This window comes from Paenibacillus alginolyticus DSM 5050 = NBRC 15375, assembly GCF_000422905.1.
In the GTDB taxonomy this organism is placed as follows: domain Bacteria; phylum Bacillota; class Bacilli; order Paenibacillales; family NBRC-103111; genus Paenibacillus_E; species Paenibacillus_E alginolyticus.
The window spans coordinates 115343-167013 of record NZ_AUGY01000009.1 but is presented as its reverse complement, the minus strand read 5'-3'; the positions used below and the strand labels follow the sequence as shown (position 1 = coordinate 167013).

The following is a 51671-nucleotide window of genomic DNA, read 5'->3' as shown; positions in this document are numbered from 1 at the left end:
GAAACCTTTCGACTTCCTAGGGTTTACTCATTACTGGGGCAAAGGCAAGAGTGGACGTTCAAGACTCATGAGGAAAACGAGTGGAAAGAAATTTAGGGCGAAGGTGAAGGAATTCAAGACATGGATTCGGAGTAACCGACATACGTCAGAAGTTGAACTGATGAAAACCATACGAAGCAAGTTAGTGGGACACTACAATTACTATGGAGTGTCGGACAACTTCGACTGTGTAAGATCCTACTTAGACGCAATTAAACGACTGGTGTTAAAGTGGAGAAACCGAAGAAGCCAAAAGATAAGCTTCACGGAGGAAAAATTCGCTAAGTTCGTCGACCGTAACCCATTTCCGAAGCCCAAAATAACCGTGAATCTATTTGCAAAGAAAGCAACTCTGTAAGGTAGCATGAAGAGCCGTATGCCTTAATTGGGCACGTACGGATCTGTGAGGGGTAAGGGGCACAATCCGAGATGGAAAGGCCCCGCCTACTCGACTATTTTGCTCGAAAGCACTTATTTCCCATTTTCGCGGAACGAGAGGACGCTATTTGATCAAAAAAGCATGATCCAAAGGCAAAAACCGCGAAATAACGCCTCTACGTTCCGCCTCCTCATGATTTTGGTGTTTTTCGTCCAAATAACGCCTCTACGTTCCGTGTACTTGCCCCGTTTCGGCGTAATCGCCGAAATAGCCTCTACGTTCCCTCAGTTAATGCTGGTTACCATAACATGGTACTTTTTTAGCAAAAGTGGAAAGGAATAACATCCCAAAATGACTTTTGGGACAGTCTATTTTATTCTTTTTCAATAAAATCGTTACATTTTGTTTTCAAAAACTTATAAAAGGGGTAAGGATAACTAACGAATGCAATGAATCGTGAGCTTTCATTTAATCACAAAGGAGGAGCAAAGAATGAAGAAGTCAAAATGCCGCTACAAGGAAGAGTTCAATAAAAGTCTCATTCATTTATTTCCTCTGTTTGCGCTGTTTGCTTTCTTTTCACCAGAAAAAGAGTTGATGTCGATGGAAGAAGTCCAACCGGGTCCAGCCTATGTGGCAGGAACGGTTATGCAAGTAAAAACCAATGATAAGGAAACGGTATTATTGGTTTCCGTTCCTGACAATTTGGAAGTTCCTAACCAACTGCTGCAGCATTCTGAATTGTTGGATGAGAATAATCCGATTCATTGGAGCCATCCTGTTATTTTTCCGGGAAATCGGGGAAAAGAAGTGAGATCCTTTTCCAATCGACGATGAAAAAAGAATTGAACGACTTCTTAGGAGTTCCTGCGGTTGGCGAAATCGTGCAGAGCTTAGCTGAGCCCGACACTCAAGGAGCTTATCATGCGCAATTTCTGCTCAATGCCAAGGGGGATTACATCGTTGCAACACATTAAAACAGAGCGGTACGACTCATGATTTCTGGAAGGACATAAGTCCAAAAAGGGATAATTAGACTCAACACCAGAAGTATAGAGCGGAAAACGGTCTCGCTCACAGAGCCCGTGTCTATCGCTATCCATTTTGGGAGTAGACGAATCTTGAAGGGAATTGGCCAGAAGAGCTGGACCCCTCTATCATTGAATAGATCAATAAACGAGTGCGACGCATAAGAGAGGATGAACACCCAGAAATATAAAGGAGAAAAGGGCATTGCAATGACGACTAAGAGAAGCATGAAAAGCAGGGAATGGGTAACCGTTCTATGCTTCACCTTCAGCAGCCGCAGCAGAGCAGATAATGGGAAGAGAACCTTCGCCATGGTTGAGCCTGGCTTATCGACATCCGCTAGCGTGCCTGCCAAACAGCCAAGTAAAAGGGCCCCTGCGGCATCCCATGTGAAGAAACTAATATCTTGATACGTGAGAACGATTTCCGCGGAAATGAATCCGGCGATACTGTGTGTTTTTTGTAACATCTTATGCACCTATCCTTACGTGATTTAACGATAACTGTATACTATTCGCATGCGGTTCCGAGATTGAGGGGAAGCCGAAAAAAAGATTGTGTCCATGTCGTATTCTACCTATAAGATTGTCTGAATCCACCTTCATATCGAGACTCTCGATGTTCTACAATAGGACATAGGATGCTTGCTTTAGGAATAGGGCACAGACATTTTTGATAAAAGTAGGAGGCGTTAATGAATGACGACACTCAGTATTTCTAACTTAACATGCGAATACCGCGTCAATCCGATTGGACTGGATACGACTCAGCCTCGCTTTACTTGGCAGCTAGCTTCGGAAAACCATTATACCATGCAATCAGCCTATCAAATCCAGGTTAGTAGGAATGAAAATTCATTCGAATCGAGTTGTTTGGTTTGGGATTCCGGTCACGTACAATCCGAACAATCTGTGCTTGTTGTTTATGCGGGTCAAGCGCTGCTGCCGAGAAATCGTTATTTTTATCGTGTTAAAGTATGGAATCAGACTGGCTCGCCATCGCCTTGGAGTGAAATCGCATTCTGGGAAATGGGACAGCTAAGTCCAGATGATTGGTCAGCCAAGTGGATTACACCTCATGCAGCCTCCATGGATCCTGAAGCAGAAGAAGCCTTCTATTTGAGGAAGACATTCACAGTACCTAAGGCAATTCGTAAAGCGACTATTTATGCAACGAGTCTAGGCATTTATGAGCTTGAACTCAACGGAGCGCGTGTGGGGGATTGGGAGTTCACACCTGGCTGGACCAGCTACCGTCACCGACTGCAGGTTCAGACGTATGAGGTAACGAGCCTGCTGCAGCATGGTGAAAACCATACCATTGGCGCAGTGCTGGCAAATGGTTGGTACAAAGGCGATTTGGCATGGAAGAATCAACGTAATATTTTTGGGGACGTTAGAGCTCTTTTTCTTCAATTACATATCGAGTACACAGACGGAACCTCTGAAATAACCGTTAGTGATGATTCTTGGCGGGCTTCATTAGGACCAGTTCGGATGTCTGAGCTGTACCATGGAGAAACCTACGATGCAAATTTGGAGCTTAGTGGGTGGAGCATGTCGACGTATCAGGACGATAATTGGTGCCCGGTAACGGTTCTTGATCATTCCAAAGACATCCTAGTCATGCAGGAGAATGAGCCATCACGCATTACCCAGCATGTGAAGCCGATAACCGTTATTGAAACACCATCTGGTGAAACCGTTCTTGATTTTGGGCAAAATATGGTCGGAAAAGTGCACATGCGTTTGGAACTGCCTGTCGGAACTCGTCTTCAACTGCTGCATGCAGAGGTGCTGGATCAAGAAGGGAACTTCTATATTGGGAACCTGCGTCATGCGAAGCAGACGGTTACTTATGTATGTAAAGGTGGCGGAGAAGAACTATATGAACCCCATTTCTCGTTCCAAGGCTTTCGATATGTCAAAGTGGTAGGCTGGCCTAGGGATACAGCATTTGATGCAGAGCGTTTCACGGGTCATGTTATTCATACGGACATGGCAGCTAGCGGCACCTTTGAATGCTCCCATCCCTTGCTGAATAAACTTCAGCAAAATATTGTCTGGGGACAAAGAGGCAACTTCCTGGATGTGCCGACCGACTGCCCGCAGCGGGATGAGCGGCTGGGTTGGACAGGAGATGCGCAAGTATTTATTCGCACGGCAGCCTTTAATTATGATGTAGCTCTGTTTTTCACCAAATGGCTGCGCGACTTAAAAGCGGATCAGCATGAGAATGGCGGTGTTCCATTCGTCATTCCAGACGTACTTGGTCCGAATGACCACTCTTCCTCTGCATGGGGGGATGCAGCTGTCATATGCCCGTGGACGATGTACCAAATATATGGCGATAAGCGTGTTCTGGAGGAGCAATATGACAGCATGAAAGCGTGGATTACGTACATGCGAAGCCAAGGAGAGAATGAGTATCTGTGGAATACAGGCTTTCACTTTGGTGATTGGCTTGGGCTTGATGCCAAAGAAGGCAGCTACGTAGGAGCTACCCCGAGAGACTTAATCGCGACATGCTTCTATGCCTATTCGACATCACTTTTCGTGAAAGCTGCGGAAGTGCTGGAACGCAGCGAGGATGTGGCTACGTACAGTGAGCTTTATGAGCGCATTGTTGAAGGTTTCACACATGAATTCCTTACACCAAGCGGACGTTTGGCCGCGCATACACAGACAGCACACGTGCTCCCGCTGATGTTTGGACTCGTGAAAGGAAGTACGCGTGATCGATTAGCAAAGATGTTAGCCGAATATGTCGTGGAGCAGAACAATCACCTGACGACCGGTTTCGTAGGTACGCCGTATTTGTGCCATGTATTATCCGAAAATGGCTACCATGATTTGGCTGTAAAGTTAGTTCAGCAGGAAGATTATCCATCTTGGCTTTACTCGATTCACAAGGGAGCAACCACCATTTGGGAGCATTGGGATGGAATCAAGCCGGATGGATCGTTCTGGAGTGATGATATGAACTCCTATAATCATTATGCGTACGGATCTATTGGAGATTGGCTGTACCGCGTAGTGGCGGGTCTCGATTCCGATGATCAGCAGCCTGGGTACAAACGGATTCAATTCCGTCCGCGACCAGATTCTGGCCTTGAATACGCGAAAGCATCGCTCCATTCTAGCTACGGTAAGATACGGAGTGAATGGAAGAAAGAGGCCGATGGCAGAGTCGTTTATGAGTTCCAATTACCTCCGAATACGACTGGCCTCGCAACCTTGAGAGGAGCGACATTAGCAGCAGCATCCGTTAATGGTCAAGCAGCCCAGACAGCATCAGGAGTCCTTTCCGCAGCGGAAAGCGATGGAGAGCTGCGGATAGAACTTGGATCGGGCACCTACTCCATCATCTGCTGAGAAAATGAGGATACAAGAGGGCAGTTCCAAAAGGGTTATAGACCTTAAGGGGTATCTACCTTGAAGATGTTTACACGTATCAATGAGGACTTCCACCAATAGGGGGAGGTCCTTTTTGGTCATAGTTGTGTTCTTAACGGAACGACAAGCCGCTAAATTGGATGAAAGGAGCTGAAAAATGAATTAGCGGAACGAGAGGGCGTTATTCGATGAAATTGGTGCGATTCGAAGCGAAAACAACGGAATAGAGTCGCTACGTTTCCTTTGGTGGAAGCCTACCATGTTGGGCAGCATGTACGCATGTATGCATTTTCATCCATGGTGGTGGCCGGAAGAGAATGTTAGTTTGGAACAGCCCTTCTTCTTTTTGATAAACCAGTTTTCGCAAACTCGTGTCTTCAGTCGTGAGTTAGAAAACTTCACAAAATTTCAACGCATATTGTCAAAAACCACGACATCATTGCGATTGAAGATTTGCAAGTATCCAGTATGATGAAAAATCACAAATTAGCCAAAGCAATTAGCGAGGTTTCCTGGTCGATGTTTCACTCCATGCTGGCGTACAAAGCGAAGTGGTATGGCCGCATAGTTGTGGCTGTGGGTAAAACATTCGCATCTTCGCAGCTATGCTCCTGCTGTGGTTATAAGCACAAAGTCGTTAAAGATCTAAAGTTGCGAGAATGGGACTGTCCCGATTGTGGGGCCCACCATGATCGAGACTTCAATGCAAGTCTAAATATTCTTGCCGAAGGTAAAAGACTGCTTACCGTGTAAACTGGCTGTTTAGCCATTGCACGAACTGTCGGAACGACAGGGCTAGCTTGGTAAACTTCTCTTCGTATGAAGGGACTACCCAAGAATCTCGTGACTTTAGTCATTAGATGTTCAATAGGAGGATATGAGTTATAATAGAGAAATAGTTGAATAAAGAAGGGGAACCTCACAATGGCAGTCTTCAATGCAATGGAAACGATAGTGATGAATTTGTTTGATGAATTTCAAAAAAATTATGAAATGAAATGCGATTGCAATACTTGCAAAGAAGACGTGCTTGCATTGGTTTTAAATAAAGTCCCTCCGCGGTATGCCTCAAGTGAGAAGGGGCAGTTATTTGTGAAAGGTCTCTATATCAATCCGCAGCTGCAATCCGATGTCATGCGAGAATTAATGGAAGCGGCGAATATTGTGGAACATCATCAGCATCATCGAGAAGAATCCCAGCCCTAAGAACTGCAATGAAAAAGACTGATCCCTTCATCACGAAGAGTCCAGTCTTTTATTTGTCATTTAACCCATCAACCCTCTACGTCCGACGGTTAAGTTCATAAATATGCTTGAATTGATTGAATTTATCCACTGCTTGCGCTCTTGATTTCACGCCTAATTTCTCATAAATTTTGCGCACGTAATTATCTACGGTTCGCTTGCTCATATGCACTTCCTCGGCCATTTGCTCATTGGTTAGGCCTTGGACAATCATGGTCATCATGTGTACTTCATCGTCGTCTAATGAGTCAGTCTGATGCAAATTACCGCTGTCCACTTTCATTTTGTGAAAAACAGGGACGGGTATTACCGTGAAATTCTCTAGCAAAAGGGTTACTAAGCTTTTAATAAGCGTACCGCTAGATTCCTTAGAAATAACAGCACTAACCTTAAGTCCGATCAAATAATTATAAAGATGTGATAATTCTATGCCCGAAAAAATGACAAGGTGGATGGCGGGATATTTCCCTTTAATGATTTTGGCAAGCTCATCGCCGTATTGATCCGGAAGATTATAATCCAAAAAAACAATATCCGGTACATGCAAATCTACGAGTTCCAAGCATTGTTTGCCAGTTCCGGCTATTCCTATAATCTGTATGCCCTCGATTTGCTGCAGCGTATTCGATGTTGCTTCTGCCATTAAGGGGTGATCATCTACGATCAGAATCTTCGATCTCTTAATCATATGATACTTCCTTCCTGATTTGGTAGGGAATCCGAATGCTGAGTTCAACGCCGCTGTCTCTTGTCTTTCCTTGATTTTACCAAATTTCACAAAAAGATTGCAAATTAGATTTTATTTATCTAATTTTGCGTCTTTTTTTCGTTATGTGCAAAAAAAACTGCGCATTTATGGAAAAAAATGTGGATTTGCGAAAGAAAATATTGCGCTGTTATCGAAGGCGTTTCTATATATGATAAGTATAGGTAATCTTCCAAAATTAAGTAAATAAGGAGGGAATTCATAATGAAAAGCGAGCAATTTGATTGCATGTTCGATTCTGTGTTAACGGATGTTGTGAAGCAAACGTACAGCAACTTACCCTTGCCCTCCGCTGAACAAATTCAGCTTTCGATGAAGAAAATGATGGATATCATCAAAGCCAATGATGGTTGGAATTCAATGAATGAAAGTTAGGAATAACTAGAATTCGATAAGCGATGATTCGCTTGTATATATAACATGCATCAGTCTATTTTCTCTAGAGAGGAAATAGGCTGTTTTTTTTATCGGCTGTGTCCGCTATACTATTGTGTAAACGCTACCATGGAATGAGGTGAATGAATGAGGACTCGTTTGTTAGCTCTTGGCATGACTGTAACTCTGATGCTTACAGCTTGTCAACCCCAGACAGTAACAGTCGTTCCTAAACAGCAGTTCCAGGAGCAGACACTTTCGTGGATACATCACTTTGACGAGGAGGGGGCAAGGAAATGGCTGGAGGCGGGGACACAACTATTTGCTAAACAACATCCTCCCTATGCGTTTACGCTGACGGGTGTGGATGGCGGCAATTATATGAGCTTGCTTCGCACGCGTGTGATTTCGAATAACATGCCTGATATCTATATGCTGGATAATATAGAGGCCGCTCAGGATCTCATTCATAAAGGGTATGCGATGGACTTAACGGGTCAACCTTTTTTATCGCAAATCGACGAGAAGTTCCTGAATGGTGTGAAGACAGCCGATGGGAAAATATGGGCGCTGCCGATTGACGTGAATGGCGCTGGTGTCATTTATAATAAAGATGCTTTCGCACACGCTGGCATTCAAAGTCCGCCAACAACTTGGCCGCAATTCTTAGCTGCATGCGAGGCGCTGCAGAAGGCAGGAATTATTCCGATCGCAGCAGGCTATAAGGATAGCTGGACCCTGACTTGGGACATTGCGGCGGATCTTCTGGCTAATCAGTATGCCGCTGGCCGCAACTGGATTGTGGATATAGAAGCAGGTCGAACTTCGTTCGCTGATGATCAAATTCACTTCAAAGACATCTTGAAACGATATGGAGAACGTCTGAGTTATGTGAACATCAAGCCGTTCGAAACCGATTGGAACCAAGCCCAAGGGCTCCTTGCGGAGGGGAAAGCCGGCATTATCATTAATGGCACTTGGACAGTTGACGGTGTTAAATCCAAGAACCCTGCGAGTAATCTAGGACTGTTCGCTTTTCCTTATTCGAATAATCCCCAAGATGCCAAGTTTGGACTCAAATCAACAGGAGGGATTGTGATCAATCCCAAATCACCCTATAAGGAAGCGGCGCTTCAAACACTGGAATTGTTTGCTTCGAAGGAGATGGGGACGATTTTTCAGACGAAAAAGAAGGCTTTGTCAGTGATTAAAGGCTTGCCGAATGACTTTGACCCCACTTATGTGGAGCTGGATGAGACGTATATCCAAACAGGCAAAACCTATGACTGGTCGAGTTTGCCGACAGATTTTGTGAATCAAGATCTGCAAAAGGTGTTTGTAAATGCACTCACGAAATTCGTTATTGATCGCAGTCATAATGTGGATCTCTGTATTCAAGAGCTGGATCAAGCATTCGATCGGATTCGCAAACCATCCAAATGACGGCAAGGAGATCTGCGTATGACAGCCACCCCGTGGAACTTAAATCGGGTCAAGGACTTTCGCATCCGAACGAAAATATTTCTATCAAATATGATTATTATTTTGTTCATTTCATCGGCGATTGGCGGAGTTGCCATCTATGCTTCTACAAAATTCATTGAATCAAATACTAGAGATCTATCGATGCAGGTCATTCATCAAGTTTCCGATAATATTGAAATCAGGGCAAAGGAAGCATTCTCTTCTTCTGTTTACGTCCTAAGTGACAGTAATATTCGGCAGATTGCTGCTGAACAAGGTGAACAAGTTACAGTAGACAACTATCCAGCTTTCCGCAGCCGTATGGAGTTCTTGCTGGCTCAGTATGGGAATGGGAATCCCTATATGAATGCTATTATGATTCAAACACAGAAGGGACAGGTGTACTGGTGGGAAAATAAAAAAGGCTTGGATCGTACACTAAATCATGAAGATGTAACTGTAATGACGAATAATGCCTCTGATTATTTGAAAAATCATGAACAAAGCATCAACTGGTCGCCTTCTCTGAGAAAGCAAAACGAAGTGTTCCTTATCAGAGATTTCGTTGATCTGAGTCAAGTAGATCGTAGTCTTGGCACGATTGTAATCAGTATCGATTCGGATTATTTCTTATCCTTGGGAAGCAATAGCTCGATCATTAAGCAAAATAATGTTGCGATTCTCAATCCCTTGAACGAACTGCTAGCGGGTGGCGGAACCCCCGGAATGGACAATCTCATCTCAAGGAGTTTAAGTTATAACCTTAAGGATAATGATGCCTCCATGGCAATCGTCGATAATGCAGAGGGAGGGAGTCATTTATTCGTCCAAGAACGAACATCAACGCTGGGCTGGCGGGTGCTTTGCTTCATTCCGATGTCTGAGCTTCTGTCCAATACACGTGTGTTAGTTTTTGTAATCGCGCTCGTTTCTCTGCTTGCTGTTCTGATATCTACCGGCATTGCCGTATTACTTTCGAATTCTACGACGAGAAATATCAAAATCTTAGAGCAAACGATGCGCCGAGTCGAAGATGGCAATTTCGATGTTCGCATTATTCCGCTCGGGCGAGATGAGATTGGGAGTTTGTCGATTCGGTTCAATTTCATGCTGTCTCGGATTAACGATTTAATAAACACGGTATATAAAGAGCAAATTGCCAAACAACAGGCTGAATTTACCGTCCTCATGAGTCAGATTAATCCTCATTTCCTTTATAACACGCTAGGTACTGTGAAATGGTACGCTCGCATGAATCAACAAGCCGAGATTGAGCAAATGGTCACCTCAGTTATTGAATTATTGAAATCCTCGGTACGGCGTGTCGGCGAATTTCACAGCTTGGAGCAAGAGATTAACCAATTAAAAAACTATATTTATATTCAAAAAATTGGGTATGGCGATGCCTTTCACATGGACTATGAAGTGGATGAACGGTTGCTGGAAAGCGAGGTGCCTTATTTCATACTTCAGCCGCTAGTCGAAAATGCGATTCTTCACGGCATCGAAATGTCCAAGGGGAGTGGGCGTATTGTACTTCATGCACGCATAGAAGAGATGCAGCTCCTTCTCATTGTCGAAGATAACGGCATAGGTATGGAAGCTGAACAAGCGCTTAATCTATTGAACGCAGCTACACGTAAAGAATCGGTTCCAGGCGTGACGAGTATAGGCATTCACAACGTGAATGAACGCATTCAGCTGTATTATGGGGATACATATGGTCTTAGCTACGAAAGTGCACTTGGCTTAGGTACGAAAGCTATTGTTCGAATTCCGCATAGAACGCATCGTCAAAGGAGGAATGAGCATGTTGAACGCCATGATCGTTGAAGATAATGCGATATATCGGTATGCCATTAAAACGATCATTCGTTGGGAAGATTATGGTTTCCAAATTGTATGCGAGGCTCTCAATGGCGTGCATGCACTTGATCTACTGCAGCATCAGCAGGTTGATCTTATTGTGACGGACATTTCGATGCCCGAAATGAACGGCATTGATCTGATCCAGCAGGTAAAGCAAAAGGATGCTTCTATCAAAATTGTGGCACTCAGCTCCTTCGATGATTTCCGGTTCGTGAAGGAAGCGCTCAAGCTCGGGGCAGAGGATTATTTGTTAAAGCATGACCTCGAACCTAGCGCTTTACAGCAGCTATTAGAACAAATGAGCGGCAAGATTATGGAAGATCATAAACGAAGAAAACAAGCGAGTATTCGAGATGCCAGCTTTCAAGAGGTGCGTAGCCTATTGGGGCGAAAGCTTCTCTTAGGCGAGTTGAAGCGGGCGGAGGACATTGAAGATCAAGTAAGCGCTGTTCATTTTCCAATTCATGGAGGTCCTACGGCAGTTGTCGTTGTCGATGCTAACTTTAAAGTCCTTGCCGATGGTTCTAAGGAAGAACAGACGGCGTACTCAAACATGGTTATACCGATTTCCGAACGGAGAACTGCGGTTATTATCTATTTTCCGAATGAAAAAAGTGAACACAAATGTTTGGAGGAGACACTTCGGCAAGCGTCGCTGCTGTACACCCGGATGAAAAAGATAGGCACTGTAACAATGGGAATTAGCTCGATCGGCTATGGATTGAAGGATTGGGCAGTGTTATATAAGCAAGCTGAAACCGCCTTAGATCAATATGTTTATGAAGGAGCGGGTCAACTCTATGCTTTTACGTCCCTTCAGATCAATGGCAAGGTTGAAACATTGGCAGGAATCACGATTCAGCCTCTTGTTGCTGCGATGAAAAGTGGTCTATTCACAGCTATTGAATCGCAAACTGAGCATTTGTTTCAAGGCCTCATTCAAAAGAAGCCGCCAATACCAGAGCTGCGCAACCTGCTGGCAGAGTTAATGATGCAGCTGAAAACATTGGCCATGGAGAGGAATAGGTACTCAGATCAGTTTGATCAGGCGTATAAACAGGTTAGCCAGGCGATGGAAGCCCTTCAGCCACTACAGCAAGTGAAGCAATTATTTCTAAATTTGAATAAGCAAATCGTTGGGAATAAAGCTGAGCACATGTTGATGCGCAAGGAAATTCAAGGAGCAATCGCCTATATGGAAGAGCATTATGCCGAAGACATTACGGTGGCAAGGCTGGCAGATGTTCTCCATTTGAGCGCGAATTACCTATCCAATCTATTTAAAAGCGAGACAGGGATGCGGATCGTTGAATATATGAATCGATACCGGATTCAGAAAGCGAAACAGCTGCTTCAAGATCCTGCATGGAAAGTTTATGAAGTTGCAGAGAAAACAGGATTTCAAGAAACCTCCTACTTTTGCAAAGTATTTAAAGAGCTGGAGGGGAAAACGGTCAAGGAGTTTAGGCGCAATGGTTAATTATTCAAGATGATGGATCGTAAATTCTGTGAATTATATAAAAAATCAGTGTTATATAGAATGCAATCGGCTGCGAATTTGGATAAAATTCGGAGCTTTTTTTGTTTTGTGTGAGGTCGTATCTGTGTAGTTTTGTTATATAATTTGATGTTTCTTTCAATGTAAGCGCTTTTAAAACAACTTATACTAACTTCATAAAGAACAGCAAGCTAAACATCCTAAGCGGATGAAACGGGTTTCATAAATAAAAGAGAGTAGATCAAGGGGGTTAGCCATTGTATTTATCAAAAAGTGAAGAAGCAGTGATTCAGTTATCATCTGAAGCACTGCGGATAAAGGGAAAATCAGAAATTATACTTTGTGCCTCTTTATTTTATTTTCGATTACCACGCGGTGTATGGAAAGAGAGACTAAATAAAGTAAAAGCCTTTGGATATAACGCGATTGATGTGTACTTTCCTTGGAATCATCATGAGATTGTGGAGGGAACTTGGGATTTTACTGGAGAAAAGGATGTGGCTCAGTTTCTACAGGATGCCGCAGATGCGGGTCTATGGGTGATTGCCAGACCAGGGCCGTATATTTGTTCGGAATGGGATGGCGGAGCGCTCCCAGCTTATCTATTTGTGAAAGAAAATCTTCGTTTAAGGGATAACGATCCTGCCTTCTTGCAGCATGTGGCCAGGTGGTATGATCAGATCCTTCCTATCCTGAAGTCATATGAAGCGGATCAGGGAGGCACGATCATTGCTGTTCAATTAGACAATGAGCTTGATTTCTATCCGTGTTCGGATCCCAAAGGGTACATCTCGGCATTAAGAGATTTAGCTTTGCAGCATGGGATTACCGTCCCGCTCATTGCTTGCGCCGGACAAGGCGGCTTGTATGAGGCTTCAGGTTTTGCTGATGGCGTGGTGCCTACATGCAACTTCTATCCTAATGATAAAGACCCTGCATTCGTAGATAAGGTGCTCTTCTACAGAGAGGAGTTGGCTCGTCGCGGACTGCCCTTACTCGTTACAGAGACGAATCGCTCGCATTTCCTGCTTCGCAGATTGCTATCGGCAGGAGCGAAGCTGCTCGGTCCCTACTTGCAGGCTTCAGGGACGAACTTTGGCTTTACCAATGCAGCTAACAATTGGGGGAATCCTCTTTCTTTCCTTACCTCGGACTATGATTTCCATGGGATGGTAACACCTGAAGGACACCTTCGAGAGGAAGCTTATGAAGGCAGAATGCTGCATCGTGTGATTCAAACGTATGGCGCTTCACTGGCTGAGGCGAAGCCTGAGTCTACGAGTAGTGATTCATCACCTTATCGGTTAGCGTTAAAGCAAGGCGGCGAGCTGCTCTTCCTATGTAATGTTAACAAGCAAGATGAAGACGCTTACTTACATGTGGAAGAAGAGGTTATACCCCGTTATTCCACTCTTGTTGCCAAGGCAAGCCGCTGTCCGATTCTTCCCGTGCAGGTGCCCTTGCAGACATGGGGAATCGCTGAAGGGACGCTCGCCTACGCAACTGCAGAATTGCTGCTGGTGAAGCAGCTTGAGCAGCGCACGGTGTTCGTGTTTCATACGGAGGGCGAAGGTGAAATCCGTCTCTGCTTTAACATGGAGGTGCAGATGGAGGCTGGCACGATGACTGTACACCATGCTGAAACAGAAGATCAGGTAACGGTATCCTTTCAATCGGGTGAACAAGAGAGAGCAGCTCGGATTCACTTACTAAACGGTCATGTTATCGAATTGGTCGGGATGAGTCGTTCACGTGCTTTGCTTTTAGAAAATATAGATGCAGATGGCGAGCTTCATGTTGGTGAATTCGTAGAACGAGTCTCGGAAAGCAGCGAAGTTGAAAGCAGTTGGTCACAAAGCTTAGTGAATCCCTTGGATCCACTTGCGGATGAAAGCTTATCGATCGGTGATACCGCCGATTATTTGGAGAAGCATGGTGTTTACCGAGGTTTCGCCTGGTACACCTCGCACCTAACGGTTGAGAATAGCTGTCTAGGCATTATCGTTCAGCAGGCAAGTGATGTCGTTTCCGTCTATTCCGGTGAAACGTACCTTGGTACAGCAACACCGGGTGGAGGAAGTCACTTCCTTCCGATTCCATCCGGTGCACGTGTAGAGCCAAATCTGGTTACTCGTGTCGAGATTTGGGGACATACCAATTTCCATGATACGAATTTACCGGGTCTGCACTTAAATGCTCTGAAAGGACTAACAGGCATTGTTGGAGTAACGTCGGTTAGGGAAATAAACCAAAACTGGCGATTCAAATCAATGCAATTTGGAGAAGACAAGGACGATTACGCAGCAACAGATTGTGACGATCAACAATGGCCGATTGTAAGCGTTGGAGGGTGGCTCTCCGCCGAACAGCCTGCACATCAATGCTACCGCAAACAAATAAAGCTGACGAAAGAAGCCGATACGTGGATTCTGCATACGCCTGGTAATTTCTCGCATGCCTATGCTTACGTGAACGGGCACTCACTCGGATTAGTAAATCCACTCAATCCTTATCTGGATCTTACGCCTTACGTAAAGGCGGGAGAGACGGCAACGTTAACGCTATATCTGGATAAAACGTACGGTTCCCTCAGCGGAAATATTAGTCTTTATGAAGGAACCGCCGCTAAACAGTGGACATTATCCTCATGTCAGGAGAATGGTTTATTGCAGCATGCCAAAGCGTCGGCGCTTAAGGCTCTCTCTGTAGACGGAGCTATCTCCTTGAAACCGGGTGCCCTGTCATGGCTATACGGTGACCTGCGTGATGATAACCAAGGTTTAGGCTGGAGGGTTTATGTGAAAGGCAGCAATATGAAGCTGACTGTATTCTTCAACGGACACCTAGTTGGCCGCCTGTGGACGCAAGGCGGTGCCAATAGACCGATATTCCGTGGCGGCAGCGATGAATCCTTTTATTTACCGGGTCCGTGGTTTCAGGGTGGCGAATCAGGCAATGAAATAGCCGTCTTACTGGAGGCTGTATCAGCCTCTGAAGCTGCCTTGCTAGAGCCGCTTCGCTTCGTACCGGTAGCCGCAGTTTAATTAGGAAGGAGAGTACGCATGAAAACTGCCATCTCAGCAAGCTCAATAGAAGGAGCGCCTGCTGCTGTCAAAAAGCGTGTAACCCCACTGCGCAGATTTTGGTCGTATCGAACATTAGTCCTCATGTGTGTTCCAGCGATTTTATTTTTCCTAGTCATGTCTTACCTTCCTATGCCAGGGCTTTATCTCGCATTCATTAATTATAACTATACGGCGGGGATATTCGGCAGCCAGTTCGTTGGGTTTGACAACTTCAAATTTCTAGTGACCTCTGGGGCACTTTGGAAATTAACGTTTAATACGATTGCTTACAATTTAGCTTTTATTTTTTTTGGAAATATCCTGCAGATTGGTATTGCTATTTTGCTGAACGAGCTTCGTAAAAAATGGTTTAAGAAGCTTTCGCAATCCCTGATGTTCCTGCCATTTTTCATCTCCTTCGTGCTTGTTGGCCTTATTGCCTACAACATTCTCAGTTATGACTTTGGACTGCTCAATGGGATTCTCAAATCGATCGGTTGGGAGCCGCTTAAGACATACTCGAATCCAACGATCTGGCCTTTTATCATCGTCTTTACATTCCTTTGGCAGTCGACAGGGTACGGCTCGATCGTCTATTTCGCAGCGATAATGGGATTGGACTCGGAGATTGTAGAAGCTGCTGAAATTGATGGAGCAAATGCCCTGCAGCGAATTCGCTATATCGTGCTTCCTTGGCTAAAGCCAACGTTCATTATTTTGCTGCTATTTTCATTAGGCGGTATTCTCCGAGGGAACTTTGGATTGTTCTATAACTTGGTCGGAGCCAATAATACAGCCCTTTTTGATGCGACAGATATAATTGAAACGTTCGTGTTCCGCTCTTTGATGAACAACTTCAACTTTTCTCTAGGAAGCGCTGTCAGTCTATATCAGTCCGTGTTTGGCTTCTTTATTGTCATCACAGCCAACTGGCTGGTTAAGAAAGTTTCGCCTGAAAACACGCTGTTCTAATTCAACATGCAAGTATTCGTCACTTTAGTTCGGTTAGGAGGGGCATACGTGGAACAAGTCATCGCACGTCAAAGAGGAACGGATTTCTCCTCGGTGGCCATTCGGCTATTCGGCTACTTCTTTATTGGTCTATTTGCACTCTTCTGCTTAGTACCTTTTCTTCTCGTCCTTGGGACATCGTTCACAGCAGAGAAGTCGATCACGTTACACGGCTATAATTTGTGGCCCAAAGAGTTCAGTACATTTGCTTATAAAATTGTATTCGAGAACCCTGGCGTCATCATCGGCTCTTATGGGGTCACGCTTGGCATTACACTGATTGGAACAACCATTGGACTGTTTATCGTAGCCATGACGGGTTATTCCTTGCAGCGTCCTGATTTTCCTTATCGCAATCGGATCTCCTTCTTTATTTACTTTACAACATTGTTTCAAGGCGGGGTTGTCCCCTTTTACTTAATTATGACGCAGTGGCTGCATCTGAAGGATAACTATTTGGCTGTCCTGCTGCCCGGACTGATGAGCCCTTTTCTCATTATTATGATGAAAAGCTTCGTTAGGTCCATCCCGCATGCCATTACAGAATCGGCCAAAATGGACGGAGCGGGCGATTTTAAGATTTTCACCAAGCTCATCCTGCCTATGACAACACCGGCGCTGGCGACCATAGGATTGTTTATTGCTTTGGGTTATTGGAACGAATGGTACAATTCGATGTTGTTCCTATCACCTGATTTAAAGTATAGGCCGCTCCAATTGTTCCTGTACAACGTTGTAACAAGTGCCGATTTTATCAAAAACTCATCGGTCTCCTCCAATGTACAGCCGAGGGATATGCCGCTGGAGTCCATGAAAATGGCTACTGCCGTAGTTGCAACGGGACCGGTCATTCTCTTTTATCCGATGGTGCAGAAATATTTCATCCAAGGTATTACCGTTGGTGCTGTAAAAGGCTGACGCAAAGCATATACCAAAATGATTATGGGGAGGCAAATCCGTATGTTCAAGAGAAGAAAGAAAGCGCTTAGTGTGGCTCTGGCAGCGACGCTTGCAGTAAGCTTGACAGCGTGCACCACACCTAGCAGTACAGGAACTAGCTCCACGGATAAAGCGGCAGCGACTACTGCGGCAACGGGGACAGCAGCGCCAGCCGGCAAAATTGACACCTCCGAGTTCCAAACAATTTCCTACGTGATGTTGGGGGATAAACCGAAGAATGGTCAATTTGAAAAGGTAATGGAGAAGGTCAACGCCATTTTGAAACAAAAAGCAAATGCAAAACTGGAAATTAAATGGGTTGAATGGGCTGATTGGCAAACCAAATATAATCTATTGCTAGCTTCAGGAGAACCGGTTGATTTGATCACGGTTGCGACCGATTGGTTGGATACGTGGCAGAATGCACAAAAAGGTGCTTTCCAACCATTGGATAAGCTGCTTCCTGTGTATGCGCCGTTAACTTGGAAGGAAGTACCGCCAGAGAACTGGGCTGAGACGAAGTACAAGAATCAGATCATGCTCATTCCTGAAGATCATTACACACAGTGGGTCAATCATGGTTTCTTGTATCGTGGTGATTGGGCCAAAGAGTTTGGGATCACGGCGCCGATTACAGATTGGAAGTCAATGGAGACCTATCTCCAAGGTGTCAAGGATAAGAAGCCAGGCGTTGTTCCTTGGGATGCAAATGGTACGGCTGCTGGTAATATTGCAGGCTACATCAATTCCTACACAGATGCGATTGAACTTCCGATCAGTACCGGTCTCTTCGGTCTAATCTACGGTAAATCATATGATGAGAAGTATAAAGCTTACAGTCCTATTCTCGATGATACTTTCGTGAATTTTGCCAAACTCATGAAGGATTGGGGCGACAAAGGCTTCTGGCGCGAAGATGTGCTGAATTATAAGGGCGATAATCGTTCTGAGCTTGAGGCTGGTAAGTCAAGTATAGATCAGCATCACACGCAAACTTTCCTTGGTGAACGTATCAAAATGGATAAGCTGCAGCCAGGATCGGATCTCCAGTTCTTCCCATTCTCGGCTACTCGCAACAATCTCGTATCCATGTCGATCACACACGGCGGAACTTCCATTGGTGCGAAAAGCAAGCATCCGGAGCGCGCTCTGATGGTCTACGAGCTGATTCGTCAAGACCCGGAAGTGTATCGTTTGATGAATTACGGCTTAGAAGGCGTGCAGTACGTCATCAAAGATGGCAAACGTTTCCGTCCAGATGGCTATGATGTGCAAAGAGACGAATTCTATTCCAACTTCTGGGGTGGACGCATCGATAAGAATGAAATTCCAGATGGTAATGATTGGTCTGGAAAAGGCGCGCTTTATGCGTCCTATGACAAAATCAAAAAGCCATTCCCATATGGCCGATTCGTTTTCGATAAGGGACCTGTGTCAAACGAGTTGACAGCGGTTACCCAAGTTGTTGGACAAATGGGACCTGCGATTCTTTACGGCAAAGCGGGAGACCCCGTCAAAGCGGTTGATGATTTCCGCGCCAAGCTGAAAACAGCAGGCTTTGATAAGCTGATGGCTGAAGTCCAAAAACAATTGGATGCCTTCAAGGTCACTGTAGAAAGCAGCAAATAAGGATAAAGATATCGAAGGTCTGTCTCTGAACAGGCCTTCGATCTTTATATTTTGACGTAACGGAGTGTGAATTCTTGGAATCTATAACCGTCTATGATATTGCCCGAGAAGCGAACGTCTCCGTCGCGACTGTTTCCCGTGTTCTCAATGATACCGCACCCGTTCGAACATCGACTAGGCAGAAGATTATGGCGATTATTGAAAAGCACAAGTTTCAGCCCAATGCGTTGGCACGCAGTCTGGTGAATAAGAAAACGGGCATGATTGGCGTATTATTCCCAGATAGCAGTAACATGTTTTTCCCTGAGGTGTTCGGAGGGGCAGAGAGAGCTGCGCAGAAGCTGGGGTTTACACTCTTTCTCTGTAATACATTCAGCAATTTCAGCAGAGAATCCGAATATCTGAACTTGCTTTGCGAAAGACAGGTGGAGGGACTCCTCTTCATGGGTGGACGTATTAATTCGCGTCACTGCCCGGAGCAGCTCGTCCAGGAAGTCGTGGATATCCAGAAGCGAATTCCAATTGTCTTGATCAATGGCAGTCTTCCAGGTCATCCCTGTCATCGTGTGAAAACAGATGAATATGCGGGCACTCAGCTCATTATGCAGCATCTAATTGATCGCGGGCATCGAAGCATCGGCTTCTTGGGGGGGAACGCGGAAACGACAACGACGATGGAAAAGCTGCAAGCGTACAAAAGTACGCTAGGAGCGAATGGTCTCCCATTTCGAAAGCAAATCGTACGCTTGGGAGACTTCTCAATGGAATGCGGCCGCAAGCTGATGGAACAATTCCTTACCATGCCAAATTGTCCAACGGCCTTTCTGTGTATTAACGATTATGTGGCCATTGGTGCCATGAAATCTGTTATTTCTCATGGGCTGCGTATTCCGGAGGATATCGCCATTGCAGGGTTTGATGACAGCCAATTAGCTTCTGCGATGAACCCTGAACTGACAACTATTTCACAGCATAGTGAAGAGCTTGGGAGTCAAGCGATGGCCTTATTATCGAGATTGATTCAGAAGGAAAAGGTGAAGAAGCTGACGGTTCTCGAGCCAAAACTCATTGTTAGGCAGAGTACATAATGAGAGAGCTGCGCGCTAATTCAACTAGCAGTGCAGTTGGTTGAACAGTAGGATAGAAGTGAAGCGAAGTCCGAGGGTTACGACTCCTCGGACTTTATGTATTATTAATAAAAGCAAGCATGATCACATCCAGAAATGTCCGCGTGACTTCATGCATCCCCAAGGGAATAGACGTTTATCTTGGAAATATTGATTCCATGATTGAATTAAGTCTCTGGAATCTTGGACAGATGCAGGGCCATGCCAGTCTAAATATTGGGTGACCTTGGAGTCGGAATAGAAGTGATAAAGATCCTCAGCATCCTCAGTGTTCATTTGACTCAAACATAAACGGTTTGTTGTAAGTAGGGGGAAGGAGTCGAATAAACCGGTCGTTGTCAATCATGTCACCTGTCTTTTCTTCAAATTGTACAATCTTCACTAGTAACCTAACATAATAATCTGAAGAATAGCTTAAAAAGAAATAAGTTCAATATTAGAAGAAGGATTTACCAATTTCTTGTCGAAAATAATCGAATAATGTTGATTGAAAAGGGGTATTTAATTATGTTTCGTTTCGTTACGTGGATTAGAAAACGATTGGTCGTGCGCATCATTGCGGCCGTAATGATAGTCATTTTGGCATTGTCAGCAGGCAATATACTCATTGAAATCAGAAATGCCAAGAAAGCGGGGATGGACGCGATATCCAGCTATGGCGTTCGATTGGCAGAGAGCTACGTCCAAGGCATCGATGCAAATCGATGGGAGCAATTTTTAAAAGATCCAAAGGAAAACGAGCTGTATTGGAATATCAGGCAGGAACTAGACAAATACCGTACGCAAATTGGAGCTTTATATGTATATCTTGTTCGAATTGATGAGAAAAATCAGCCCCTCCTTATGATTGACGGACAACCAAAAGGAGAAAGCTCGGCTTCGCCAATCAATGAAGTGACAGATATTCCAGAAGAAGCAATTCAGGCATTACTCAAGGGAAATTCGGCGAGCTCACCCTTAATCGTAAACCCGCAATACGGTAAATATGTCTCGACTTATGCACCTTTGAAAAGCGCTGACGGTAAAACCATCGGTGTCCTAGGTATCGATACGGAGGCAGGGGTCATCGAACGAATTTCCAACAGCTTGATCATGGGGAACCTATCTGTTTACTTACTAATGCTTTTCTTCACCTTACTTGGACTTAGGGTCGTTATGCTGCTTATATCCCGTTCACTGCGTCCGTTACAACGGATTGTTGCAGGTGCGGAAAGCATTGCAAAGGGAGACCTTCTCCTTGCACAGCAGCAATTAGCTGAAAATCCTATTCATTCGATTGATGAAATTGGTGCCGTTTATCAGGCGATGAACAAGATGTCAGGCAACATCAATGACATTTTAAAAACGATTGTATCTAATGTATCGCACACCTCGGATCAATTTGTAGCGACGACGGAACGTTTCAACTCGGAAGCTCATCATCTGCTTGAGATGAACACCAAAGTAAACGTATCGATTCAAATGCTCGCTGAAGGGGCCAATACCCAGCAGTCAAGCACGGATGAGAGTGCACATTCGATGGAAGAGATGGCCACAGCCATCCAACGTATTTCGGAGGCTTCTTTAACGGCCTCTGACGCATCAATGAATGCACTGGAGAGTGCGGAATCGGGACAAACAATCGTAAGGAATATGAACGGTCAATTCGTTACGATTACTTCTGCTACGGAAGAAGCGCTTCATCGAGCTGCCTTGCTGCGCAGCCATTCACATGAAATTGGGGTTGCCTTATCGGCTATTTCGGATATCGCCGAACAAACGAAGCTGCTTGCACTCAATGCCTCAATTGAAGCAGCACGGGCGGGTGAACACGGTGCAGGCTTCGCAGTAGTCGCGGGTGAAGTGCGCAAGCTTGCGGACAATGCGACAGGTTCAGCTCATTTAATTGCTGGACTGCTGCAAAATATCCAGAAGGAATCTCAGCTTATGGGTGAGGCCATGGAAGCGGGAATGATGGAGATTCAGACCGGGGCTGGTCTCACGATGAAAGCGGAAGAGTTCTTTAGCCATATTGTGGAACAATTCCGTTATGTGTCTGAGCAAATTCATGATATCTCTTCAGCAACAGAGCAGATGACGGCAGGGGCCGAAGAGGTGACAGCATCTGTGATAGATATAGCGAATATTGCAAAAGCTTCATCAGACGGAACGCTGAGCATTCACAAGCTGACACAGGATCAACTGAAAATTGCTCAAGAAATAGCTGATTCAGCAACGGCATTGAGCGGATTAACGGATGAGATGCGATTATCCATACAACGAATCAATGTGTAAATAGGGATATAGATTTGGCTTGTTTCAATGAGTAGACGAATCCTATACAATATAACCGACAGGGATTGCCTGAAGGTAGATTGTATAGGGTTTTTTCAGTTTTTGAAAAGTAGGGGGCAAATCATGCAATTTCTACAAAAATATATCACCATGCCTTGGTTTCGTAATCAACGCATTCGCTATAAAATCATCATGATTTATTTTCCATTGATCTTCGTGCCTTTATTTGTGCTAGGCTTTGTTTCGAATCAAGTGTACACGAATGCGATTGTCAAAAAGACGATTAAAAATGTTTCGGATAACTCGTCCCTCATTATTACGCGCATCACAGGTATGTTAACAAATGTAGAAAGCTGCGCCAATATGCTGACGATTAATCTGAACAAATTGATCGTGGAAGAACCGCAATCTCAGGGGTCATCGGAAACGAGCTTACAGATGTATACGCAGATTACGAATCAGTTGAGCTTTGCGATGCTTGTATTTCCCGATGTCCAATCGGCTGCGTATATAGATGCGAATGGTCGGGTTTTTGGATCTAATCTCCTTATGGAACGGAATCAGGAGTTGATTACTAGCAGTGAAATGCTTAAACAGATTGACGCCTCCAGTGGCAATAATATATGGTTTCCCATGCAGCAGCGTAATTACTTGACCACGGATTCGCAAGAAATTGTTATGACGCTAGGCAAGCGGATTGTAAATATTTATACAGGGCAGAAGCTAGGTATGCTCGTACTGAATATCAAAGAAAGCTCCTTATCAGCGATTTATCAGAAAATCGGCTCCATCCAGGATGGCAGCTATTTTATCGTGAATGAGAGAGGCGTCGTTATCTCATCGCAGCATCCGGAGGATTTACTGCATGAAGTTGCAGATCCAACGCTTAAAAACTGGATTACATCCAGCGATAATACCTCGGATCTAACCTCTTTTCAGCATGAGAAAACACTTGTAGTAAGCTCCGATGTGCCAAGTTTTGGGTGGAAGCTAATCTCGATGGCTCCGCTGGTATCCTTAACCGCAGATACGCGTAAAATCACTGTCCTTATTGTGTTTATTGGATTGATCTGTTTATTTTTTGCTTTGCTGGGAGCGGGGATGCTATCCCAACTCATTGCCAAACCGATTATGGGACTAACCAAACATATGAAGAAGGTCAAGGAAGGCAGCTTGGACATTGAATTCCAAGTGAATTCAGAGGATGAGATTGGTTTATTGGCCTCGGGCTTCAATGCTATGATCAAACGAGTTCAAGAGCTGCTGACGAACATTAATTTTGAGCAAAAGAAGAAGCGTGAATACGAGCTGGCGCTTATTCAGGCGCAAATTAAACCGCATTTTCTGTATAATACGTTAGATGTTATTTACACCTTGTCTGAAATGGGACGAGCTCGGGATGTACAACGAACAACCAAAGCGTTGGCTGATTTCTATCGCGCAGCTCTGAGTAAAGGAAGAGAGACGATAACGATCGAGGAAGAAGTCCGCAATGTGAAGGATTATTTATCCATACAGCGTATCCGTTATTCGGATGTGTTTACCTTTGAATTTGATATTCGGGGTGAGGTGCTCAGTGGACTTATTCCAAAGTTAACCATTCAACCGCTCGTTGAGAATGCCATCTACCATGGTCTGAAAACGAAGGGAAGCCTCGGTCTTCTGAAAGTAACAGGTGAGATTGTTGCGGGTAAAATCAAAATTATCGTCAGCGATGACGGGGTTGGCATGCTGCCGCAGCGGCTAGAGGCTCTTGTGAAGAAGCCGGAATCTCCGGAACAAGCTGTCGGCTATGGGTTAAGGAACGTGAATGACCGTATACAGCTTTATTTTGGCGACGATTATGGGCTACAAATTGAAAGTCAACCTGGGCAGGGCACAGAAGTAACACTATGGCTCCCTTTTCAAAGTGAGGAAGGTTAAGATATGCAGAAAATATTAATTGTTGATGATGAATCCATTTTCCGAGAATACTTGCGTACGGCTTTAGATTGGGAAGCTTATGGATTTGAAATATGCGCAGAAGCCAAAAATGGGGTCGAAGCGTTGGAGCAAGTCGGCGTGCATCGTCCTGATATTGCCCTTGTGGATATTACCATGCCGTTTATGGATGGACTGACACTTACGGAGCAATTGAAGGAGCAGTATCCAGCGACAAGCGTGGTGCTGATTACGGGCCATAACGAATTTGATTATGCTCGAAAGGCGCTTAAGCTTGGAGTTGAAGATTACATTCTGAAGCCATTTTCGAAGGATGAATTGGTGTTGACGCTGCTTAAGCTTCAGAAGGAGCATCAGCGGGCTCAGGAAGAGAAGTCCACACTGAAGGAAAATCAGCTGTTGATGAAGGAGAGCTTTCTTAATCATTTGTTAAGCGGTGATTACAACCATTCCGATGAGGAGACAAGTTCAAGACTCCAGCAATTTGGCGAATCCTTCGACTCACGATGCTTTGTGGTGGCGTGTATTGAGATTGATAACATGGACCTCAAATGGAACAAAGTGAGTGAACGATTGCTTTGGAAATATGCGGTGACGAACATTCTGAACGAGGCGCTGGAGGAAACGGAAAATCATTTGATTTTCAACGGACCTGAGGGACGCATCATTTGCTTGGTGGAGCATCAAGGGACTGGTGAGCTGGAAATTCCTGCGTTAGGCGGTTATGAGAAATTATGCTTCCTGATCAAGAAATATTTGAAATTTACGATAACCGTTGGTGTGGGTCGGAGTCAATCCGGCTATCAGGGGATCCGAACTTCCTATTTGGAGGCGCTTGAAGCCTTGCAAAATAAGTTTGTGCTGGGGAATGATCGTGTTATCGCTTACGGATCAGAATCCTTGGAATCAGGGACTCAAGCGTTCTATCCCACAGAAGTGAATGAAGAGCTGCTCGTACAATTGCGCATGCAAAATGGGGTTAAGGTAGATGCTAAGTTGGAAGAAATTTTCCAATCGATTCGTGAACAGCGGTTATCTTTAGACTACACCTATGTCATTAGCATGGGACTTATTTCTGTTTGTCTGTCTTATGTAACGGAAACGGGGCATCCGATTGAAGACTGCTTCGGAGAAGCTTTTTTTCCTTATAGTGAGATCAAACGGTTGGAATCCATTGACGCCACATCCGTATGGATCAAGGAATTGTTCAATCAAGCGATCCTTTACACGGGCAAGCACCGAAAGACCCGATCGTCGAAAATTGCCCAAGCAGCCAAAGAATATATTGAGCTTCATTACGGAGATCCCGAGCTGCAATTGGATCAAATTGCTCAACAGGTGTTTATCAATCCCAGCTATCTGCGGGCTGTATTCAAGAAAGAAATCGGCATGACGGTGACCGATTATGTCACGCATGTTCGTATGCATACAGCGAAGGAGTTACTCGGTAAAGGGAACATACGCCTTGCGGATATTGCCGAGCAAATCGGCTTTAACGACCCTAGTTACTTTAGTAAAAGCTTTAAGAAATTTTTTGGTTATTCCCCTAGTGAATATGAGAATAACCGCTTATAACGAAATTTTCTAAATGTGCGGATTTTACAAGAACCCCTCGATTATTCCATTATCATAAGGGGTTTTTCCTTTTATACTCAGGTTGTAAAGAAGTGAAAAGCACATGATGCCTGGGAGGTCCAACAAATGAAAAAAATGGGAGTCACTCTCGTAAGCTTGCTCGCGGCTACTAGCCTTGCAGCTTGCGGAACTACAAACACAACAAAAGATACTGGCGCAACTAGCGCGCCAACGGCTGCAGCAACAGCAGCACCAGTGAAGGCAGATGCAAAGCCGGTCAAACTTAGAATTTATGCCCAATACGCAGATGAAGATACGAAAACACCTTATGATTACGCGGTTGCGGAATTGAAAAAGGAAATGCCGAATGTTGAGCTTGAGCTCGATATTCAAGCGCAAGATGATGGCCAGAAGCTGAAAACTTATGCAGCTACAGGCAATCTGCCTGACATTTTCCAAGCAGGATTAGACATTATCGATACATTTAAAAAATCCAATAATATTCTAGTTCTGGATGAGTACGTGACTAAATTCGGCTTCAAAGACAAAATGCAGCCAAGCGCAATGAATACGCTGGTTACAGATGATGGTCATACTTATGCTTTCCCTTATGCGGGTAACGAAGTAGCGCTTCTGTACTACAACAAAGATTTGTTCCAACAAAATGGTGTGAAAGTGCCAACGACCTATGATGAAATGATGACGGCTGTTAAAGCGTTCAATGGGAAAGGCATTACGCCGCTTTCCATTTTCGCTAAAGAAAAATGGCCTTGCGTGGCCCTCTATGACATGTTCGTTTCACGTGCTGAACCAGCTGGTGTGACGAAGCTTGATAAGGGTCTTGCCAAAGCTGATGATGCAGCTTACAAAACAGCTGCTGATAAAATCATCGAGCTGGTGAAAGCAGGCATGCTGCCAAAAGGCGCTACGAACTTGAACTACGATCAAGCAGCGGCGCTCTACCACGAAGGTAAAGCAGCGATGTTCATTAACGGTCAGTGGGAAATCGAAGCGGCTACGAAAGCGCTGGGTGACAAAGCAGGTTTCATGTACCTTCCAGCAGCTGATGCAGCAGCCTATGAAAAAGGCAAAACAGCATTCAGCGGCAGCGGCGGTCCTGGTGGTTATGCCGTATCTGCCAACACCAAGGATAAAGAGCTTGCAGCGAAAGTGGCATCCTTCATTTCCTTGAAATATGCGGAATACAAATACACGAACCGCAGTAATCCAATCGTAGCAACAAAAGTAGACAAACCGATTGTGAAGCCATTCCCGCCGATGATGGATCAGCTTTCCAAAGATATTCCGAAAATCACAAGCACAACAGCATTCTCATGGGGATTGTCCAATCCTAAATTCAAAGCAGCGCTTGAAGATGCGACACAAAACCTGATGACAGGTAATTATACAACGGATCAATTCGTGAAAGATTTGAATAAAGCGGCAGTCGCAGCGAAATAACCGAAGTTTCTATGGAAAAGGAGACTCACACTGGATCGCTCTGAGCCGGTGTGAGTTTTCTACTAAAAAAGGGAAGTGATGACATGCGCAAATTCATGGGAAATAAGGCGGCTATTATGCTTTTCACACTGCCGGCACTCCTTTTGTATACAGTGATTGTGTTTTATCCGATTTTGCAAACTTTCTATCGCAGTACATTCGAGTGGGATGGCTTAAGCGAAGGCACTTTTATTTTTCTGGATAACTACATTCGATTGTTTCAGGATAGTATTTTCTACACTTCGCTTTACAACGGCTTCGTTTTTGCCTGTATTTTGGCTGTCGTGCAAATCGGGATCGGCACCGTGCTTGCTTTTGCCGTCGCAGAAGGGTTCAGAGGAAGCAAGTTTCTAAGAATTAGCTACTTCATTCCTGTGGTTCTTTCCATTACAGTGGTTTGTCAGCTGTGGTTAGCGATGTATAACAGTGAGTATGGCTTGATTAATAAAATCTTTGAAGCGCTCGGCATCACGTATCGTCAGGATTGGCTGACGAACAACAAAACAGCGATTTTCGCCATTGCGTTCGTGAATGCTTGGCAGTACATGGGTTACCAATTCGCATTGCTGCTGGCGGCTGTAAAGTCCGTTCCAGAGCAATATTTAGAGGCTGCGCGTATTGATGGAGCATCCAAATTCAAAGCGCACATGGCGATTACAATCCCAATGCTGGCTGAGACGTATAAGTTTTGTTTGGTTCTTGCGATTACAGGCGGATTGAATGCTTTCGCCAATATGTTCATTATGACTGGCGGAGGCCCAGGAAATTCCACGTACACGTTGACCTATCTGATGTACCGCTCTGCGTTCCGCGTTGGTGAATTCGGCTATGGAAGCGCCGCGGCTGCTTTCTTGGTCATCGAATGCTTGATTGTGACTTTGGCTATTAACCGTCTGATCGCCAGAGAACGGATTACATTTTAAGGGGGATGACAGATGAACGGAATACTCAAATTGCGTAAAAAGAATCCGCTCCTGGGCATCTTCTTGTGGGTATATGCGGGATTGTCGGTGTATCCACTGCTGTGGATGGTCTTTTATTCGCTTAAAAATAACAATGAAATCTTCGTATCGAATCCATTCGGTTTCCCGACTCACCTACGATTCGAGAACTATGTCGATGCTTGGTCAAGGTTCAATGTTCCAGTCTACTTCAGCAACAGCTTGCTGGTAGCAGCGGCGACTGTTGTGGGTACGATTGTACTTTCGGTTACGTTCTCCTATGCCGTCGCCAGAATGCAATGGCGCTTGAAGGAAGCAGCTCGTATTTATGTTGTAATTGGGATGTTCATTCCCGTGCAAGTCATCATGATCCCGCTGGCAATTCTCGTACGTGAGTTCCATTTGGCCAACACGTATTGGGCGCTGATCGTGCCTTATATTGCGTTCAATATTTCATTCTCCAGCATGGTTTTCTATGGTTTTTTCCGCAGTATTCCGGTTGAGCTGGAAGAGTCCGCTTGTATGGATGGGGCCAGCATTTACCGGACCTTCTATACGATCATATTGCCGATTATTAAACCTGCAATTGCGACGATGGTGATCTTCGTGTTCTTGTCAGCGTGGAATGAATTTACGATGGCGTTAATTTTGATTACCAAAGAATCCTTGAAAACCTTGCCGCTCGGGCTGCTCTTCTTTCAGGGTCAGTTCACCACCAATTGGGGGGCGATGGGCGCGGCGATGACGATCGCGAGCTTGCCGACCGTGCTTGTGTATGTACTCTTTAGTGAGCAAGTGGAGAAAGCGTTGACCGTAGGTTCTGCTGTGAAAGGGTAAGACAGCTGAGTATTTGCAGAACTTTTAAATTGTTTTGTTATAGGTTAAGACGATAAGGGCTGCCTCCAAAGTCATATTTGGAAAATGTAGCTCCCACTTTGTGAATTTCGCAGTCCGGCTGCTACTTCCATTGGATAAATCCAATGAAAGTAGTGATTTGCCGGCCTAATAAGTCAATTCCATTGGATTATTCCAATAGAAACACATATTTCGAGACCGTAGAGTAGATTCCATTGGAAAAATCCAATGGAAGTATGAATTTTCGTTCTGAATACCGAATCGGATATTCTGGAAGGACAATAGGCTAAAGGGGCTGTCCACAAGTAGATTACTTGAGAACAGCCCCTTTATGTTAATAAAGAGGTCAATCGTGATAGAAATACGGAGTCTCAAGCGCTCCATCGGAAGCTTTAGCTTAAAGATAATAAGTGTCTTCCCACATTTATCCAAGTGGTAGATGGTCGAATTTCGATGTTGCAGTTAATGGGAATACCAACTTTGCAAACTATGGGTATTTCCGACCTGAACAAGTAGGTGTTCTTCTTTAAGGTGTTCTGCTTTTAAGCATCACTGATTCCCTTTACTAACCCAAAACGTAACATTGTCGCCCTGCAAGCCTTTCGTGCCTGACGTTGGATCTTGTTTAATGACGGTTCCCTTTGGCTTATCATTTGCTTCAATCAAAAAATTGTAATGCAGTCCGGCAGCCAAGGCCTGCGCCTCGGCATCGGCTTGAGATAGACCTACCAGGTTCGGAATGACCACTTCTTGGGATTGTTTATTCGAATCTCCGAGAGGCTTCGTTGTTGATGGGACAGGACTATTTGTCGGCGTGAGAGGTGTTGCGGTGGGTATAGGTGCCACCACAACCGGCTCCACTTTCGAAGATGGCCAAAGTGCCCAAACGGTGACTAAGACTACGACCAAAATAGCAATTGCTCCTATCCCTGCCTTGCTTAAAGCGCTCAATGATTGTGATCGCTTGTTAGCTGCAGGTGCGGCCTCATTCAACTCGTCCTCGTCCTCCTCCTCCTCACTTTCATCCACCACGTGATTTTGAATTTTACTTGGATTTTGATAATGAATTTGTTTGGGGATAGGCCCCGCGTCCTGCTTTAGACCGGAAGATGGTAAACTCCGCAACCCAAAAATCAACGAAGAAAGTGAAGCGTGACCTTGGCAGACGAGCTTAATCAGCTTAATTAAAGCCAATTTCTGTTCATATGTCGCAGATGGAATAGGCGTGCGCTCCAGATGGGTATGCATCACTTCAAATGCACCAGTAATCGTTTCCGAGCCGGTAAAGAGCTGGATCATCAACCGACAAAGCCCGATGGCCCCTTGTGCCTGAGGATCGCCTTTGTCCCAGTAGTTAATGACGGAAAGCTTGCCGTGATCATCTAACCAAAGGTTTTCAGCGCCTACTGTAAATCCTGTAATACGTTCTTCCATTGCGTCAAGTAAGGAAACCCCTAAATCAGCAATCATTGCAATGATGGTAGGGAAGGACATTTCTTTCCGGTTAACATAGTTAGAGAATAGTGAGCCTGTCTTGGCTTGCAGAATGATCGTAACCGAATCTTCCTCTACAGACGTATCCAGGATATGTTGAAACCCATCGTGTATGAAAGCTGCTTTATGATGAAGGGTTCTAATGTAATCTTCGCCGACCTGCCCTGGTTGAAGCTCTATTTGATAAAGGAGAACCTTTCGAGTCAGAAATAAATCATCACCGTACTTCAGTGTGCCATGAGGTAATGCGGCGATCTGTGTATCTGGCACGTATCGTGTACCCATTTTTTTGTGCATGGAATATCCATCCTCTCTCTTGATGGCATCATTAGCAGTTGCCTTTATTATATATGATTCGGCGGGATATAGGAATTTAGGTATTTTGGGGGAATAATGATGAAGTCTATTGGCTTATTCAATCTGAAGTGGTCGAACATGATGGATTTCATCAAATGGAAAGAGTTGAGGAGGCAGATAGCAGTTATTTCATTAATTTTACTGTACACCTTTTTCCGCTGTTTTGGAACAAGCTTGAGAAAATTGAGTTGAAAGGCATAACTAAAAGTCTATGATTCAAATGACCTAGATGATATGATAGTTTTACAGAATTTTTTACAATTTGATCCAATATGAGGGGGAACCGTGTTGAAAAAAGTCGTTATTTTGGGCGGTGGTGTTGCCGGGATGAGTGCCGCACATGAATTGATTGTAAGAGGCTACGAAGTGTCAGTCTACGAATTTAAAAGTATTCCAGGCGGAAAAGCGAGAAGTATGCCTTTCGTAGGCAGCGGAACTGACGGGAGAAAGGATTTGCCAGGTGAACACGGTTTCCGGTTATTCCCTCGCTTTTACAGACATGTCATAGATACTTTGAAACGAATTCCCTATGAGAATGGTACCGTATATGATAACTTAACAGAAGTGACGCGGTTAGATATTGCCACCTATACGGCACCGCTATTGCCGCTGCTCGCCAAAATTGAATTTAGTTTAGACAATTTTATGGTTGTCATCAGAGATTTATTTGATAATGGCTTAGGTCTAAGTATGGATGATCTGGAGCAATACGGACGTAAGCTATGGCAAGTCATGACGAGCTGTGATGAACGCATTCGCGAGGAGTATAACCTCATCGATTGGTGGAATTTCATTGAGGCGGATCAACAATCCCCTGCATTTCAAAAAATATTCGCTGGATTCACCAAAACCCTCGTTGCATGTCAATCCAAAATTGCAAACACACAAACTGTCGGCCCTGTAGCTGTTCAAATGACACTAGATATCACAACACCTGGCACGAGCTTCGTCCGTCTCTTGAATGGTCCAACGAATGACAAATGGGTGAACCCTTGGCTAACATTTCTACGAGATCAGGGAGTTGCTTACCATTTAGAGGCGAAAGTGGAAAGCATCGACTGCGTGGATGGCGTTATTCGCAGTGCGAAGGTGACGGAAAATGGTAAGACCTTCGATGTAGAAGCTGATTATTACATAGCTGCATTCCCGGTTGAAGTGATGGGTAAATTCATTACCGATGCAATGGTGCAAGCCGATCCTTCACTTGTAGGTGTGCAGAAGCTTGTTGATTCCGTCGCGTGGATGAATGGCATTCAGTATTATTTGAAGGAAGAACTGCCAATCACACATGGACATGTTATATACTTAGATGCGCCTTGGTCGCTGACTTCGGTATCCCAGAAGCAATTTTGGCCGGATGTCGACCTTAGCCAGTATGGGGATGGCACCGTGAAGGGGGTTTTATCCGTCGATATTTCGGATTGGGACTCACCTGGGATCTTATTCGGTAAATCGGCTACACATTGCACGGCTGAAGAGATTAAAGCCGAAGTATGGGCACAGATGAAGTTAAGCTTGAATGTGGATGGCGCCGTTATCCTCGAAGACAATGTTCTGCATTCTTGGTTCTTGGATACAGATATTCAATTTGAGAATCCCGAACATGCTTGCACGAATATGGAACCCCTGCTTATTAATCGTGTGGGTACTTGGGATGACCGTCCTGAAGCTTATACCGCTATTCCGAATCTGTTCCTTGCTGCAGACTACGTACGTACGAATACGAACCTAGCGACGATGGAAGGTGCTAATGAAGCAGCGCGACGAGCAGTTAATGCCATACTGAAACAAGATGGTTCGACGGAAGAAACTTGCGAAATATGGGAGATGTACACCTTTGAGCTGGGGCATATCGATTTATTAAAACCTTTTCACCATCATGATAAGCAACGATTTGAAAAGGGGCTTCCTTGGGATGGAAAACTTTTTTAGGAATACCTAGCAGCAAGTTTTACTAGGAGGATTTTATGCTAATTTTGCCGGAATACGAGTTGATCAGACAAATCTATCAAGGTGAACGGACTGTACTCTATCGTGCTGTTCATAAGCCAACTATGGAAAAAGTAATTATCAAAACCCTGCGTTCTGACTTTCCTGTATCAGCAGATATCGCTAGATTGAAACGGGAGTATGAGATAGGCAAAATGCTGGACTTTCCCGGCATTGTTAAGCCTTTGGCGCTTCCCAAGCATCAAAACAGCTTAGCGCTCATCTTGGAAGACTTTGACGGTGAGACCTTATCGGCTTATTTCCCTATGTTTCGTCAGTCCATACAAGCCTTTCTCACAGCTGCTATTCAATTAGTCAAAATTGTTGGGGATATTCATCAGCGGTACGTCATACATAAAGATATTAAACCTAGCAACATAATTATTAATCCTGAAAAGCAGATCATGAAGCTGGCTGATTTCAGCATTTCCTCGTTTACGAGAGAACGCCAAGAAATGCTAGACCCCATGATGCTAGAAGGAACGCTAAGCTATATGTCACCTGAGCAGACAGGTCGAATGAATCGTATTATCGATTACCGAACGGACTACTACTCCTTAGGGGTCACATTCTATGAAATGCTCACCGGGCGTCTTCCGTTTCAAACGGAAGATCCGGTGGAGCTGATTCATTGCCATTTCGCCGTGACGCCGACGCCTCCCGAAAGCTTACGGATGGGCATACCTAAGCCGCTTTCCGATATTGTTATGAAGCTTCTTGCTAAAAATGCGGAAGATCGCTATCAGAGCGCATACGGCATTATTCAGGATCTCGAGCACATCTTGATGTTGAGTAATTCTCTTGAAGAAATGACGGATTTCGCTGTAGGTCTCTATGACATGACGGACATGTTCCAGATACCCCAAGGGCTGTACGGACGAGCACAGGAAATCGAAAATCTGCTGCATGTTTATGGACGTGCGGTACATGGCTCGCTGGAGGCCGTTTGGGTAACAGGAGAATCTGGTTATGGCAAATCGTTCCTCATCGCCGAGACGATGAAGACGATCAGTAAGGACAACGGCTGGTTCTTATCGGGCAGATTCGAGCCCAACAAACAGCATATCTCGTATCATGCGTTGTCAAGGGCATTGCGTCAGTTAGTTCGTCAGCTTCTGACGGAGAAAGATCATCAAATCGAAGAGTATCGTGGACGATTGCTGAAAGTATTGGGAACGAGCGGGAAAGTATTGACGGATCTCGTGCCAGATCTTGAGCTCCTAATCGGTGAGCAGCCCATTGCAAAGCAGCTTCCTCCGCAGGAAACACAGAATCGTTTACACTTCTTGTTGCAGCAATTTCTGCTAATCTTCTGTGTGAAAGACCGGCCCATCGTGTTGTTTCTAGATGATTTGCAGTGGGCAGATGCAGCGTCCTTGCAGTTTCTTGACCTACTATTGAACGATTCACAAATGAAGTATTTCCTATTCATAGGCTGCTATCGGAGCGAGTATGACACCAATTGGTTATCGTCAACACGGGTTCAACTGCTGGACAAGCTTCCAGAGCGCCTTGTTACGGAACGGATTATTTTGCAGCCACTGGAAATTGCGGATGTCAAGCAGTTGATAGCGGAGTCGTTGAAAACCGAGCAGCAGCAGGTAGCTGAGCTGGCTCAGCTCGTTTTGCAAAAAACTGGAGGGAATCCATTTTTCGTTAAACAATTTTTAACAGACTTACACGAGCAAAATTTACTCACCTTTAATTATGAAGTGAATCGTTGGATATGGGATATTGTTGAAATTCAGAAGCTGAGAATAACTGATAACCTTATGTTCCTCCTAGCTGAGAAGCTTCAGCGCATGCCGCCAAGAACGCAGTACTTAATGCGGCTAGCTGCTTGTTTAGGTGCCTCCTTTGACCTGGAAGCGCTTGGTATTATTGCTAAGATGCCCTTTAGTGATGTTCTGCATGAGTTGGAAATTGCTATTCAAAACGGGTTGATGATACCCGTTGGTACGGATTATAAGTTTTTTATCGAGATCCAAGGGAACTCAACTGCGCGGGACATACGTTTTATGTTTGTGCATGATTCCATTCAAGAAGCCGTTTATGGATCAATCGAAGAAACCTTGCTGCCAGAAATGCACTTGAACATCGCACATCAGCTGCTGGAGCATTTAACTGAAGATCAAGCCGAGCCCCGGTTATTCGATATTGTCAACCATATGAATATTGGTTCTAACTTACTAACGGAGCGGAAGGAGCTTATCCAGCTTCTAGAATTTAATTTCGCTGCTGGCCGCAAGGCTAAATTCTCGAATGCTTATCGCTCAGCGCTGCAGTATTACAATAAAGCATTAGCTTTGCTGAAGTTGGTAGAGGAAGTGGAGTTAAATGAGCTTAGTTTTTCCATTCGACTGGAGAAGTCAGAAGTGCTTTATCTGAATGGTCAGGCGGATGAAGCCGAGATTTCGTATGAAGAACTGCTTGTAGATGCCCGTACGAACGAACTTAAGTTGGAAGTGTATAACTTGCAAGTGATACTGTACACGAACGTTGGGAAGCAGCATAAAAGTGTGGAAGTCGGATTGAAAGCCCTAGCTGAACAAGGCATCCGTGTTTCTAAAGAACCTACGGGCGCTAACATTTTTTTCGAATATATGAAGCTGAAAGCAATGATTGGAAGGAAGAATACGCTTCAGCTGTACGATTTACCGATTATGGAAGATGAATACAGAACGAAATTAATGAATTTAATGATGAGTATTGCCATCTCCGCCTATTTCGTGAATACGAATTTGTTCGTATTGTTCATGTTCATCATGACGAAGCATGCCTTGAAATATGGCAATACCCCCATGATGGCCTATGTATATGGATCCTATGGCTTGATTCTGGGATCAGGCTTCGGGGATTATCAGTTGGGCTACCAATATGGTCAGCTTGGCGACCGCATGAATGCCAGATTTCAATCCCATCAATTCCGCAGCAAAAGCCATTTCTCGTTTGGTTTGTTCGTCACACCTTGGGTTAAGCCTTTGCAGGGTTGTTTAGAACATTTGAAGGAGTCATTCCGAAGCGGGATCGAAGATGGTGACTTGGTTTTCGCGGGGTATGCTCTTACTTATCAGGTTTTGGTGAAGGATTTTCAAGGTGTAGTACTTTCGGAAGTGCAAGAAGATCTTGCCAAAAACTATCGGATATTGGAACAAACCAATCATCATGACACCCTCCTCATGTTAGAAATGCTCCGTAAGGTCATTCATAATTTGGAAGGGAAATCTGAGAATCCCTTGATTCTTGGCATGGATGAGGAAGAGGAAGCCCAATTTGTCCGTAAGCTGGAGATCCACCCGAACCAAGTCATTATTCATGAGTATACGGTAAAGAAGATGATGCTGTATTATCTGTTTGGTCAATATGACGAGGCTTTAAAGTTCGGTAAAGATGCGGAACCTATGCAGTCTGTTTCTTTTGGACTGTTTCACATTCCTGAGAACTTTTTTTACTTTGCTTTATCCATAGCTGCAAAATATAAAGAGGCTGCAATCTTAGAGCAGAAGATGCTGGCCAAATTGATGAAAAAAATGCTTCGCAAGATGGATAAATGGGCTGCTCATTGTCCAGAAAACTTTTTGCATCTTAGCCTATTGATGCATGCGGAGTGGAACCGGGTAACAGGCCATTTTCAGAAAGCGGAACAAGAATATGAATCGTCAATCCGGCAAGCAAGGGAGCAGGGGTTCATCCAGCATGAGGCGATTGCCTGTGAGCTAGCAGGGAAGATGTATAAGGAAGCTGGACGTGAGAAGATTGCCAAAACCTATTTCGTCGATGCGTATTATGGTTATTTAAGCTGGGGTGCGAAGGCTAAGGCAGAGGAATTAATGCTGCGTTATCCAGCCTATTTAACATCACTCAAGGAGTCGATGGATTGGGGCACAACCAAAATTAGTGACTATTCGCTGCAGGCGCTTGATTTTATGACGATTATGAACACGTCTAGATCGTTGTCGAGTGAAGTTAACTTGGAGCAATTGATCAAGCGGTTAATGGAAATTGTTACCTATTCGTCTGGCGCGGAAAGAAGTATCCTTGTCTTGAAGGAACGCGACAGCTTATTCGTGGAGGCTGAGATGCTTGCCATCGACGGCAAGGATTCCTGTACCGTAAGCTCTGTTCAATTAGAAACAAGGGAGGATCTTCCGACGGCTGTGATTCAATTCGTTGCCCGAACCAAAGAGGGCGTAGTTCTTGATGATGCCGAGAATAAGGGATTCTTTACTCATGACCCGTATATTCGGGCAACGGAGAGTAAATCGATCTTCTGCGAGCCGATCCTGCATCAGGGCAATCTAGTCGGTGTCTTTTACCTTGAGAATAATTTGATTCGCAATGCCTTCACATCAGACCGGCTTGATATTATCAAGCTGTTGTCTGCTCAGGCGGCAATTTCGATCGAGAATGCGAGACTCTATAATGATTTGGAGTCCAAAGTCAAAGAACGGACGAACGAATTGATCTTGATGGAGACGTCGCGTCGAGACCTGCTGTCTAATATTTCCCATGATTTGGGGACGCCATTAACGTCCATCCAGGGTTACGTAGAGGCCATTCTGGATGGGGTTATTCAAGAGCCTGAGGAACAGAGAAAGTACCTTTCGGTCGTTCACATGCGGATTGTCGGCATTCAGCGGCTCATTACGGATCTGTATCAGTTAAGTCGTCTTGAGACTAAGCAGTTCCATTTCCAGCTAGCCCCAACCTCATGCGGAACGATGGTTCGCCAGCTTTTTGCAAAGTATGAGCTGGATGCAGCAAATGCTGGAATTACCTATACGCTAAACATGGCGCATTCGGAAGGCGAAGAACTGCTTTTAACGGTAGATACAGATCGTATTGAACAGGTGTATGCGAATATTTTGTACAATGCCATTAAATTTTCTACTAGAGGCGGATTCATTGATGTTCATGTGGAAATCAAGGATGAGCCGAACGAGTTAGTAATTCGGGTTACGGATACCGGCGTGGGGATTAGCGAAGAAGATCTTCCGCATATTTTTGAAAGGTTCTACAAAGTCTCCAAATCACGCAGCACATCTGGCGGCAGTGGTCTAGGACTTGCGATTGCTAAGGAAATCGTGCAATATCACGGTGGCCAGATTTGGGCGGAAAGCCGTCTTGGCAAAGGCTGCAGCATCTCGTTTTCGTTACCTGTACATCGGATTTAAGCCGCAAGAACCGTATACTTCACATGTTCTTATGTGCGGTATACGGTTTTTTTGGGCTAAGGACGGATGGTAACTCTAGTATGAATAGGTACAAGTGCGGCTAACTCGAGCACATCATCGTTATACATGCGGATACAGCCGTGAGATGTCCTCTTGCCTATGGAAGAAGGATCATTCGTACCGTGGATACCATAATGAGGTTTACTTAAACCCATCCATAAGACGCCGAAAGGGCCGCCGGGATGTGGTTGCTTATTGATAATGAAAAATTCACCCGTAGGTGTGTTAGTTAGCATTTTACCGATGCCAACTGGGAATCCTCTTACAACACGATTTGTATCCAAAAGATATAATTGAAAGTTAGAAAGATCAACAATTATTCGGTAATTTGGCATAAGATTATCACCTCAATTTAGTCTATGTAAATAGGAACGTTTTCGATATTGAAACTTACATGTGATATACTGCTGTAGATATCAGTCACCGAAGGAGAAACAGACATGCAATCATTTCTACAGTTTAATCCAACAAAATTATGGTTTGGCCAAGGTCAAATTGAGCAGCTGCAACAGGAACTTGGTACGCTTGGCAAGCGAGTTTTGCTCGTGTACGGCGGCGGAAGCATTAAGACAAATGGCGTATACGATGCTGTCATGGAACAGCTTACACATATGCAAGCAGAAGTGTTTGAAATGTCCGGAGTGGAGCCTAATCCACGGCTTAACACTGTACGCAAAGGCATAGATATTTGCCGCGATAAGCAAATCGAGATCATTTTAGCCGTTGGCGGCGGAAGTGTGATTGATTGTGTCAAAGCAATTTCCGTGGGAGTTTACTATGACGGGGATGTTTGGGACATTATTACTCGGAAGGCTGTGCCTCACAAAGCGCTTCCTTTCGGGACGGTATTAACACTTGCGGCAACGGGCTCTGAGATGAATAATATTTCCGTTATCACCCATTGGGAGAAAAATGAAAAGCGTGGTTGGAGCAGCCCTTTATCTTATCCGGCTTTCTCTATTTTAGACCCTGCTTACACGTATTCAGTACCTATGGATCAGACCGTTTATGGCATCGTAGATATGATGTCGCATGTGCTGGAGCAGTACTTCCACTTGACGGAGAACACACCTATGATTGATCGTTTCATGGAGTCAGTCCTTTTGACAGTCATAGAAGCTGCGCCGAAGCTGCTTGCCGATCTTAACAGCTATGAGCATAGAGCGACGATCATGTATGCGGGGACGACGGCCTTTAACGGGCTGCTGTCCAGCGGCACAGATGGTGGAGATTGGGCATCGCATCAGATCGAACATGGCCTATCCGCCGTTTATGATATTCCGCATGGCGGAGGGCTTGGGATTGTTTTCCCGAACTGGATGAAGCATTGTGCGGAGGAAGATCCTTCGCGGATGATGAAACTGGCGATTGCTGTTTTTGGGGTCGATCCATCGGATAAAACGGATCATGAAATTGCACTTGAAGGGATTGACGCCCTGAGAAGTTTCTGGAATTCCCTTGGCGCGCCGAATCGATTAGGGGATTATGGGATTGATGATTCTAGGATTGAGGAATTAGTCCATAAATCATTCATGAAGGACAAAGTAGGGCAATACAAAATGATGACGCGAGAATCAGTCCGAGATATTTTGATTCGATCTTTAGACTAAGAGATAAGCTATCCCGATGTAGATGGGTCTACGCGGGATAGCTTTTGTTATTTTACAAACATTAAAATTGCATAAACTCGTAGAGATATGATCAATTATCGTGTAAAGTTAATGGAGACAACCTATATTATGTTGAAAAATCGTGAAGGACAACAAGCATGAAAAAACCTCTTGTCATAGGCATATCTGGAGGCTCCGGAAGTGGAAAAACGACTTGGAGTCAGTACTTGTTAGAACATTTTAGTCATTACAAAGTCCGAATTATACATAGTGATAGATACTTTAAGAAGTTGAGGCCAGTAACAAGAGCCCCTTTCTCAAATAAAGACTACGATGATTTTAATCAGCCAGAGTCTGTTGATGTTGAAAGATTAATAAGTGATATGGATACTACGATAAGTGATCATGAATGCGATCTTTTAATCGTTGAGGGATTTCTGATATTTCATTTTGAAGTTGTAAGAGAACGTCTAGCATACAAGTTTTATATCGACTGTGAATCTGACGAGAGATTAGTTAGAAGGATTGCGCGGGATTCGAAGGATGGACATAACATGAATGAAATTGTTGCTGAGTACTTAGACCTTGTTAGACACAGTCATGATAAGTACGTGGAACCAACGAAATGGTATGCCGACCTTATTATTAATGGAACTAGCAGCGAGAATAAAGGGAGACAAATGATTGTAGATTGGATTCAACAGGAATTAACATTCCGGGAATCTCGGTTCTGATCGCGTATGAAGATACAGATCATTTTACTCTGACGAGAGACTTTCTAAATCACAGAGAGCGCTACTTTCGGGCTTTGTTTGTGGAAGAAAACTAACAATTATGCAACTGGGGGAATCAGAAATGGCATTTTTCAAGAAAATGTTAGCACGCGTAGGGATTGGGAATATCGATATCGATACACAGTTTCATACGGAGGATTTTATTCCGGGGGAGCTGGTTGAGGGCGTCGTTATTGCCAAAGGCGGAAAAGTGGAGCAGAAGGTAGATAAAATCTACTTTCAAATCATGACGGAATACAAGAAGCCTGTGGAGACAGATGCGAATCGCGATGGGCGAACTGAAATTCGTATGGAGAATGAAACCATCGTTATTGCCAACATATTGCTGGGTGAAAGTCTCGTGATTGCACCAGGTGAAACGATTGAAATTCCTTTTGAATTCGTTTTGCCCCATGAAACGCCAATCTCAATCGGTGTCAGCCCGATCTGGGTGCGTACAGGCTTAGACATTGATAACGCGGTTGATCCTTCGGATCGTGATGATATTGAAGTTCAGGCGCACCCGCATACGGAGGTTGTTTTTGAAGCTTTGGAAGAACTCGGTTTTCATTTGCATCAAGCGGAGAATGAGTATTATTTACAACGGGATTATCATTTACCATTTATTCAAAAGTTTGAATTTGTCCCCTATAAAAATGGCGAGTACCGCAGTTCGGTGGATGAGCTTGAACTCATCTTCTACCCGGATGAAGACGGTGTTGAAATCATCTTAGAGTTCGATCGCAAAACGCGTGGTTTCAAAGGATTTCTATCGGATATGTTGGATATGGATGAGTCCCATCATCGCTACTTTTTCAGTAGTGAAGAGTTGGAGGAAGGTTCTTCCTCTGTAGCGGATCAGTTCCGGGAGATCTTTGACGAGTTGTTGGAGTAATACATAAAAAGAGGCTGTCACCAACGGTAGGATAATGATTACCGAAGGGATAGCCTCTTTTCCAATCCATTTTAATGATTAGGCATGTGCCAGTTGTTTAAGTTCAAGCTTTCCAGTCGTTAAATACGTGAGTTCCGGTGTTGAGAAAAAGTCAGCTAATCGCCGAAGTCTCATATATATCGTTCGCAAAATAACGGAATCCATCTCTGTAATCATACTACGATTTGCAATAAAATCTCGCATGCTTACTTTGATGAGATACTCGCTATCTCGAAGATCGGTTGTCAGTTGTTTATGGGGAAGGTCTCCGTAATTGGCTATGTATTTCGTTTGTCCCAGAGCACTTTGATACAATTCAGCACATGTTCGCGTAATTTGTACTTGCCTCTTTACACCCATAGCATCAGTGACTGTAAGCATTTGATTTTTGGCGTCTAAAGAGTTCTTTTTCAAATAAACAATTTCGTGAGAGGCAATACCCTCAGTAAGTAAACGAACGATGATGGCATCTTGCGGATTGATACAGCGAGCTTCGATGAATTGAATTTGTTCTAATGTAATAATACGAAATCAGCATCCCTTCAAGTGTGCAAATTGGATTTCAGTAAACTTTCATTTGGCTTTCAGTAATAAGCAACTATATACTCTATGTGGGATATTGATCGATTATGACTATTTACATTAAAAAAATACCTCTATTTTCATGAAGAAGAAGAGGGAATACTTGGTTTATGCAGAAGATGAGTGTATATATGTAAGGGTAGAGTTGAGAGGGAGGGACTGCTGAATATGGTGAATGAAGAAGGGAAATTGAAGAAGGTGTTAGGCTTACGAGATTCGATTGGTATCGCCCTCGGTCAAATTATTGGAGCGGGAATCATGTCAATCACTGGCATCGCCATTGCCTTAACGGGGTCTGGAGTACCGCTTGCTTTCGTGCTTTCCTCTGTTTTTATGCTCATCATCACGATTCCTCTTGCTGTATTAGGCTCAGTTCTTCCTGCAACCGGAGGCATGTATAAATATACGAGTCGGTTACTTTCTCCGAACGCAGGGTTTGTCTATTTAATCCTATTTACATTCGGTCATTTAACCATCGCTGTTTATGCCATTTCCTTCGCACAATATTTACAGGGAATCATGCCGGATACGCCGATCATGCTTGTTGCCTTCACAGTGCTGACTTTCTTCTATCTCATTAATCTGTTTGGCATCAAGTTTATGTCATCATTAGGAAAGGTGCTCGTAGCGATTAAGCTGCTGTCACTTCTTGTTTTCATTGTATGGGGAATTTCGGAGGTCGACTATTCGGTGTTTCATCCCGCAAAGATCTTTCCTCAGGGCATAGGCAGCTTTCTTACAGCGGTTGGCATCACGTCCTTTGCATCTGGTGGCGCTTATGCTGTAGTTGAGCTCGGAGGCGAAATGAAGCGGCCGCAAAGGGATATTCCGCTAACCATTTTCATCAGTAGTGGCATAGTTTCCTTACTTTATATAGGTATTGGCATTGTGGCAACCGGAGTTCTGCCGATTTCGGAAGTTGCTGGAGAGTCGCTTTCAGATGTGGCAAGGACGATATTGCCCAATCCATTATTCCTATTTTTTATTATAGGCGGGGCTATGTTTGCACTGGCTTCTACACTTAATGTGACATTTTCCTGGGTGACAAGGGGGATGCTGGTGGCATGTCGCGATGGTTGGCTCCCTTCATCATTCGGCACCGTTAATCGAAGGTTGGTACACCGCATTGGCTGCTCACGTTTTACTATCTCCTTGGTGTCATACCCATTGTGACAGGAGTATCGTTGACCACGATTTCACAGCTAGGGGTTGGCATTTTACTCATTTCGAGCATTTTCCCCGTACTTTCTGCCGTGCAGCTTCCACGCAAATATCCTGAGCTTTATCGCAAAGCACCTTTCACTATGAAGCCAAGTCTACTTTACACCATTGTCGTCATAGCCGTTGGTTTACTCGCCTTTCAAGGCTATTTACTACTCAGCCGATTGTCGGCTCCCTTAATTGTAGGCAACATAGTGCTTGTCGCAGCATCTATCGTTTATGTGCAGCTTGTCGGCAAACGCCGAATAAATAAACAGGCTTCAAACGCTGCTGAAAGCAATAGTCACGATTTCAAATTGTTGCAATAATCATTTTTAGTTCTTTGGTAAACTCTTTGCAGGCCAGGGACTGATGACGATTCTTTAGTCGCAAGGAACAGAAGGAAATATCCATATCCTCTCCAGTGATTTCTAAGGCAACAATGTTGCCTGTTTGGACATAGGGGTCGTATTTCAGGCCGGTTTCTGTATAAAATCCAACGGCAATACCTTCCGCAATCACACGTTTGGCAGCCTCTGAATTCCCTAACTTAAATAGAATATTCGGCTCTCCATATTTTTTTAATTTACCAATAAGATACTCAGAATTCAGGAGAATCGGTTGATGGACAAGTTCTTCTAAGGAAATGCTTTTTCGATGAGACAAAGGGGAGTTTTTCCCCACACATGCCATCACTCTGCTGTCCATTAACGTCTCAGTGATCAATTGCTTATTCGGCTCTTCATAATTCCGGGATACGGCGATTAGACCAATATCTACTTTACCGCTTTGGACTTCTTGTTTAATCTGCGGATAATCAAGCTCCAACATTTCGAGCTCTACGCCAGCATGTTTTGCTTTGAAAATCGCTAAGGTTGAGGGTAAAACACTCAAGCATAGGCTAGGCACAGAAGCGATGGAAAGGAACCCTGAGAGCTGATTGGACTGACATTCTGCCGTCTCTCGGAGTTCCTCTACTTTTTGTATGATCTCTTCCGCTTTGCTTATAATTAATTTCCCATCTTCCGTAGGAACGGCTCCGAAGCGCGAACGCTTAAATAGCTTCACCCCAAGCTCTTCCTCCAGACTCACGATAGCCTGACTGATATTTGGTTGGGAGACGTGAAGCTTTTCGGCAGCTAGGGAGATCGAACCGGTTTGATTGATTTCAATGATATAGAGAAGTTGTTCAATCCGCATAGCTCTCCTTTTTTTGGGAAGCGATTTATGTCGTAAATATATCCCAAAAGCGGACGATAGGCAATGATAGGGAAGCCCTATTTTAAGAGGCTCCGTAGTCAATATTCAGTTTGCTTAGCTCCTTCATTTGTCCGTTGAAGACGAAACGTGATAGCACGACGCTGATTTCATATAAAGCAAATAAGGGGATGGCCACCATCAGATGTGAGATGAGATCAGGCGGTGAAATTAGGCTAGCTAATATAACTAGCACGATATAAGCGTATCTGCGAAATTTGTTCAGGAGCTTTGGATTCAGCAGTTTTAGTCTAGTTAGAAACATAACGACGATGGGGAGTTCGAAGGCAATCGACAAAGGCAGCACAATGTTCAACATGAAACTAAAATATTGGGCAACGCCGTACGTCGGGGTTAATCCAAGGTTATCGGAAATTTGGGTAGTGAACGCCATGCACATGGGGAAAACAACGAAGTAGGCAAAGGTTAAGCCGATGATAAAACACAGGATAGTATAAGGGATATAACGAAGTGTGGTTGATTGCTCCTCCTTCGTTAGGCCTTGTTTAACGAATTCCCAGATCTGATAGAGGATAAAAGGCAAAGTGACTGTTAGGGATATCGCGAACGCAATCATCATATAGAGGCGAATACTATCCATGGGGGAAAATACATGCCATGTCATGTCGGATGCCGGGGGTGTTTGCTTCAAGTACAGGAGGAGCTTCTGGGCGGCAAGAAAGCCGGCAATCATCGTAAGGATAATGACAATTAGAACTCGAATAATACGTGTTCGCAGTTCGGAAAGATGTTCAACGAGAGACATCATTTCTTTTATTGGCATGGAAAACACCTCCAAAGCTAAGTATGATCGTCATTGACTTAAGATCCCGCTAGCATGCGCTTAAGCTCAACGGTGTGGAAGCCGTCCATCAGCTTCGTGTGGATCTCCATGATGGTCTGAATATCCTCAAATGAATATTTACGAACGCCTCCTTTACTTCTTTCCGGGAAAATAAGCTTACGATCTTCGTAATAACGAATCTGCCTTTCCGATAACCCGGTTAATTCGCTTACCACACCAATTTGAATTACTTTCTTCTTCGTCATCGACATCATCCATCCTCCTATAAATGTTAGATAAATTAACGTTTACATGACATTGTTTACAAGTCAACTCTATCACCATGCTCATTTCCGATCAAATAACCTATTTTTATCCCGATATAAGCAATATTTATGTAATGTAATCTTACATGAATTAGTGACGGAACCCTGATCTACTGGTACGTTTATTGTGTGGTTTATCCAAACATGAACGAGGAGATGGGAGCATGGAGAAGACACCGATCAAAGAAGATCAAATTACACGTAGACAATTTTTGACTACAGTCGGCAAAATAGGAGGGTCAGCCGCACTCTTTAGTGTTATGGGGACTCTGGGGCTATTATCCCCAGAAACGATGAAAGCGGCAGATTACACGCCGCCTTCAGGCAGGGATCTCACTTCAACGAACCGAAACGGGAAAAAGGTGATCATTCTAGGCGCAGGGATAGCCGGTATGACGGCGGCCTACGAGCTGGGAATGGCCGGATATCAGTGCACAATTTTAGAAGCGAGAGCTCGTTCCGGCGGTAGAGCTTGGACGGTTCGCAGAGGTACGACTGTTGCGGAAATAGGCGGCAGCAAGCAGGTTGCACGCTTTGATAATGGGATGTATTTTAATGCGGGACCGATGCGGATACCCCAGTTTCATGTAACGTTGGGATATGCGCGTAAATTTGGTGTCGCGATCGAACCCTTCAACAATGTGAACGAGAGCGGCTACTATTATAACGAAAATGTGGGCGAATTGTCGGGTGTGAAAATTCCGAAGCGCCAAGCGAAGGCCGATGTTAGGGGCTATGTCGCCGAAATGCTAGCTAAAGCGGTAAATCAGAAAGCACTGGATCTCCCTCTTACAACAGAAGAAAAAGCTAAGCTTGTCACTTATTTGAAGACCGAAGGGGATTTGAATGCAGATCTGTTCTATAAAGGTTCGGAAAGAGCAGGGTATAACGAGGAACCAGGCGGTAAATTCGACGCAGGCGTACGTAGAGATCCATTTAGTTTAAAAGCGATTATAAATTCTGGTTTTGGGCAATTTTTTAGCAGCGAATACAGTTATGATCAACAAATGATGATGTTTCATCCGGTAGGCGGGATGGACCAGATTGCTAAAGCGTTTGAGAAACGAGTGGGGGACCGAATTGAATTCCATGCAGAAGTACAAGAAATTAAGCAATCCTCCGATGGAGTTCGTATCCTGTATAAGGACTTGAATAGCGGCGCCAGCAAGGAAGCTTCCGGAGACTTTTGTATCTGTACGATTCCTTTGTCTGTCCTCAAGGATATTAAAGCCGATTTCTCCGCAGAAATGTCGACGGCTATTTCTAAAATTAACTACGCATCCGCCGGTAAAATTGGGCTCCAGTTCAAACGTCGCTTCTGGGAGGAAGATGAGTTTATTTTTGGCGGAAGCTCACTTACGAATATGGACATTTCCAGTATTTATTACCCGCCTACTGATTATTTTGCCAAAAAGGGACTCCTCTTAGGTTATTATGCATTCGGGGGTAACGCTGACAAGATTGGTAAAATGACACCTGCCCAAAGGGAAGACTACGCATTAAGCCAAGGGGCGAAAATTCATCCGCAATATTATAAAGAGTTCGAGGCCTCTTTCTCCGTAGATTGGAAGAAGATCAAATATAATCAAGGCGGTTGGGCTTCGTATACGGCTGATGACCGCAAAACGTATTACCCTACCTTGTGTAAGCCGGACGGTCGCATTTATTTGGCTGGGGAGCATATCAGCTATATTACCGCTTGGCAAGCAGGGGCGATTGAATCTGCGAGGAAAGTGGTTACTGAAATTCATGAGCGTGTAATGAAAGAGTAGATGATGAGGAGCGATGAACGATGATGATAACGAAGAAAGTGAAAACCATGGCAGCCGTCACATTAGGTTCATGCCTCATATGTGTCAGCGCCTATGCAGCCGGAACAGAAAAGTCTAGTAAATATTCATCAGAGCCAATTAATGAAGTGGAATTCTATGGAAACCCAGCTTCCTCGATCTCTGCCGGAGTATCTGTGCCTTCTGGTTCTTCCTATTTATTCACAAGCGGAACAGTACCGCCTGTTCTTAATAAAGAGGGTAAAACGGTATATGAGCGCTATGGCGATACCAAAACGCAAGGCATCGGAATTCTTAAAGAGATAGAAAAGCAATTGAAAGATAAGGGATTGACTTTGGCTGATGTCGCTTATCTCCGTGTCTATCTTACAGCTGATGCGGCGAAAGAAGGCAAATTTGACTATCAAGGCTGGTTCGATGCTTATGCGCAATTTTTTGGAAATGAAGCGAATCCGGTTAAGCCTGCACGCTCCACGGTTGGTGTGGCAGGACTCGTAAGCTCTGATTGGCTTATAGAGATCGAAGCTGTAGCGGTATATCCGAAGCATCATAATCAAAACTAATGAAACGGAGTTGTTGATCCTATGCTGCAAAATATTGGCTTTCCTGGTCTCATGTTAATCTTAGTTGTTGTCTTAGTCTTGTTTGGTCCATCCAAGCTTCCAGAGCTTGGTCGCGCAGTGGGGCGCACCCTGCATGAGTTCAAAAACTCTGCGCGGGAACTCGTTTCCGAGGGCAAAGAGGTTCCCGAGCATGTAGAGCCAGCTGATAAGCTGCTCGAGAAGGCGAAAGTATAGACGATCGTCCGAAAGCCTGTATCTGTGATTGTTCTCTTAAGAAGAGAGCATCTGGATACAGGTTTTTTTTGTGCTTGGGGTTGGGGGAGATGAAGCTTGCCACTGTACGCTGATTGCTAGCCTATTGTTGTACAAATGACAACTGCAAAAAACACCGGAAACCCTTGGATTTACACAATCATTTCATGAAAAGTTGTGGTAAAGTGTGCTCACGAATGTAGCTTCCAAACAATTCATTGTGATGGAGGGATGGCTGTTGAAATTAAGTACAAGTGTGGACGTAAGGAAAGAACCATTTCACCTAAATCACTATAAATCGAGCCGAAAGCAGGTTTGGGAAATCTATCATGCGCATCCATGCATGGAGTTCCTCTTCGTGTATGAAGGTCAAGGTAGTGTGGAAGTGAACAAGCATCAGCTTCGCATAGAATCTGGTACATTGCTTGTGTTTCAGCCTTTTCAACTGCATCGGATACGAATTGAAGGGCCATTCGTCCGCTCCGTCCTCATGTTTGACCCTTATAAGCTGGATGCTGCTCTGCTTGCTTTTAGCGGTGTTCGCAAATGGTTTAACATCCTATGGAAGCAGCAATTAACGTGCCAGGTTCTGCCGCAGCAGCATAATTTCGCGAAAATATTTGAAGATTTGAATAGGAAGCTTAGGAGTGTGCCAGCCAATAAACAGCAAGAGGAGTTCATTTTATGCTTATTGTCAATTCTTCAGCAACTAGAGCCATTCGAGAAAGAGGTATATAACGGTCAGAAAGATAAAAATAAGCCGCGTTACAATCATACCGCCTTGCAGATGATAGAGTGGATCGAGCTTCATTATAAGGAAAGATTTGATCTTAATCGGATGTCCGAGGATTTGCACTTATCTACCTACTATTTGTCTCATACATTTCGGCAGTCGACGGGCAGCTCGATCACGGAATTTATCATTTCGCGCAGGTTGAAAGAAGCCTGTTTATTGCTTGAAACGACCTCGAAAACAGCCGGTTTTATCGCGCAGGAGGTGGGTTTTCTGAATGGATCTTATTTCTGTCGTGTGTTCAAGACTGTATTGGGGATCACGCCTAAGGCATATCGTATGCAGGTATAAAAAAACAGCAACACAGTGCAAAATGACGGCAATTGACTGGCACATGGGTACTTCGTAATCTTCTATACTTTAAAATGTAAGCGTTATCTAAATGAAAAAACACTGAGGAGGTAGATCCATTTTTCCAATCGGCTGCTTAACGAAATGGCTGCATTGTGTATGAATAACTTTTAGGAGGAATGATTCATATGGTAGAGCTGTTCAAAAGATATACAAGTAAGACATGGGCGATGACATTGATTTCATCATTAATGGTCATGACGATACCTTCTGTTGCGGGTGCAGCTACGAGCACACTCAGTCCCTCAGATGATTCATATGTCCATCAAAGCAATGCGACTTCCAATTACGGAACGGCGACATCGCTTTATGTCAAAAATGATCCAACCGCCGCTCGATATGCCTATCTTAAATTTAATTTAACGGGGATTACAGGCGTTTCTAGTGCCAAATTGCAAATATATGGCAGCGCTTCTGCGTCGACCGTTCTATCGGCTTATCAGACCACGGATAGTTGGACGCAATCAGCACTTACTTGGAACAATAAACCGGCGGTTGGCAGTGCGGCAGGCAGTGTATGGTGTTGTTTCATTTGCACTGCAAGAGAGTGTTGGCAAATATACGACGCTAAACAGCAACGAGAATGCGTCTAATAAACCACAGCTCGTGGTAGTAAGTGGTGGCGGTACTGGCGGTGACACTCAGGCGCCAACGGCTCCGACGGGTTTGATAGGAACAGCGGCTTCCAGCAGCCAAATCAATTTGAACTGGAGCGCATCCTCCGATAACGTAGGTGTTACGGGCTATGATCTGTATCGAAATGGTACTCTGCTCACAAGTGTCACCGTCACTTCGGCTAGTGATATAGGTTTAACGGCATCAACTACTTATAGCTACTATGTTAAAGCGAAGGATGCAGCTGGCAACGTTTCTGCGCCAAGCAGTACCATTAATGCAACTACGAATGCAGGATCACCGCCTTCAGGCTGTACGAATGCTCTAAATACAACGGCTGCCATTCAAAATGCTATGAAAAATGCGGCCGCAGGCTCTGTCATCTCCATCGCTCCAGGCATATATACAGGTGATCCCTCTGCGAGCGGGGACCCGGGCGGTCAAGGGCTATTTTTCTCCGATAAAAACGGGACTTCTGCTAATCCTATTATTTTGAAAAGCTGTGATGCAGCCCATCCGGCTGTGCTCCAAGGTGTGAATGTGAATGACGGTTCTTATGGCATTCATCTAACTGGCGACTACTGGCAGATTCGCGATCTCGCAGTGACCAACGCTCAAAAGGGCATTATCATCGACAACGGTAACCGCAACCTACTCAATAATGTTGAGGTCCATAATGTCGGTGATGAGGGAGTGCATTTCCGCGATGGCAGCTCTTACAACACACTGGAGTATTCCTTGATTTATGACACAGGGAAATATCAAGCTGGTTATGGAGAGGGTGCCTATGTGGGATCTGACTCCAGTTCGAATTATGAGCACGTAGTTACGGGGAATGTCATAAGTCATACGAATTTCAATGGCGGTATTACAGCCGAGCATATTGATGTCAAAGAAGGCGCCAGCGGCACAATTATCGAGTACTGCACATTTAACGGGACAGGAATTAGTGGAGCTAACAGTGCAGATAGCTTTATTGATGTGAAAGGAGTTAATACCATCGTTCGTTATAACCAAGGTTTCCGTAATGGAAATGCAAACATTTTGGACGCTTTCCAAGTACGCACGCACGGCACAGCTTATGCCACGGGTACGAACAATTCTTTTAACAACAACACCGTAAACCTGGATAATTCGGCTGGTTACGTCGTTTATGCGACAAGCGCGGCGACAGGAACGACTGCGACAGGTGATACCCGTACAGGCGGGGGTAATTTGTATAGTACTAACGTGAATTGACGATTCGAAAGAGTGAAGAAGAGATACGACGGGTGATTCATTCCATGTCACATGTGTTCGTTGCCGATTAAGCGCGGACGGCAAATGAAGACAAATCGATATGATCGACCTGAGGCATAGCCTCAGGTTTTTTAATTGTGATTGGATAAAATCAGCCATAAATGGGCAATCACTAGGAGGTTGGCATCTGCTCGAAGTAAATCTCCTCTTTTACATATCGACATTATGCCTTTTGTATGGGATTATGAAGGAATGTGAGTTGGATAATAGGGGGCAGCTTTGATGAGTTTCACAAAGCCGACAGCGTTGGTGACTGGCGCATCTAGCGGATTTGGCTTGCTAACGTCAATAGCTCTGGCTCAAAAGGGGTATCATGTTATCGCGACGATGCGCGACCTTGGTAAAAGCGGAGCCTTGCTCGCGCATGCCGAACAAGCTGGAGTAACCAATGCCATCGAAACCATGGCTCTTGACGTAACCGTTCATGATTCGATTGAACAAGTTGTTTCTGATATGATGGACAAGTATGGCAGAATCGATGTTCTCATTAACAATGCCGGCTTTGCGGTTGGGGGCTATGTGGAAGATGTACCGTTGGAAGCGTGGAGATCT

General features: G+C 44.5%; 42 protein-coding genes and 3 pseudogenes (1 of these 45 cut by a window edge). 36 read left to right on the top strand and 9 right to left on the bottom strand.

Annotated elements, in window-relative coordinates:
• The 3 genes and pseudogenes from G519_RS0104505 to G519_RS52885 form a co-directional block, all read left to right on the top strand.
• Nucleotides 1–397: pseudogene (locus G519_RS0104505) on the top strand (group II intron maturase-specific domain-containing protein); the annotation flags it as partial.
• Between the two features lie 513 nt (nucleotides 398–910).
• A complete protein-coding gene (locus G519_RS0104500; RefSeq protein WP_029193669.1) occupies nucleotides 911–1255 on the top strand; it encodes a hypothetical protein in 345 nt (114 codons plus the stop codon).
• An 8-nt stretch (nucleotides 1256–1263) separates the two neighbouring features.
• Nucleotides 1264–1395: a hypothetical protein gene (locus tag G519_RS52885; protein ID WP_268633761.1), complete on the top strand. Its 132-nt coding sequence runs from the start codon at nucleotides 1264–1266 to the stop codon at nucleotides 1393–1395.
• Here the strand turns inward: G519_RS52885 and G519_RS0104490 are convergent.
• The gene (locus G519_RS0104490; RefSeq protein ID WP_029193668.1) at nucleotides 1392–1916 is read right to left on the bottom strand and encodes a metal-dependent hydrolase; all 525 of its coding nucleotides are present in this window, start codon (nucleotides 1914–1916) and stop codon (nucleotides 1392–1394) included. The two genes, G519_RS52885 and G519_RS0104490, sit on opposite strands and share 4 nt — an antisense overlap.
• A gap of 229 nt (nucleotides 1917–2145) precedes the next feature.
• On the opposite strand from G519_RS0104490, the gene G519_RS0104485 reads away from it, so the two are divergent.
• The 3 genes and pseudogenes from G519_RS0104485 to G519_RS41680 all read left to right on the top strand — a co-directional run bounded on the left by G519_RS0104485 (nucleotide 2146) and on the right by G519_RS41680 (nucleotide 6048).
• Complete coding sequence (locus G519_RS0104485) at nucleotides 2146–4821, top strand: alpha-L-rhamnosidase (protein ID WP_029193667.1); 2676 nt, start codon at nucleotides 2146–2148, stop codon at nucleotides 4819–4821.
• A gap of 417 nt (nucleotides 4822–5238) precedes the next feature.
• Nucleotides 5239–5595, top strand: a pseudogene (locus G519_RS41685) (RNA-guided endonuclease TnpB family protein); the annotation flags it as partial.
• A gap of 171 nt (nucleotides 5596–5766) precedes the next feature.
• Nucleotides 5767–6048 (top strand): late competence development ComFB family protein, encoded by a 282-nt coding sequence (locus tag G519_RS41680; protein ID WP_051253056.1) that lies wholly within the window; start codon nucleotides 5767–5769, stop codon nucleotides 6046–6048.
• Nucleotides 6049–6124: 76 nt separating this feature from the next.
• Here G519_RS41680 and G519_RS0104470 read toward each other — a convergent pair whose 3' ends face one another.
• Nucleotides 6125–6775 carry a response regulator transcription factor gene (locus tag G519_RS0104470; RefSeq protein ID WP_029193665.1) on the bottom strand — a complete coding sequence of 217 codons (651 nt, stop codon included), beginning with the start codon at nucleotides 6773–6775 and terminating at the stop codon, nucleotides 6125–6127.
• A 282-nt stretch (nucleotides 6776–7057) separates the two neighbouring features.
• On the opposite strand from G519_RS0104470, the gene G519_RS49920 reads away from it, so the two are divergent.
• From G519_RS49920 to G519_RS0104425, 9 genes are all read left to right on the top strand, one after another.
• The gene (locus G519_RS49920; protein WP_154669533.1) at nucleotides 7058–7228 is read left to right on the top strand and encodes a hypothetical protein; all 171 of its coding nucleotides are present in this window, start codon (nucleotides 7058–7060) and stop codon (nucleotides 7226–7228) included.
• A gap of 147 nt (nucleotides 7229–7375) precedes the next feature.
• Nucleotides 7376–8671, top strand: a complete 1296-nt coding sequence (locus tag G519_RS0104460; RefSeq protein WP_029193664.1) for an ABC transporter substrate-binding protein — start codon at nucleotides 7376–7378, stop codon at nucleotides 8669–8671.
• An 18-nt stretch (nucleotides 8672–8689) separates the two neighbouring features.
• Entirely contained in the window at nucleotides 8690–10525 is a 1836-nt protein-coding gene (locus G519_RS47220) for a sensor histidine kinase (RefSeq protein WP_051253055.1), read from the top strand.
• A complete protein-coding gene (locus G519_RS0104450) occupies nucleotides 10503–12041 on the top strand; it encodes a response regulator transcription factor (RefSeq protein ID WP_029193663.1) in 1539 nt (512 codons plus the stop codon). The genes G519_RS47220 and G519_RS0104450 overlap by 23 nt, the downstream gene beginning before the upstream one ends.
• 275 nt (nucleotides 12042–12316) lie before the next feature.
• A complete protein-coding gene (locus G519_RS41670; RefSeq protein WP_051253054.1) occupies nucleotides 12317–15103 on the top strand; it encodes a beta-galactosidase in 2787 nt (928 codons plus the stop codon).
• A gap of 18 nt (nucleotides 15104–15121) precedes the next feature.
• Nucleotides 15122–16096, top strand: coding sequence for an ABC transporter permease (locus G519_RS0104440; protein WP_029193662.1), 975 nt, complete (start codon nucleotides 15122–15124; stop codon nucleotides 16094–16096).
• Nucleotides 16097–16156: 60 nt separating this feature from the next.
• Nucleotides 16157–17053, top strand: a complete 897-nt coding sequence (locus tag G519_RS0104435; RefSeq protein WP_376768246.1) for a carbohydrate ABC transporter permease — start codon at nucleotides 16157–16159, stop codon at nucleotides 17051–17053.
• Nucleotides 17054–17095: 42 nt separating this feature from the next.
• Nucleotides 17096–18703, top strand: a complete 1608-nt coding sequence (locus G519_RS0104430) for a DUF3502 domain-containing protein (RefSeq protein WP_029193660.1) — start codon at nucleotides 17096–17098, stop codon at nucleotides 18701–18703.
• Between the two features lie 74 nt (nucleotides 18704–18777).
• Nucleotides 18778–19791 (top strand): LacI family DNA-binding transcriptional regulator, encoded by a 1014-nt coding sequence (locus G519_RS0104425; RefSeq protein ID WP_029193659.1) that lies wholly within the window; start codon nucleotides 18778–18780, stop codon nucleotides 19789–19791.
• 123 nt (nucleotides 19792–19914) lie between these two features.
• Here G519_RS0104425 and G519_RS53450 read toward each other — a convergent pair whose 3' ends face one another.
• Nucleotides 19915–20115 carry a GNAT family protein gene (locus G519_RS53450; RefSeq protein WP_369073705.1) on the bottom strand — a complete coding sequence of 67 codons (201 nt, stop codon included), beginning with the start codon at nucleotides 20113–20115 and terminating at the stop codon, nucleotides 19915–19917.
• Nucleotides 20116–20337: 222 nt separating this feature from the next.
• Between G519_RS53450 and G519_RS0104420 the strand changes: the two genes are divergently transcribed.
• The 6 genes from G519_RS0104420 (at nucleotide 20338) to G519_RS0104395 (ending at nucleotide 28898) form a co-directional block, all read left to right on the top strand.
• Nucleotides 20338–22104: a methyl-accepting chemotaxis protein gene (locus G519_RS0104420; RefSeq protein ID WP_029193658.1), complete on the top strand. Its 1767-nt coding sequence runs from the start codon at nucleotides 20338–20340 to the stop codon at nucleotides 22102–22104.
• Between the two features lie 123 nt (nucleotides 22105–22227).
• Nucleotides 22228–24027: a sensor histidine kinase gene (locus G519_RS0104415; RefSeq protein WP_029193657.1), complete on the top strand. Its 1800-nt coding sequence runs from the start codon at nucleotides 22228–22230 to the stop codon at nucleotides 24025–24027.
• A gap of 3 nt (nucleotides 24028–24030) precedes the next feature.
• Entirely contained in the window at nucleotides 24031–25620 is a 1590-nt protein-coding gene (locus tag G519_RS0104410) for a response regulator (RefSeq protein ID WP_029193656.1), read from the top strand.
• Nucleotides 25621–25746: 126 nt separating this feature from the next.
• Nucleotides 25747–27081 (top strand): ABC transporter substrate-binding protein, encoded by a 1335-nt coding sequence (locus tag G519_RS0104405; protein ID WP_029193655.1) that lies wholly within the window; start codon nucleotides 25747–25749, stop codon nucleotides 27079–27081.
• Nucleotides 27082–27164: 83 nt separating this feature from the next.
• Nucleotides 27165–28043 carry a carbohydrate ABC transporter permease gene (locus G519_RS0104400; protein WP_029193654.1) on the top strand — a complete coding sequence of 293 codons (879 nt, stop codon included), beginning with the start codon at nucleotides 27165–27167 and terminating at the stop codon, nucleotides 28041–28043.
• Nucleotides 28044–28055: 12 nt separating this feature from the next.
• On the top strand, nucleotides 28056–28898 hold the full coding sequence (locus G519_RS0104395; protein WP_029193653.1) for a carbohydrate ABC transporter permease: 843 nt from the start codon (nucleotides 28056–28058) through the stop codon (nucleotides 28896–28898).
• 567 nt (nucleotides 28899–29465) lie between these two features.
• Here G519_RS0104395 and G519_RS0104390 read toward each other — a convergent pair.
• Nucleotides 29466–30707, bottom strand: coding sequence for a PASTA domain-containing protein (locus G519_RS0104390; protein ID WP_029193652.1), 1242 nt, complete (start codon nucleotides 30705–30707; stop codon nucleotides 29466–29468).
• Nucleotides 30708–31052: 345 nt separating this feature from the next.
• Here G519_RS0104390 and G519_RS0104380 point away from each other — a divergent pair, with 345 nt between their 5' ends.
• The 3 genes and pseudogenes from G519_RS0104380 to G519_RS53445 all read left to right on the top strand — a co-directional run bounded on the left by G519_RS0104380 (nucleotide 31053) and on the right by G519_RS53445 (nucleotide 37930).
• Nucleotides 31053–32699 carry a hydroxysqualene dehydroxylase gene (locus G519_RS0104380; protein WP_029193651.1) on the top strand — a complete coding sequence of 549 codons (1647 nt, stop codon included), beginning with the start codon at nucleotides 31053–31055 and terminating at the stop codon, nucleotides 32697–32699.
• A 35-nt stretch (nucleotides 32700–32734) separates the two neighbouring features.
• Nucleotides 32735–37423: pseudogene (locus G519_RS0104375) on the top strand (AAA family ATPase); the annotation flags it as partial.
• Nucleotides 37424–37477: 54 nt separating this feature from the next.
• Nucleotides 37478–37930, top strand: a complete 453-nt coding sequence (locus tag G519_RS53445) for a sensor histidine kinase (protein ID WP_409371985.1) — start codon at nucleotides 37478–37480, stop codon at nucleotides 37928–37930.
• A gap of 56 nt (nucleotides 37931–37986) precedes the next feature.
• Here the strand turns inward: G519_RS53445 and G519_RS0104370 are convergent, their stop codons facing one another.
• Nucleotides 37987–38325 carry a L,D-transpeptidase gene (locus G519_RS0104370; RefSeq protein ID WP_029193649.1) on the bottom strand — a complete coding sequence of 113 codons (339 nt, stop codon included), beginning with the start codon at nucleotides 38323–38325 and terminating at the stop codon, nucleotides 37987–37989.
• Nucleotides 38326–38430: 105 nt separating this feature from the next.
• Between G519_RS0104370 and G519_RS0104365 the strand changes: the two genes are divergently transcribed.
• The 3 genes from G519_RS0104365 to G519_RS0104355 all read left to right on the top strand — a co-directional run bounded on the left by G519_RS0104365 (nucleotide 38431) and on the right by G519_RS0104355 (nucleotide 41268).
• Nucleotides 38431–39600: an iron-containing alcohol dehydrogenase gene (locus G519_RS0104365; RefSeq protein ID WP_029193648.1), complete on the top strand. Its 1170-nt coding sequence runs from the start codon at nucleotides 38431–38433 to the stop codon at nucleotides 39598–39600.
• A gap of 158 nt (nucleotides 39601–39758) precedes the next feature.
• Nucleotides 39759–40334, top strand: coding sequence for a uridine kinase family protein (locus tag G519_RS0104360; protein ID WP_029193647.1), 576 nt, complete (start codon nucleotides 39759–39761; stop codon nucleotides 40332–40334).
• A 121-nt stretch (nucleotides 40335–40455) separates the two neighbouring features.
• On the top strand, nucleotides 40456–41268 hold the full coding sequence (locus G519_RS0104355; RefSeq protein WP_029193646.1) for a sporulation protein: 813 nt from the start codon (nucleotides 40456–40458) through the stop codon (nucleotides 41266–41268).
• Between the two features lie 78 nt (nucleotides 41269–41346).
• On the opposite strand, the gene G519_RS0104350 is transcribed toward G519_RS0104355, so the two are convergent.
• Complete coding sequence (locus G519_RS0104350; RefSeq protein WP_029193645.1) at nucleotides 41347–41721, bottom strand: hypothetical protein; 375 nt, start codon at nucleotides 41719–41721, stop codon at nucleotides 41347–41349.
• Between the two features lie 336 nt (nucleotides 41722–42057).
• Here G519_RS0104350 and G519_RS41665 point away from each other — a divergent pair, with 336 nt between their 5' ends.
• On the top strand, nucleotides 42058–43062 hold the full coding sequence (locus tag G519_RS41665; protein WP_244280005.1) for an APC family permease: 1005 nt from the start codon (nucleotides 42058–42060) through the stop codon (nucleotides 43060–43062).
• 11 nt (nucleotides 43063–43073) lie between these two features.
• Nucleotides 43074–43418, top strand: coding sequence for a hypothetical protein (locus tag G519_RS51965; RefSeq protein WP_244280004.1), 345 nt, complete (start codon nucleotides 43074–43076; stop codon nucleotides 43416–43418).
• On the opposite strand, the gene G519_RS0104340 is transcribed toward G519_RS51965, so the two are convergent.
• The 3 genes from G519_RS0104340 to G519_RS0104330 form a co-directional block, all read right to left on the bottom strand.
• A complete protein-coding gene (locus tag G519_RS0104340) occupies nucleotides 43402–44289 on the bottom strand; it encodes a LysR family transcriptional regulator (protein WP_029193644.1) in 888 nt (295 codons plus the stop codon). The genes G519_RS51965 and G519_RS0104340 overlap by 17 nt on opposite strands.
• An 82-nt stretch (nucleotides 44290–44371) precedes the next feature.
• Entirely contained in the window at nucleotides 44372–45130 is a 759-nt protein-coding gene (tatC, locus tag G519_RS0104335) for a twin-arginine translocase subunit TatC (RefSeq protein WP_029193643.1), read from the bottom strand.
• A gap of 38 nt (nucleotides 45131–45168) precedes the next feature.
• Entirely contained in the window at nucleotides 45169–45402 is a 234-nt protein-coding gene (locus G519_RS0104330; protein WP_029193642.1) for a MerR family transcriptional regulator, read from the bottom strand.
• Between the two features lie 218 nt (nucleotides 45403–45620).
• Here G519_RS0104330 and G519_RS0104325 point away from each other — a divergent pair, with 218 nt between their 5' ends.
• From G519_RS0104325 to G519_RS0104295, 7 genes are all read left to right on the top strand, one after another.
• Nucleotides 45621–47228: a flavin monoamine oxidase family protein gene (locus G519_RS0104325; protein WP_036632015.1), complete on the top strand. Its 1608-nt coding sequence runs from the start codon at nucleotides 45621–45623 to the stop codon at nucleotides 47226–47228.
• Between the two features lie 20 nt (nucleotides 47229–47248).
• On the top strand, nucleotides 47249–47809 hold the full coding sequence (locus G519_RS0104320; protein WP_029193640.1) for a RidA family protein: 561 nt from the start codon (nucleotides 47249–47251) through the stop codon (nucleotides 47807–47809).
• 21 nt (nucleotides 47810–47830) lie between these two features.
• The gene (gene tatA / locus G519_RS0104315; protein WP_029193639.1) at nucleotides 47831–48043 is read left to right on the top strand and encodes a twin-arginine translocase TatA/TatE family subunit; all 213 of its coding nucleotides are present in this window, start codon (nucleotides 47831–47833) and stop codon (nucleotides 48041–48043) included.
• A gap of 256 nt (nucleotides 48044–48299) precedes the next feature.
• Nucleotides 48300–49145, top strand: coding sequence for an AraC family transcriptional regulator (locus tag G519_RS0104310; protein ID WP_029193638.1), 846 nt, complete (start codon nucleotides 48300–48302; stop codon nucleotides 49143–49145).
• A gap of 188 nt (nucleotides 49146–49333) precedes the next feature.
• Nucleotides 49334–49798 (top strand): CBM96 family carbohydrate-binding protein, encoded by a 465-nt coding sequence (locus G519_RS51555; RefSeq protein WP_029193637.1) that lies wholly within the window; start codon nucleotides 49334–49336, stop codon nucleotides 49796–49798.
• A complete protein-coding gene (locus tag G519_RS53235; RefSeq protein ID WP_208860876.1) occupies nucleotides 49707–51059 on the top strand; it encodes a right-handed parallel beta-helix repeat-containing protein in 1353 nt (450 codons plus the stop codon). Before G519_RS51555 ends, G519_RS53235 begins: the two co-directional genes overlap by 92 nt.
• Nucleotides 51060–51341: 282 nt before the next feature.
• On the top strand, nucleotides 51342–51671 hold the beginning of the coding sequence (locus tag G519_RS0104295) for an SDR family oxidoreductase (RefSeq protein ID WP_029193635.1). It continues 513 nt past the right edge of the window; only the first 330 of its 843 coding nucleotides appear in the window; its start codon is at nucleotides 51342–51344; its stop codon lies beyond the right edge, outside the window.

Bases quoted from the DNA above. Each gene is read 5' to 3' on its own strand.
- G519_RS0104500 (WP_029193669.1), top strand. From the start codon at position 911: ATGAAGAAGTCAAAATGCCGCTACAAGGAAGAGTTCAATAAAAGTCTC.
- G519_RS0104490 (WP_029193668.1), bottom strand. From the start codon at position 1,916: ATGTTACAAAAAACACACAGTATCGCCGGATTCATTTCCGCGGAAATC.
- G519_RS0104485 (WP_029193667.1), top strand. From the start codon at position 2,146: ATGACGACACTCAGTATTTCTAACTTAACATGCGAATACCGCGTCAAT.
- G519_RS41680 (WP_051253056.1), top strand. From the start codon at position 5,767: ATGGCAGTCTTCAATGCAATGGAAACGATAGTGATGAATTTGTTTGAT.
- G519_RS0104470 (WP_029193665.1), bottom strand. From the start codon at position 6,775: ATGATTAAGAGATCGAAGATTCTGATCGTAGATGATCACCCCTTAATG.
- G519_RS49920 (WP_154669533.1), top strand. From the start codon at position 7,058: ATGAAAAGCGAGCAATTTGATTGCATGTTCGATTCTGTGTTAACGGAT.
- G519_RS0104460 (WP_029193664.1), top strand. From the start codon at position 7,376: ATGAGGACTCGTTTGTTAGCTCTTGGCATGACTGTAACTCTGATGCTT.
- G519_RS47220 (WP_051253055.1), top strand. From the start codon at position 8,690: ATGACAGCCACCCCGTGGAACTTAAATCGGGTCAAGGACTTTCGCATC.
- G519_RS0104450 (WP_029193663.1), top strand. From the start codon at position 10,503: ATGTTGAACGCCATGATCGTTGAAGATAATGCGATATATCGGTATGCC.
- G519_RS0104440 (WP_029193662.1), top strand. From the start codon at position 15,122: ATGAAAACTGCCATCTCAGCAAGCTCAATAGAAGGAGCGCCTGCTGCT.
- G519_RS0104430 (WP_029193660.1), top strand. From the start codon at position 17,096: ATGTTCAAGAGAAGAAAGAAAGCGCTTAGTGTGGCTCTGGCAGCGACG.
- G519_RS0104420 (WP_029193658.1), top strand. From the start codon at position 20,338: ATGTTTCGTTTCGTTACGTGGATTAGAAAACGATTGGTCGTGCGCATC.
- G519_RS0104415 (WP_029193657.1), top strand. From the start codon at position 22,228: ATGCAATTTCTACAAAAATATATCACCATGCCTTGGTTTCGTAATCAA.
- G519_RS0104410 (WP_029193656.1), top strand. From the start codon at position 24,031: ATGCAGAAAATATTAATTGTTGATGATGAATCCATTTTCCGAGAATAC.
- G519_RS0104405 (WP_029193655.1), top strand. From the start codon at position 25,747: ATGAAAAAAATGGGAGTCACTCTCGTAAGCTTGCTCGCGGCTACTAGC.
- G519_RS0104400 (WP_029193654.1), top strand. From the start codon at position 27,165: ATGCGCAAATTCATGGGAAATAAGGCGGCTATTATGCTTTTCACACTG.
- G519_RS0104395 (WP_029193653.1), top strand. From the start codon at position 28,056: ATGAACGGAATACTCAAATTGCGTAAAAAGAATCCGCTCCTGGGCATC.
- G519_RS0104390 (WP_029193652.1), bottom strand. From the start codon at position 30,707: ATGCACAAAAAAATGGGTACACGATACGTGCCAGATACACAGATCGCC.
- G519_RS53445 (WP_409371985.1), top strand. From the start codon at position 37,478: ATGGTTCGCCAGCTTTTTGCAAAGTATGAGCTGGATGCAGCAAATGCT.
- G519_RS0104370 (WP_029193649.1), bottom strand. From the start codon at position 38,325: ATGCCAAATTACCGAATAATTGTTGATCTTTCTAACTTTCAATTATAT.
- G519_RS0104365 (WP_029193648.1), top strand. From the start codon at position 38,431: ATGCAATCATTTCTACAGTTTAATCCAACAAAATTATGGTTTGGCCAA.
- G519_RS0104360 (WP_029193647.1), top strand. From the start codon at position 39,759: ATGAAAAAACCTCTTGTCATAGGCATATCTGGAGGCTCCGGAAGTGGA.
- G519_RS0104355 (WP_029193646.1), top strand. From the start codon at position 40,456: ATGGCATTTTTCAAGAAAATGTTAGCACGCGTAGGGATTGGGAATATC.
- G519_RS41665 (WP_244280005.1), top strand. From the start codon at position 42,058: ATGGTGAATGAAGAAGGGAAATTGAAGAAGGTGTTAGGCTTACGAGAT.
- G519_RS0104340 (WP_029193644.1), bottom strand. From the start codon at position 44,289: ATGCGGATTGAACAACTTCTCTATATCATTGAAATCAATCAAACCGGT.
- tatC (WP_029193643.1), bottom strand. From the start codon at position 45,130: ATGCCAATAAAAGAAATGATGTCTCTCGTTGAACATCTTTCCGAACTG.
- G519_RS0104330 (WP_029193642.1), bottom strand. From the start codon at position 45,402: ATGTCGATGACGAAGAAGAAAGTAATTCAAATTGGTGTGGTAAGCGAA.
- G519_RS0104325 (WP_036632015.1), top strand. From the start codon at position 45,621: ATGGAGAAGACACCGATCAAAGAAGATCAAATTACACGTAGACAATTT.
- G519_RS0104320 (WP_029193640.1), top strand. From the start codon at position 47,249: ATGATGATAACGAAGAAAGTGAAAACCATGGCAGCCGTCACATTAGGT.
- tatA (WP_029193639.1), top strand. From the start codon at position 47,831: ATGCTGCAAAATATTGGCTTTCCTGGTCTCATGTTAATCTTAGTTGTT.
- G519_RS51555 (WP_029193637.1), top strand. From the start codon at position 49,334: ATGGTAGAGCTGTTCAAAAGATATACAAGTAAGACATGGGCGATGACA.